Origin of the sequence: Micromonospora sp. DT178, from assembly GCF_049841695.1 — a bacterium.
Lineage (GTDB): Bacteria > Actinomycetota > Actinomycetes > Mycobacteriales > Micromonosporaceae > Micromonospora.
The window spans coordinates 113,500-169,539 of sequence record NZ_JBNCKV010000006.1; the positions used below are offsets into that span (position 1 = coordinate 113,500).

Sequence of the window (56,040 nt, forward strand, 5' to 3'; positions counted from 1 at the left end):
TCGGCGTCGGCGCGGCCTCGGTCGAGTTCCAGGTCGGCTCCGGCCGCATGCCGATGGCCCGGCAGGAGGCCCAGGCCCAGCGCAAGCCGGAGCTCTTCACCGACGAGGAGACCCGCCAGCTCGCGCAGTACGTCCAGGAGCTCGGCGGCGGCCCGGTGGTGCCCGAGGGTGACAACCTGCACGCCGACGGCAACATCGCCGCCGGCGGCGAGCTGTTCCGGATCAACTGCGCGCAGTGCCACGCCTTCGGCGGCGGCGGCGGCGCCCTGTCCTCCGGCAAGTACGCGCCGAGCCTGCGCCCGGCCACCGACCGGCAGATCTACGCCGCGATGCTGAGCGGCCCGCAGAACATGCCGGTCTTCGGCGACAACCAGATCTCCCCGGACCAGAAGGCGGACCTCATCGCCTACATCCAGGAGACCCTGAAGCACGACCAGGACCCGGGCGGCTTCAACCTCGGTCGGTACGGGCCGTCCACCGAGGGCCTGGCGATCTTCCTGGTGGGCATCGTCGCGCTCGTCTTCGCGAGCCTGTGGATTGCGGGCAAGTCGTGACCGGGCGGCTCATCCGATTCAGTGCCGTGGTGCCGCAGCGCGGCACCGCCCGTAGCGAGGTGACGGCATGACCACGCACACCGAGCACCAGGCCCAGCAGGGCCGGGAGCCGCTCGACGTGAACACCCCCGGGCTCAGCCAGTTCGACATCGTCCGCGAGGGCGCGCGCCGGGACGACATCGAGATCGTCCACTACGAGCCGCAGGTGGCGCCGGGCAGCAAGGCCGAGCGCCGGCTGACCCGTACCGTCGCGTCGTTCTTCCTGCTCACCGGCCTGGCGGCGACCGCCTTCCTGGTCATCTACATCTGGTGGCCGTGGGAATACCACGCCGGTAGCGGCGGCGACAAGTGGTACACCCCGCTGCTCGGCGTCACCCTCGGCGTGGCCCTGCTCGGCATCGGCTTCGGCATCCTGACCTGGGGCAAGAAGCTGCTGCCGAAGGAGGTCTCGATCCAGGACCGGCACGAGGGCGCCGTCGCCTCCGACGACCGGATCATCACCGGCCAGACCATGCTCTACATGGCCGACGAGCTGGGCGTGAAGCGCCGGCCGCTGCTCGGCATCTCGCTGCTGGCCGGTCTCGCGCCGGTCGGCGCGGTCGCCGCGGCGCCCCTGGTCGGCGGCCTGATCTCCCAGCCGCACAAGAACAACCAGATGTTCACGACCGGGTTCGCCCCGGCCGAGGGCGGCCAGAAGGTCCGGCTGGTCCGCGAGGACGGCCGGCCGGTGCGCCCGGCGGACGTCAGCACGGGCGGCCAGATCACCGTCTTCCCCGGCATCGACCACGGCGTGAGCAACCTGCACGCGGACTCGCCGACCCTGCTGATCCACCTGCGGGACTCCGACGCGCAGGAGTCGCGCCGGGCCAACGAGCGGGTCGGGCACGGCGACTACATGTGGGGCAACTACGCCGCCTACTCGAAGATCTGCACGCACGCCGGCTGCCCCGCGAGCCTGTACGAGCAGCAGACCAACCGCCTGCTCTGCCCGTGCCACCAGTCGCAGTTCCTGATCACCGACAACGCCCGGCCCATCTTCGGTCCGGCCAGCCGACGGTTGCCGCAGCTGCCGATCGAGGTGGACTCCGAGGGCTACTTCGTGGCCAAGTCCGACTACACCGAGACCGTCGGGCCCGACTTCTGGGAGCGGCCGTGAAGCGGCGCAAGTTTGACAAGGCAGCAGTGCCGGGGAACGTCGCCCGGGGAGTGGACGACCGCTTCCAGGTGGCCACCCCGCTGCGCCGGCTGCTGAACAAGGTCTTCCCGGACCACTGGTCCTTCCTGCTCGGCGAGATCGCGCTGTTCTCGTTCGTCGTCCTGCTGCTGACCGGCGTCTTCCTGACGTTCTTCTACGAGCCGGCGATGACCGAGGTGGTCTACAACGGCAGCTACGCCCCGCTGCGGGGCACGCCGATGTCGGCCGCGTACGCCTCCAGCCTGGACATCTCGTTCGACGTCCGCGGTGGCCTGATCATGCGGCAGATGCACCACTGGTCGGCGCTGCTGTTCATGGCCGCCATCGTGGTGCACATGCTCCGGGTCTTCTTCACCGGCGCGTTCCGCAAGCCGCGTGAGACCAACTGGATCATCGGTTCGCTGCTGTTCTGGGTCGGCTTCCTCGCCGGCTTCACCGGCTACTCGCTGCCGGACGACGGCCTCTCCGGCACCGGCCTGCGGATCGCCTCGGCGATCATGCTGTCCATCCCGGTGATCGGCTCCTGGGTGACCTCGTCGATCTTCGGCGGGGAGTTCCCGGGCACCATCATCATCAGCCGGTTCTACATCGCCCACGTGCTGCTCGTCCCGGGCCTGCTGCTCGCGCTGATCGGCGCCCACCTGGGCCTGGTCTTCAAGCAGAAGCACACCCAGTGGCCGGGCCCCGGCCGGACCAACGGCAACGTGGTCGGCGAGCGGATGTTCCCCCGCTACGCCATCAAGCAGGGCGGCTTCTTCATGGTCGTCTTCGGCGTGATCGCGCTGATGGGCGGCCTGTTCCAGATCAACCCGATCTGGCTGTTCGGCCCGTACGAGGCGTGGGTGGTCTCGGCCGCCAGCCAGCCCGACTGGTACGTCATGTTCCTCGACGGCTCGACCCGCCTGATGCCCGCCTGGGAGATCAACATCCCGATCGGCGACGGGTACGTGATCCCGCCGCTGTTCTGGCCGACGGTCGTGCTGCCGGGCATCCTGGTCGGCCTGTCGACGCTCTACCCGTTCCTGGAGGCCCGGCGCCTCAAGGACACCAGGAGCCACAACCTGCTCCAGCGTCCCCGGGACGTGCCGGCCCGGACCGCCCTGGGCGCCATGGCCCTGGCGTTCTTCGTCGTGCTGACCCTCTCCGGCGCCAACGACGTCATCGCCGACAAGTTCCAGATCAGCCTGAACGCGATGACCTGGGCCGGCCGGATCGGCCTGCTCGTCCTGCCGCCGCTGGCGTACTACGTCACCTACCGGATCTGCCTGGGTCTCCAGCAGCACGACCGGGAGGTGCTCGCCCACGGTGTCGAGACCGGCATCATCCGGCGCCTGCCGGACGGCCGGTTCGAAGAGGTGCACCAGCCGCTCGCGGCGGCCGACGGGCACGGCGACGGCCACGGCGCGCTGCCGTACGCCGGCTGGGTCGTGCCGAAGAAGATGAACCGGCTCGGCGCCCTCGGCCCGGCCATCCGGGGCTTCTTCTACCCGATCGAGAAGCCGGCCGAGGCGCCGGTCTCGCCGGGGCACCCGCCGGTCGAGCCCCGACCGGAGCGGGAGGAGATCGGCAGCGGCGAGAGCCGCCGCTGACCCCGCGACACCTCGACGTGGCGCCCGCCGGAGTCCTCCGGCGGGCGCCACGTCCGTTTCCGTCCTCCGACGGTCCCACACGGGCGTGTCGGTCGGTCGCCTCCCCGACGGGGGATCGCAGGAATAACCCCGGTCAGCCGGGTATCCGTGCGATCCAACGTCTCAAGGGGGGGGAAGCATGTTGGGTATCAAACGCCTCGGCCTGCTGGCCGCGCTGGTGCTGGTGGGGATCGCGCCGGCCGCGGCGGCACAGGCCGCGGTGCAGCCGTCACAGCAGGACACCCAGTACCTGCAGGCCGTGCACCAGGTCAATCTGTTCGAGATCACCGCGGGTGACCTGGCCCAGCAGAAGGGCCAGAGCCAGGGGGTCAAGGACCTCGGTGCCCGGTTCAAGACGGACCACACGCAGCTCGACCAGACGGTGCAGCAGACCGCGTCCCAGCTGGGCGTGGAGCTGCCGAGCGAGCCCACGGCGGATCAGCAGTCCGTCATCGACCAGCTGAACAACGCCAGCGGCGAGGAGTTCGACCGGCTCTGGGTGACCAGCGAGTTGGCCGGCCACGTCCAGGCCATCCAGGCCACCCAGACGGAGATCTCGCAGGGCTCCGAACAGTCGGTGGTCCAGCTGGCCCAGACCGCCCTGCCGACCCTGCAGGCGCACTACGACGCGCTGGTGCAGCTGGCGGAGCAGCTGGGCATCCCGGTGCCGCAGGCCAGCGCCAGCGGCACCCCGAGCCCGGGCGGCACGACGCCGGCTCCGGGTGGCACCACCGAGACCCCGGCTCCGGGCGGCACCACCGAGTCGCCGGCTCCGGGTGGCACCTTCGAGACGCCCGCTCCCACGCAGAGCTGACGTCCGCGCCACGACGGCCGGTCCATCCCCAGGGGTGGGCCGGCCGTCCGGCGTCCCCGGCGGGCCGCGCCGCCCGGCCGCCGCCCGCACCGCTGCGCCGGTGGCGGCCCCCGGCGACCGCGTCAGTCGGCGTTCGCGAGGCCGATCGCGAACGCCTCCTCCAGATCGTGCTGGGAGTACGCCCGGAAGGCGATGTGCGACTCGGTGTTGAGCACCCCCGGAACCTTGGAGATGCTGCCGGCGATCACCTGGGCGATCTGCTCGAACTCCCGGACCCGGACCATCGCGATCAGGTCGACGTGGCCGGCCACCGAGTAGACCTCGCTGACGCCGGGCAGGTTGGCCAGGTTCTCGGCCACCTCGGGGATCGAGTCGGTGGCGCAGTCGATCAGCACGATCGCGGTGATCACGGGGAATTTCTCCGTTCGTCGGCGTCGTCGCCCATGCTAGATGTTTCCCCGGCCCGGGGACGGTGGTGTGGCGGGGACGGTGAGGGCGGTGCCGGCGCGTACGGCGTCGCGCAGGTGCTCGCCGGGGCCGACGGTGGCGCCGGGCCAGACGACCGCCCGCTCCACCTCGCCGTGGACGACGGCGCCCGCGCCGACCACCGCCGAGCGGCAGCGGCCGGTCACCGTGGCCGTGGGGTCCACCAGGTTGCCGCCGCCGGCCGCGTGCAGGTTGGCCGCCAGGTAGTCGGCCGGCGTGCCGGTGTCGTAGAACGTGCCGTGGTACGGCACGACGGTCAGCGCGCCGGCCGCCTCCGCCGGGCGCCAGAGCGCCCGGACGAGGTCGCCGAACCCGAGCGGCAGCTCCCGCACCAGCCGCCACGGCAGCAGCGAGAAGCCGGTGAACACGTGGCCGTCGAAGGTGCCCGGCGCCGCCGGGTCGGCGGCGGGCTGGCCGAGCAGGCGTACGGAGTCGCCGTCCCAGTCGCGCAGCAGCGCGGCGATGTCGGGGCCCGGGGGTCGTGCCGGGTCGGCGAGGTAGGCGTCGGCGTTGCCGACGAGGACCCCGCGCCCGGCGATCCACTCCCGCAGGTTCGCCACCCCGCCGGCGGTGCCGAGCGGGTCGCCCGGCTCCACCGAGAGGTGGGCGCGGTCCCCGACGTGCGCGACGACCTGGTCGCCGAGGTAACAGGCGTTGACGGCCACCCGATCGGGCCCGACCAGGCCGAGCCCGGCCAGCCGGTCCAGCGCCCGGTCGAGCAGCGGCACGTTGCCCACCGGGCAGAGCGCCTTGGGCAGCCGCTCGGTCAGCGGCCGCAGCCGGGTGCCCTCGCCGGCGGCGAGCACCACCGCGCAGAGCCCGGCCCCGCCGGCGGTCGGCGTCGTGCCGCGGCCGGTGTGGGCGGCACCGGCCCCGCCGTCGGCGGCGCGGCCGGGGTTCACGGCTTCGTGTCCGACACCGGTGGCGGGAACTGCCCGGCCAGCGGCCCGATGTCGTAGTACGCGAGCAGCCGGGCCGTCGGCCAGGTCAGCTTGGGCAGGTCGTCCAGCGGGTGCCAGGCGGCCTCGTAGACCTCGGCGCCGTCGACCTCCAGCTCGGTGGTCGACGCCGGCACCTCGGCGGTGAACACGACGTCCACCCAGCCCTTGGCGTGCACCACGGCGTTCGGGACGGCGGGGCTCAGCTGCCGGGGCGAGAGCCGGATGCCGGACTCCTCGTGCAGCTCCCGGGCGGCGCCCACCACCGGCGCCTCGCCCTTCTGCAACAGGCCGGCGGGCAGGCCCCAGCCCTTGCCGGGCGGCTGGCGCAGCAGCAGCAGCCGGCCCGCGCCCTCGGCCTCGCTGTCCCGGACCAGGGTGACCGCGCCGACGATGTACTTCGGCACGGCCAGCCGGACCAGTCGGCGGCGTACCGGCAACGGCAGCCGGTAGAAGACCTGGTAGGCGATGGCCCGGCCGGTGGCGCGCGAGCGGGGGATCATGCGTCCAGGCTAGTGGCCGCGAGGAACGTTCGGACCACCCGGGCCCGGAGCGGTCACTGCCGGTGGTCCACCAGGTCGATGAGCTGGCGTACGACCGTGTCCGGTTCGATCACCCGGTCGAACACCGCGACCAGCAGCGTCTCCAGGTCGGGGTAGCCCAGTTCCTCCGACAGCCGCAGCAGCGGCAGGTCGCTGGCGAGGCCCCGGTCGTGCTTGCGCAGGGCCAGCCCGATGGTGGCCCGGCCGAGACGGACCTTGTCGGTGATGGAGATGCCGGGCTCGGTGTGCTCGGCGAACCAGCGGCTGATCTGCATCTGCGCCTGCGGCGACTTGACGAAGCCGAGCCACTCCCGGCGGGGGCCACGCGGGGCGACGTCGGCGTCGAAGCCGTTCGCCGCGTTGGTCTCGGTGAAGATCTCCACCACGTCGCCCTCGTCCAGTTCGGAGGAGAGGGGGGCCAGCCGGCCGTTGATCCGCGCCGCGAGGCAGTGGTCGCCCCGCTCGGTGCCCAACTCGTACGCGAGGTCCACCGGGGTCGACCCGGCGGGCAGGACGACCTGTCGCCCGTCGGCGAAGACCTGGACCTGCGCCTCGGCGAGGTCGCAGCGCAGCGATTCGAGGAACTGGGCCGGGTCGGCCGTGTCCTGCTCCCAGTCGAGCACCCGGCGCAGCCAGTCGAGCTGCTCCGCCCGGCCCGTGGCCGTGCCGCCGCCGGAGCGCGGGAAGCGGAAGTCGGCGGCGACGCCGTACTCCGCCGAGCGGTGCATCTCCTCGGTGCGGATCAGCACCTCCACGGTGCGGTTTTTGGGCCCGCAGACGCTGGTGTGCAGGGAACGGTAGAGGTTGTTCTTGGGGGAGGCGATGAAGTCCTTGAACCGGCCGGGAACCGGCCGCCACAGGCCGTGGATCGCGCCGAGCGCCGCGTAGCAGTCGGTCGCCGGGCCGTCCACCACGATCGCGATGCGGGGCAGGTCGAAGGGGGCGCTGTGGCCACCGGCCACGGTGTCCTTCCAGATCGAGTAGAGGTGCCGGGGGCGGGGGGTCACCGCCGCGTCCACCCGGCTGCGGCGCAGGGCCGACTTCGCCCGGGCGACCACCTCGTCGAGGTACGCGTCCCAGCCCGGCCGGTCGTGCACGTGCCGGGCGATCCGGGCGTGCTCGTCGGGCTCCAGGTGCAGCAGCACCACGTCGTCGAGTTCGCGCTTGAGCGTCTGGATGCCGAGCCGGTCGCAGAGCGGGACCAGCACCTCCTGCGTCTTGCGGGCGATGCGCTCCCGGGACGCCGCGGACCGGACGCCCAGGGTGCGCATGTTGTGCAGCCGGTCGGCCAACTTGATGATCAGGACCCGGACGTCCTTGCCGGCCGCGATGATCATCTTGCGGATCGTCTCGGCCTCGGCGGCCTTGCCGTAGAAGGCCTTGTCGAACTTGGTCACCCCGTCGACCAGGTGCGCCACCTCCGGCCCGAAGTCCTCGGCGAGCGCCTGGAGGGTGTAGCGGGTGTCCTCCACGGTGTCGTGCAGCAGCGCGGCGACCAGCGTGATGGCGTCCATGCCGATCTCGGCGCAGATCTGGGCCACGGCCAGCGGGTGCGTGATGTAGGGCTCGCCGCTCTTGCGGAACTGCCCGCGGTGCATGTTCTCCGCGATGGTGTAGGCCCGGCGCAGCACGGAGGGCTCGGTGCCGGGGTGGATCGTCCGGTGGGTCCGGACGAGTTGGCTGACCGGGTCGGTGTCGGCGGTGGGCCAGCTCAGCAGCGCGCGCAGCCGGCGGGCCAGCGGCAGCTCGCCCGGTTGGGTCGGAAGGGCGCCCCCCAGGGCGGCGCCGCGTCCGGCGTCGACGTCCACGTGGGACACCTCCTCACCCCGGCTCCACGGCCGCCGACACCCGGCAACCGGGAGCAGGCCCACGAAACGGGCAGGACTGCACTTCTCTAACAGCCTAAGGGAGTGGAGGTAGTCCGATCGGTCACTTGGTCATGGGCGTTCGGTCGAGCTTTGGTGGGACGCGGCGTTCTCGGCCTTGCGCAGCAGGTCGCGGAAGCGGGCCGCGCCGGCCACCGGGGACGCCCAACCGGACGACATCTCCACCAGCCTGGTCTCCGGTCGCTCCAACCAGGACAGGATGCGTTCGCTCTCCTCGGCCGAGGCGCGCGGGACCGGGCCGTGGCCGGGCAGGACGGTCTCGGCGGTCGCCCGGATCGCGGCGATCGTCGGTCGGGGATGGACACCGGGCGGTGAGACCCCCGCCCCGGCCAACCGGCCGTGCCGCACCAGCGCCAGCTCCCAGCCGCCGTTCGCCGCCGGACGCGCGGCGGCCAGCTCGGCGATCCCGGTCAGCGCCGTCAGCCGTTGCATCCGCACGGTCGCCCGCAGCACCGCCGCCAGCCGGGACCGGGCGACCGCCGCCTCCTCGTAGCGCCGGGCGTCCGAGAGCGTGTCGATCCGGGCGAGCAGGGCGTCGACCACCGGCCCGGGGTCGCTGGCGGTGGCGGTGCGGAACGGCGCGACCGCGCGGGCGTCGTACTCCTCAGGGGAGATCCGGTGCTCGCAGGGCGCCGGGCAGCGACCCAGCTCGGCCAGCGCGCAGGCCGGCGTGACCGTGCGCAGCGAGAGCCGGTGGGTGCACTGGCGCAGCGGCACGGCGTCGTGGAAACCGGCGGCGGCCAGCTCCGCCGCCCGACGGGAGCTGAACGGCCCGAGGTAGGCGGCGTCGCCGGGGGAGATGGCCCGGACCACCGACAGCCGGGGGTACGGCCCGTCGGTCAGCTTCAGCCAGAGCACCCGCTCCGGAAACTTCGACCGCCGGTTGTACGGCGGGGCGTGCGCCCCGATCAGCCGCAGCTCCCGGACCTCCGCCTCCAGCGAGTGGGCGCACTCCACCGCCTCCACCCGCTCCGCCGCGGCGAGCATCTCGGAGATGCGGGCCCGCTTCTCCGCCGCCGTGAAGTAGCTGCGCACCCGGGTGGCGATGTCGCCGGAGGTGCCGACGTAGAGCGGCCGGTCGTCGGCGGCCCGGAAGATGTAGACCCCCGGCGCCTTCGGCAGCCCCTCGGCCAGGTGTCGCTTGCGCCGCTGGGTGGGGGTGACCGCCCGGGCGAACTCGATGGCGTCGCCGACGGTGTCGACCCGGTGCCCGCCCAGGCGGGCGATCAGCCCGTGCAGCACGTCGACGGTGGCCTTGGCGTCGTCGAGGGCCCGGTGGGTCGGCTGGGTGGCGGTGCGGAAGTAGGCCGCGAGGGTGCCGAGCTTGCGGTTGGGCACCTCGTCGCGGGTGAGCACCCGGCGGGCCAGCGCGGCGGTGTCGAGCACCCGCGGGTTGGGCCAGCGGTAGCCGTGCTTCGCGCACGCGGCCTTGAGGAAGCCCACGTCGTAGGGGGCGTTGTGGGCGACCAGCACGGCGTCGGTGATGAACTCCAGGAAGCTCGGCAGCACCTGCTCGATCGGCGGGGCCGGCACCAGCATGGCCTGGGTGATGCCGGTGAGCACGGTGATGAACGGGGGGATGGGCACGCCGGGGTTGACCAGGGTGGCCAGCACGCCCAGCTCCTCGCCGCCGCGCACCTTGACCGCGCCGATCTCGGTGATCCCGCCGCCGTCCGGCGCGCCGCCGGTGGTCTCCAGGTCGACCACCACGAACGTCGTCGCGTACAGCGGCAGCGCCGGGTCGATCCCGCCCGCGCCGGGGTCGAAACCGGCCAGCGGCTCCTGGACGTACTCGGTCTGTGCCATCGGCGGCACGCTAACGGTCCGGTCCGACACTCCCGTCCCAACGGCATCAGACGTCACCACCGGTCTAGGATGAGAGATCGGCTCACTCACCGGGCGGTGGGCCCGGTAGCGGTGGGAGACTTGCCACATGCCCCTCACCGAGCCGCACGGCGACCACCTCCCGCAGGAGGACCCGGTCGACGCTGCGCGCGACGCCGGTGGGGGCGCCCCCGACGAGACCGCCCCGTCCGGGGCCGCCGCGCCGGCGGCGTCGGCTCCGGCGGCCGGGTCCGAGGAATCCGGGCCCGGGGCCGAGGCTGGGGAGTCCGGGCCCGGGGCCGAGGCGGCCGGGCCCGAGGGGCCCGAGGCTGAGGCCGCTGGGCCTGAGGAGTCCGGGCCCGAGGCGTCCGAGCCTGCCGCGTCCGGGCCCGAGGAGTCCGAGGGCGAGGCGGCGGCGCCCGAGCCGGAGCCCGTGCTGCCCGAGCCGGTCCGGCAGCGCATCGTGGCGCTCACCGCGACGGTGCTGCCCGGGCTGCCCGCCGACGAGGTGCCGGTGCCGCTGCGCCGGGTCGCCAAGTTCGCCCCCAACCGCCGGGCGCGGCTCGGCGCCCCGGCCATCGCCGCCCAGCTCACCGCGGACCCGCTGTTCCGCCAGCGGGTCACCGCCCGGGTCCTCGCCGACACCGGCGACCTGGGCGCCGCCGTGCTGGAGGGCACCGCGCCGGCCGCCGCCGACCCGGTCGAGGTGGCCGCGCTGGCCTACCTGGCCCGCCCCCGGGGCTGGCGGGAGCTGATCGAGGCCAGCGGCGCGGCGGTCCGCGCCGAGGCCGACAGCGCGGTGGTCGCCGAGCTGGTCCGCGAGGCCGAGCAGCGGGCCACCCGCGCCGAGCACGACCGGGCGGTGGCCCGGGTCGAGGCGGAGAAGCTCCGCGACGAGCTGGCCCGGGTCCGCGAGGAGCTCGGCCAGCTGCGCGAGGAGAGCCGGCAGCTGACCCGGTCGCTGCGCGAGACGCAGGCCCGCGAACGCAAGGCCAGCGAACTGCTCGCCACCGAGCGGGGTCGGGCCACCCGCGCGGCGGCGGACGTCGACGCCGAGCTGCGCCGGGTCCGGGCCCGGCTGGCCGAGGCCGAGGCGGCGGCGGGGGTCGCCCGGGCCAGCGCCAAGGAGGCCCGCTCGGTCGACGACGCCCGGCTCTGGCTGCTGCTGGAGACCATCGGGCAGGCCGCGGTCGGGCTGCGCCGCGAGCTGGCGCTCGACCCGGTCGACAAGCTGCCCGCGGATTTCGTCGCCGACGCCTTCGCCGACCAGACCGCCGCCCCGGCGGCCGGCGCCGCGACGCGCGCCCGGGACACCGACGACCCGGCCCGCCTCGACCAGCTGCTCGCCCTGCCGAGGGCGCACCTCGTCGTCGACGGCTACAACGTGACCAAGCGCGGCTTCGGCGAGATGTCCCTGGAGCAGCAGCGCAAGCGGCTGATCACCGGCCTGGGCGGGATCGCCGCGCAGACCGGCGACGAGGTCACGGTGGTCTTCGACGGCGCCGAACGGATGCACGGGCTGCCGCCGGCGCCGCGCGGCGTACGGGTGCTCTTCTCCCGCAAGGGGGAGACCGCCGACGAGCTGATCCGGCGCCTGGTCCGCGCCGAGCCGCCGGGACGGCCGGTGGTGGTGGTCTCCTCCGACCGCGAGGTCGCCGACGGCGTACGCCGGCACGGGGCGTACCCGCTCGGCGCCGACTCCCTGCTGCGCCGCCTGGCCCGCTCCTGATCCGGGCTGCTTGATCGCTTTCGGGCCGTCCGCGACCGCTTGTCCCTTTTCTGTCGTACCCCGCGCCTACCGTCGTGGTGACCGACGGTGCTCGGGTGGCGACGGTGACGCCGCGCCCGGTCGCCGCAGCGCATCAGGAGGCGAGATGCTCATCGACTGCGCGGGGTGCGGTATCCGGGGCGACGGCTGCGCCGACTGCCTGGTGACCGCCCTGCTCGACGATTCGTCCCCGGCCGCCGGGCTGGACGGCGCGGAGGCCCGGGCGATCGAGGTGTTCGCCCGAGCCGGGTTCGAGGTGGAGGTGCTGCCCGCCCCCCGGCCGGCCGGGCGGCCCACCAGACGCCGGCGCGTCGCGTGACGGGCCGCGGCGACGCCCGCTCCCCGGGGCCGATGGCGCGGGAAACGGGCGTCGGGGGATGACGGTCAGCGGGACAGGCCCCGGTTGAACAGCTTCTTCGCCCAGAGATAGCGACGCTCCTGGAGACCCGCCCCAGCGCGACCGAGCGCCAGGTGAAGGTGATCGGTGACGCCAGGAGGGTGGGATTGGCCGCCGGGGTCGCAGCGCGCCGGGCCGCCCGGGCGGCGGCGCGGCGGCCGTCGCGGCGGGCAATAGGATGGGCGGTCACGGCGGAGGGAGCGGCGGCATGACGCGGGTACGGATGCGCACTGCTCGCGACGGCGCGGCGCCAGGACGGCCGCGGTGACCCCGCGCGGCTGGGCCCTGCTCACCCTCGCCGGGCTGACCCTCGCCCTCCTCGTCGCGGCGGCGCTGCTGATCCCCTGGCACCGGCCGCCGGCCCCCCGGGCCGACCAACTCGCCGCGCTGGGCGACCTTCCCGCCGAGCAGGTGGCCCGCAGCCGGGAGTTCCGGTCCGCGCTGCGCCCCGCCGGCTGGGTCGCGATCGCGATCGGCCTGCTCGTGGCCCTGCTGCTCGGCCTGACCCCGCTGGGCAGCCGGCTCGTCGAACTGGCCGGGCGCCCGTTCGGCGACCACTGGGCCGCCCAGGCCGTCCTCGGCGGGCTCGCCGTGGTGCTCGTCGCCGACCTGGTGACCCTTCCGTTCGCCGCCTGGCGGCAGGCCGTGCTCACTCGCTACGGACTGAGCACCAACGGCTGGAGCGGCTGGGCCGTCGACCTGCTCAAGTCGTACGCGGTCAGCGCGGTGATCGGCGCGGTGGCGCTGCTCGGCTTCTACACCGTCATCCGGCTGTCGCCGCGCTGGTGGTGGGCGTTCGGCGCGGCCGGTGCGGCGACCCTGGTGGTGCTGCTCTCCTTCGTGCTGCCGGTGCTCGTGGAGCCGGTCTTCAACCGGTTCACCCCGATGGAGCAGGGCCCGCTGCGCACCCAGCTGATGCAGCTGGCGGACCGCGACGGCGTCCCGGTGCGCGACGTGCTGGTCGCCGACGCCTCGCGCCGCACCCGGGCGGTCAACGCGTACGTCTCCGGGCTCGGGCCGACGCGGCGGGTGGTTGTCTACGACACGCTGCTGCGCGAGGCGACGCCGGCCGAGGTGACCGCCGTCGTGGCCCACGAACTGGGGCACGCCAGGGACCGGGACGTCGCGGTCGGCACGCTGACCGGGGCGCTGGGCGCCGCCGCCGCGGTGGTCGCGCTCTACCTGCTCGGCTCCTCCGGCCCGCTGCTGCGGCTGGCCGGCGTCGACTCGGTCGCCCAGCCGCGCGCGTTCCCCCTGCTGGTCGCCCTGGTGACGGTGGCCGGGCTGGTCTCCGCGCCGGCGCAGGCGCTGATGTCACGGCGGGTGGAGGCGCGCGCCGACGCGCACGCGCTCGCCCTGACCGGCGACCCGGCCGCGTTCGAGGCGATGCAGCGGCGGCTCGCCGGCATCAACCTCGCCGACCCCGATCCACCACGCTGGGAGTACCTCTACTCCGCCACGCACCCGTCCACGGTCGAGCGGATGGCCGCCGCCCGCGCCCACGCCAGGGAGGCCGGCCGATGAGCCGTACGCTGTTGATCACCAACGACTTCCCGCCCCGTCCCGGCGGGATCCAGTCCTTCGTGCACAACCTCGCGGTGCGCCAGCCCGCCGGGTCGGTGGTCGTCTACGCCTCGACGTGGCGGGGCGCGGAGAAGTTCGACGCCGACCAGCCGTTCGAGGTGGTCCGGGACCGCACCCGGGTGCTGCTGCCCACGCCGCTCGTGGCCCGCCGGGCCGCCCGCCTGGCGCGCGCGTACGACTGCGACACGGTGTGGTTCGGCGCGGCGGCCCCCCTCGGGCTGCTCGCCGCGGGCCTGCGCCGCCGGACGGGCATCCGTCGGGCGGTGGCGCAGACCCACGGGCACGAGGTCGGCTGGGCCGCGCTGCCGGCCGCCCGGGCCGCGTTGCGGCGGATCGGGCGCGGCGTCGACGTGACGACCTACCTGGGCGAGTACACCCGGGTGCGGCTGGAGCGGGCGCTGCACGGGGTGACCGAGCTGCACCGGCTCGCCCCCGGGGTCGACGTGGACGCCTACCACCCGTCGGTCGACGGCGAACCGGTCCGGCTCCGGCTCGGGCTGGCCGACCGCCCGGTGGTGGTCTGCGTGTCCCGGCTGGTGCCGCGCAAGGGGCAGGACATGCTGATCCGGGCGATGCCCGAGATCCGTCGCCGGGTGCCCGACGCCGCGCTCCTCGTGGTCGGGGGCGGGCCCTACCGGGCCACGTTGGAGAAGCTGGCCCGCCAGACGGGCGTCGATCGCGACGTGGTCTTCACCGGCTCGGTGCCGTCGGCGGAGCTGCCGGCCCACTACGCCGCCGGCGACGTCTACGCCATGCCCTGCCGCACCCGCAACCGGGGTCTCGACGTCGAGGGGCTCGGGATCGTCTACCTGGAGGCCTCCGCGACCGGCCTGCCGGTGGTCGCGGGCGACTCCGGCGGCGCGCCGGACGCGGTCCGCGAGGGCGAGACCGGGTTCGTGGTCCGTGGCCGGGACGTCGCCCAGCTCGCCGACCGGGTGGCCACGCTGCTCGCCGACCGGGACCTGGCCCGCCAGTTCGGCGCGGCCGGTCGCGCGTGGGTGGAACGGGAGTGGCGCTGGGAGGCGCAGGCGCAGCGGATGGCCGCCCTGCTCGCCGGCTGACGGCGCCGACGCCGTGGTCGTGGTGGTTTCCGGCAGTGGGGCGGCGCGTCAGCGCAGGCGGGCCAGGACGCGCTCGGCGGAGTCCGGGCGGCCGAAGTGCCAGCCCTGGCCGGCGTCGCAGCCGATCGCCCGCAGCCGCTCCGCCTGCCCGGCGGTCTCCACGCCCTCGGCGGTGACGGTCAGGTCCAGCGCGTGGGCCAGCGAGACGAGCGAGGCGAGGATCCGCTCGTCGGCCCGGGCCTCCGGTGCCCGCAGCCCGGCCACGAACTGCCCGGCCACCTTCAGCTCGGTCACCGGCAGGTCCCGCAGGTAGGCCAGGTTGCAGTAGCCGGTGCCGAAGTCGTCGATGGCGATCCGGACGCCCAGGTCGGCGAGCACCCGCAGCGCCCGGACCGGCTCCTCGGCGGTGCTCATCATGGTGCTCTCGGTGATCTCCAGCTGGAGCCGCTCCGGCGACAGCCCGGTGTGCCGCAGCAGCGCGCGTACCTCCTGGACGAGACCGGCGCGGCGCACCTGCCGTACGGCCAGGTTGACGCTGACGAACGGGGCAGGCCCGGTGTCGACGGCCCAGCTCTCGGCCTGCCGGCACGCCTCGGCCAGCACCCAGCCGCCGAGCGGGACGATCAGCCCGGTCTCCTCGGCCAGCCCGATGAAGCTGTCTGGCCGCAGGACGCCCAGCTGCGGGTGCCGCCAGCGCACCAGGGCCTCCATGCCGAGCACCCGGCCGTCGCGCAGCGACGTCAGCGGCTGGAAGTCGAGGTAGAACTCGCCCCGCTCCAGCGCCGCGGGGATGGCCGCGGAGAGCGCGTAGCGGGCCAGGTCCTGGCGGTCCCGGTCGGCGTCGTAGAGCGCCCAGCGGTCACCGCCGGCGGCCTTCGCCCAGTGCAGCGTGCTGTCGGCCGCCCGCATCAGGTCACCGGGGGAGGTGCCGGCGACCTCCCGCTCGACGATGCCGATGCTCGCCGAGACGCTCAGCTCGTGCCCGTCCACGAGCACCGGCTCGCGTACCGCCGCGAGTGCGGCCTCGGCCACGGCGACGGCGTCGTCGGTGCCGGTGGTGCCCTCGACCAGGACGACGAACTCGTCCCCGCCCAGCCGGGCGACCAGGTGCCCGTCGAGGGCCCGGCGGAGCCGGTCCGCCACGGCCACCAGCAGCCCGTCGCCGACCTGGTGCCCGTGCGAGTCGTTGACCACCTTGAACCGGTCGAGGTCGAGGAAGCACACGCCGAGGCGCGCCGCGCCCCCCGTGGGCGAGTCGATGGCCGCGCGGAGGCGCTCCGTCAACAGCGTGCGGTTGGGCAGGTCGGTCAGCGGGTCGTGGGTGGCCTGGTGGCGGAAGCGTGCCTCACTGCTGCGCAGTGCCCGCTCGGCCTCCGCCCGGGCGGTCATCGCGGCCCGGCGGATCGTCTCCTGCTCGTCCAGCGTCCGGTCCCGCAGCGCGCGGGCGTACCCGGTGGTCACGGCGGCCAGCAGCCGGGCCAGCCGGTCCTCGACCTCCTCCTCCACCAGCCCGAGGTCGCGGGCCAGCCGGAGCTGGACGACCTCGACCGTGCGGCCCAGCGCTTCGGCCGAGGCGATGTGGGCGGCCACCAGTTCGGTGCCCACCCGGTGCCCGACCCGCAGGTCGATCGGCTCGGCCAGCAGCGCCGCCGCGAGTTCCTCGGTGAGGCGTTGCAGCAGCGCCTCGAGCTGGGCCTGGGTCATCGGCAGGTAGCTGGTGCCGGAGACGGCCTTGGCCCACGCCCGGGCGAAGGTCCCGGGGCGGGACGGGTGCCCCACGGTGGTGCCGGTCGGGGCGACCGCGGTGGCCCCGGGCGGCTCACCCACCGAGTCGCCCGACGCCGCCGATGAAGGCCGCCCGCTCGGCGTCCTCGGCGCTGTCGGGGGACTCCGGGCGCCACTGCGGCACCCAGACCACGCCGGGGTCGACCAGCTCGAAGCCGTCGAAGAGGGCGGTCAGTTCGCCACGGCTGCGGATCCACAGCGGATTGTCGGTCCGCCGGTAGACCCGCTCGGCGTCGGCTCGCTCGTCGTCGCCACGGCCGTCGCCGCTGGCCTGCGAGAGCACCAGGTAGCTGCCCGGCGCCAGCGCCTCGCGCAGCGTCCGCAGTAGCTCGGCCGGCCGGTCGTCGTCCGGCACGAAGTGCAGCACCGCCACGATCATCACGGCGATCGGCTGGTCGAAGTCGAGCAGCCGGCGGACGTCGGGGTGGGCGACGATGCGTTCGGGACGGCGCAGGTCCTCCTGCACCACGACGGCGCGGTCGTTGCCCTCCAGGATCTCCCGGCTGTGGGCCACCGCCACCGGGTCCACGTCGACGTAGACCACCCGGGCGTCGGGGGCGTCGCGCTGGGCGATCTCGTGCACGTTGCCGACGGTCGGGATGCCCGAGCCGACGTCCAGGAACTGCCGGACGCCGGCGTCGAGGAGGAACTGCACCGCGCGGCGGAGGAACGCCCGGTTCGCCTGTGCCATCAGCGGGGCCTCCGGCACCGCCGCCACCATCGCCTGGGCCGCCGCCCGGTCGACCGCGAAGTTGTGCGAGCCGCCGAGGTAGTAGTCGTACATACGGGCCACGCTGGGGCGTTCGATGTCGATCTCGTCGGGTGCCCAGTCCGGCCGCTGCATGCGCTCACCCCTCCTGTCGGCGTGCGGGACACCGTTGCCCGCGCCGGTATTCTGCCGGTTGCCCGCCCGGGAGACCATAGCGCGCCGCGAACCCTTCGACGCCAACGCTCAAGGCGACGACGACGGGTCCGCGCCGCCTGTCGGCGGTCGCGGACCCGTCGGTGGTACGTCGGGCTCCCGGCGGGAGCGGGTCAGAACTTCGGGGCGTCCGGCGCCTCGAGCAGACCGAGCCGCAGCGCGGTCATCAGCGCCTGGGCGCGGTTGGCCGCGCCCAGCTTCTCGTAGAGCTTCGAGATGTGGGTCTTGGCCGTGGACTCGCTGACGAAGAGCTGCTTCGCGATGCCCGCCACGCTCATCCCGTCGGCGAGCAGCCGCAGCACCTGCCCCTCGCGGGGGGAGAGCTGCGGCCCGGACGGGGCCAGCCGGCGCTTCATCGCCTCGGCCAGGTCGGCGGCCGTGAAGGCGCTGGGGGAGGAGGCGGCGTGCCGGGCGGCGGCGACCACCTCGTCGGCGGGCGCGGTCTTGGGCACGAAGGCGCTGGCCCCGGCCTCCAGGGCGCCGAAGAGCTGGTCGTCGCCGGCGTACATGGTGAGCACGACGATGCCCATCGAGGCGCTCGACTTGCGCAGCGCCCGGGTGGCCTCCAGGCCGCTGCCGTCGGGCAGCCGCAGGTCCATGATCACCACGTCCGGCTGCAGCGCACCCGCCTGGCGTACCCCCTCCGCCGCCGTGGCGGCCTCCCCGACGACCTCGAACTGCCGGTCGCGCTCGAACGCGTGCCGCAGGCCCTTGCGGATCAGGTCGTGATCGTCGACAAGGAGGACCTTGGTACGGGTGGCCGGTGTCGGACTTGTGGTCATCCTCGGGTTACTCCCCTTCTACTGCCGCTGCGCTACCGCGCACGTTATCGCGCCGGGGCGAGGAGCCGAGCACCACCGCCACGGTCGTGCCGCTCGGTTGCCGCGGCCTGATCTCCAACCGGCCCCGGATACGTTCCGCCCTCTCGGCCATGATCGCAAGACCGTAGTGCCCGTCGGAGCGCTGGTCAGCGATCCCCTGACCGTCATCCGACACTTCGATCTGCGCGTACGGCGGGTCGACCTCACAGGTGACCCAGAGATTCGACGCGCCCGCGTGCTTGCGCGCGTTGGTGACCGCCTCCTGGGCGATGCGCAGCAACTCGGCCTCGGTGGCGGCGGGCAGCCGCGCGGTGGACTCGTCCAGGGAAAGGTGGACCCGCAGCCCGCCGGAGGCGCCGACCGTGCGGGCGTACTCGGCGATCGCGGCGGCCAGGCCGCCGTGCCGGTCCACCTCGCTGCGCAGCTCGAAGAGGCTCAGCCGCAGTTCGGTGATGACCCGGGTCACCTCGCCGCGCAGCGTGCGCAGCGCTTCGGCGGTCTCCTGCGGGTCCTCGTCGACGTACGCCAGGGCGTTGTCGATCCCGTAGCCGACCATCACCAGTTCCTGCGCCACCCCGTCGTGGATCTCCCGGGCCAGCCGCTGCCGTTCCTCGTTGGTGGCCAGCGAGCGGACCTCGTCGAAGAGCAGCGCCGCCTCCAGCCGCAGCGCGGCCGGGCGGGTCAGCCCGGTCACCCGGGACACCACGCCGGGCGGGTACGCCTGCGCCGCGTCCGCCTCCAGCACCACCAGCCCGACGGTGCGCACCCCGGCCACCAGCGGCACGATCAGGGCGGACACGTCGCCGCCGCGGTGCGACCGGGCCTGCGACCGGGCCGCGGTGTGCGGCTGCTGGCTGGCCCACGCGTCGGCGATGGCCGAGTCCGCGTCCAGCGTCGTCTCCCAGTCGACCCGTTCCACGCCCACCTGGGCGAGCACCACCAGCCGGCCGCCGCCGCTGGCCGACAGCACGGCCGCCCGGTCCGCCCGGGCCACCGTGCGCAGCTCCTCCAGCAGGTGCTCGGAGATGCCGCCCGGGTCCAGGGTGGCCCCGGGCAGCTGCCGGGCCACGGTGCGCAGCTGGGTGAGCAGCCGGGTCGCCTCGGCGTACGGCTGGGGCTTGCCCTCGTTGCGGACCTGCATGACCCGGTGCAGGCCGCTGGCGGCGGCGAGGCCGAGCCCGGCCAGGATCAGCCACTGGGCGCAGACCACCAGGTAGCCGAGCTCGCCGATCTGCCGCTCGCCGTCGACCTCGGTGAGGGCACCCGCCACCAGCAGGGTGGCCGCGGCGACGGCCAGCAGGGCGACGCCCTCGCGGAACCGGCGGCGCAGCGCGGTGACGGTCACCGGAACCGCCAGGTAGGGCAGCACCGCCGAGGCGCCCAGCCCGCCGGCGTCCACGCCCAGGGTGGCCACGGCGGCGACCTGACTCGCGGCCAGCCCCAGCACCAGCACCTCGGCCACCCGGCTGAGCGGGCCGACCGGCCGGTGCTCGGGCGCCAGCAGGGCGGGCAGCCCGGCGACCGCCAGCAGGGCGATCCACCAGAGCTGGCCGGGGTCGTGCGTGGCGTACAGGGTCAGGACGGCGACGAGCGCCAGCATGACCACGCGCGCGGCGGCGGCGAGGGGATGCGGCTGGGGCCGGGAGGGCGTCGAGGCGGGCACGTGACGGATGGTAGTCAGCCCCGGTAGATGTCGGCGATCTCCGCCGCGTACGACTTGTGCACCACCTGCCGCTTGACCTTCAGCGACGGGGTCAGCTCGCCCGTCGCCTCGGTGAAGTCGTGGGGCAGGATCCGGAACACCTTGATCGCCTCGGCCTTGGAGACCGCCTGGTTCGCGGCGTCGACGGCGCCCTGGATCTCGGCGCGCAGCCCCTCGTGGTCGCGCAGCTTCTCGACGGGGGTGTCCTCGGGCAGGCCGGCCGAGGCGAGCCAGCGCGGCAGCGCCTCCTCGTCGAGGGTGACCAGCGCGGCGATGAACGGCGCGCGGTCACCGACCACCACGCACTGGCTGACCAGGGGGTGGGCCCGGACCTGGTCCTCCAGCACGGCCGGGGCGACGTTCTTGCCGCCGGCCGTCACGATGATCTCCTTCTTGCGGCCGGTGATGCTCAGGAAGCCGTCGTCGTCGAGCTGGCCCAGGTCGCCGGTGCGGAACCAGCCGTCCGCGCTGAGCGCCTCGGCGGTCGCCTCGTCGTTGCGCCAGTAGCCCTGGAAGATCAGGTCGCCGGCGATCAGGATCTCGCCGTCGTCGTCGATGCGGATGGTGACCCCCGGCAGCGGCCGGCCGACCGAGCCGATCCGGGTGGCGTCGGGCAGGTTCGCGGCGGCGGCGGGGGAGGTCTCGGTCAGGCCGTAGCCCTCGCACACGTTCACGCCGATGCCGCGGAAGAAGTGGCCCAGCCGCGCGCCGAGCGGGGCGCCGCCGGAGATGGCGTCCCGGCACCGGCCGCCGAGCGCCGCCCGCAGCTTGCGGTAGACCAGCTTGTCGAAGAGCGCGTGCTGGGCGCGCAGCGCCAGGCCGGGGCCGCCGGAGGTCTCCAGCGCCTCGCTGTACGCGATGGCGACCCGCTCCGCGCGGGCGAAGATCGTGCCCTTGCCGTCGGCCTCGGCCTTCTGCTTGGCGCCGTTGTAGACCTTCTCGAACACCCGGGGGACCGAGAGCACGAAGGTGGGGCGGAACTCCTGCAACTCGCCGACCAGGTTCTTGGGATCGGCGCAGTGCCGCATCGTGGCCCGCGCCTGCACCACGCCGATCTGGATGAGCCGGGCGAAGGCGTGCGCCAGCGGGAGGAAGAGCAGGGTCGAGGCGCCCGGCCGGAACAGGTTCGGCAGCACCGGCACCGCGTTGGCGATGTCGGCGTACATGTTGCGGTGGGTCAGCACGCAGCCCTTGGGGCGGCCGGTGGTGCCGCTGGTGTAGATGATGGTGGCGAGGTCGTCGGCGCGGACGGCGGCCCGCCGCCGGTCGATCTCCGTCGGGTCGACCGCCTCGCCGGCCCGGACCAGCTCGGCCACGGCGTCGAGGTCGATCTGCCAGACGTGACGCAGGTCGGGCAGCCGGTCCCGGACGCCGGCGACCAGGGTGGCGTGGGCGTTGCTCTCCACCACGCAGGCCACCGCGCCGGAGTCGGACAGGATCCAGGCGGCCTGGTCGGCGCTGGAGGTCTCGTAGATCGGTACGGTGACCGCGCCGGCCGCCCAGATCGCGTAGTCCAGCAGGGTCCACTCGTAGCGGGTGCGGCTCATCAGGCCGACCCGGTCGCCGGGCTGGACGCCGGCCGCGACCAGGCCCCTGGCCGCCGCGACGACCTCGTCGCGGAACTGCCGGCAGGTGACGTCGGACCAGGTGCCCCCCGCGCCGGTGGGGCGGACGAACTGGACCGTGTCCGGGGCGACCTCGGCGTTGTCCCAGACCGGGTCGGTGAGGTTGGCCGCGTCGCCGACGGTGACGATCGGCGGGACGGAGAACTCGCGCACCTGCACTCCCTCGTGCTCACTGGCCGGGCCGGCCGCCACCACGGGTCGGCTCTGTCGAAACCTACCCGCCCGGGTGACCGGGGCGAAAAGGCAGGTCGCCCAGGCTGCCCGCGGGTCGCCGCCGGACGCTTCGATCCGGCGTGCCCGGGGGCGGCGCGGCGTGGGCGCCGCCGGTGCCGGGTAGCCTCCCCCCATGGCGGACACCTCCACCCAGTCGATCATCATCGGCGCGTCACCGGATCGGGTGGCGGCGGTCATCTGCGACTTCCCGAGCTACCCGGAGTGGACCGAGGCGATGCGGCGGGTGGAGGTGATCGAGGAGTACGAGGACGGCTACGCCAGCCAGGTCCGCTTCACCATCGACGCCGGCGTGCTGGCCGACGAGTACGTGCTGGCCTACGAGTACGCCGAGGACCTCTCCCGGATCGAGTGGCACCTGGTGGCGCCCTCGAAGATGCAGAAGTTCCAGCGCGGCTCGTACGACCTGGACGGCAACCCGGACGGCAGCACGACGGTGACCTACACCCTGGAGGTCGAGCTCTCCGTCGGGATGCTCGGCATGTTCCGCCGCAAGGCCGAAAAAATGATCATGGATACCGCGTTGAAGCAGCTCAAGCGCCGGGTAGAAGCATCCGGTGCGGCGCAGTGACGCGTCCGGTGGCACGGTAGGGGAGCCGACCATGGGTGCAACGGATCCGGGTTCGGCCCGGGAAGAGGCCGAACGTCTGGTCGCCACGGCGCTGGCCGCCGCCCGGCTGGCCGCGGCCGGTTCGAAGGGCGGGCAGTGGGGTCCGCTCGGTGGGATCGTGTCGAGTGTCCTCGGTCACAGCGGTGGCCCGGGTGGCTCGGCCGGGCAGCCCGCGGGCGGTTTCGCCACCGGCGCGGCAGAGTGCTGCGTCTGCCCGGTCTGTCGGGGGATCGCCGCCCTGCGCGACCCGAGTCCCGAATTCGCCGAGCGCCTCGCCACCGGCGCCGGCGACCTGGCCGCCGGGGTGGCCAGCCTGCTGCGCGCCTTCACCCCGCCCGAGCCCTCCGCCGACGCCCCCTCGGGGCCGGCGGGCACCCCCGGGCCGGGTGGCGCGGACGACCACGTGTGGCGCGAGGCCACCCGTAGCGGGCATGATTCTCAGCCGGCACCGGAGCGGGACGTCTGGTCCGCCGCCACGCGGGCGGAGGACGAGGCCGCCCCGGCCGCCGTACCGCCCGTCGACGTCGCCGGGCAGGCCGCCGCGGTGACCGTCCGGACGTCCACCGACGGGCCCGTGGTCCCCGCGTCCCGGGCACCGGGGGACGAGGGCGAGCAACCCCCGGGCGACGGGGCCTGACCAACGCACATCCCGACCGCGCGCCGGCCGTCCGCCGGCGCCGGTGCGGGCAGCACAGCAGAGGGGAGTGGCAGCGGTGACGCTGACCATCGGAGTCGACGTCGGTGGCACGAAGGTGGCCGGTGGTGTCGTGGACGCCGCCGGCACGGTCCTCGTGCAGGCCCGACGGGACACCCCCGCCGACGACGTCGCCAAGACCCGTGACGTCATCACCGAACTGGTCCGCGAGCTGGCCTCCGGGCACGCCATCGAAGCGGTCGGCATCGGCGCGGCCGGCTGGATCGACGCCAGCCGCTCGACCGTGCTGTTCGCCCCGAACCTGGCGTGGCGGGACGAGCCGCTGCGCGACTACGTCAGCGCCGCCACCGGCCTGCCGGTGATCGTGGAGAACGACGGCAACGTGGCGGCCTGGGCGGAGTTCCGCCACGGCGCGGCCCGCGACGCAGACGACTCGATGGTCATGTTCACCATCGGCACCGGCGTCGGCGGCGGCATCGTGCTCAACGGGGAACTGCTGCGGGGCGCCAACGGCATCGCCGCCGAGCTGGGCCACATGCTGACGGTGCCGGACGGCCACCAGTGCGGCTGCGGCCGGCTCGGCTGCATCGAGCAGTACGCCAGCGGCAGCGCCCTGGTGCGGTTCGCCCGCGCCGCCGCCCGGCAGGAGCCGCACCGCGCCACCGGCCTGCTGGAACTGGCCGACGGCGAGGCCGAGGCGGTCACCGGACCCATGGTCACCGCCGCCGCGCAGGCCGGCGACCCGGTCTCCACCGAGGCGTTCGCGCAGGTCGGCCGGTGGCTCGGCACCAGCCTCGCCGACATGGCGCAGATCCTCGACCCGCAGGTGCTCGTCGTCGGCGGTGGGGTGATCGACGCCGGGGACCTGCTGCTCGGCCCGACCCGCCGGTCGTTCGCCGACGCCCTGGCCCAGCGCAGCCGCCTCCCGGTCGCCGAGATCCGCCCGGCCGAACTGGGCAACACCGCCGGCGTCATCGGCGCCGCCGACCTGGCCCGCCGGATCTGAGGCGGTGGCCGTGACGCAGAGCCCGGGCGTGCCGCTGCGCGTCGTGTCGTACAACATCCACAGCCAGCGGGACGACACGGCCGCGCTGGCCGCGGTGGTCCGCGACGCCAGGCCGGACGTGGTGATCGTGCAGGAGGGGCCGCGCCGGTTCCGGTGGCGGCAGAAGTCCGCGGCGCTGGCGGAGTCCTTCGGCCTGGTGGTGGCCGCCGGCGGGCTGCCCGCGCTGGGCAACCTGCTGCTGACCAGCCTGCGGGTGCGGGTGGTGGCCGACCGCTGCCAGCGCTTCCCGCTCACCCCCGGCCGGCACCTGCGCGGCGCCGCGTACGCCGAGTGCGTGGTCGCCGGCGCGGCCCGGTTCACCCTGGCCGGGTCGCACCTGTCCACCGACCCGGCCGAGCGGCCCGCGCAGGCCGCGCTGTTCAAGCGCGAGTTGGACGCCGCCACCACGCCGGTGGTCGCCGCGGCCGACCTGAACGAGGGGCCGGACGGGCCGGCCTGGGCCACCGTGGCGCGCGGGCTGACCGACGCCGCCGTGGCGATGGACCGGGCCGACCGGCTCACCTACTCCTGCACGAACCCGCGGCGGCGCATCGACGCCCTCTTCGTCGATCCCCGGATCACGGTGGTCGACTACGACGTGGTGGACACCCCGCAGACCCGCCGCGCCAGCGACCATTTCCCTGTCCTGGTCGACCTGCTGCTGCCGGCCGCCGACTGACCCTCCGGCGCGGCCGGGGCTGGACAACCCGCTCCGTAGTGGAGAGGATGCTGCGCGACCCGGCACTCGTGCCGCACAAAAGGAGATCCCGGTGTCCACCTCCACCGACCACGGCCGGCCCGACCCGGAGGCGAGCACTCTCGCCCTGACCCGCGACGGCCGGCCGGTCTCCGACCGGGGCGACACCGTCTGCGTCGTCGGCGCGGGGGCCAGCGGTCTCACGGCCATCAAGAACCTGAAGGAACACGGCTTCGGCGTCGACTGCTACGAGCGGGAGACGGGCGTCGGCGGCGCCTGGAACTGGCGGCACGACCGCAGCCCGGTGTACGCGAGCACGCACCTGATCTCGTCGCGGCCGTTCACCCAGTTCCCCGACTTCCCGATGCCGGACGACTGGCCGGACTACCCGCACCACAGCCGGCTGCTGTCGTACTTCGAGCGGTACGCCGACCACTTCGACCTGCGCGGGCACATCTGGTTCGGCACCGAGGTCGTCCGGGTGGAGCCCGTGGCCGGCGACCGCTGGGACGTGACCACCCGCAGCACCGGCGGCTACGGCCCGGAACGCACCTCCCGCTACGCGGCCGTCGTGGTCGCCAACGGCCACAACTGGTCGCCGAAGCTGCCCCGCTACGAGGGGCTGGAGGAGTTCCGGGGCGAGGTCATGCACGCCTCGTCCTACAAGGACCCGGCGCAGCTGCGCGGCAAGCGGGTGCTGGTGATGGGCGCCGGCAACACCGGCTGCGACATCGCCGTCGAGGCCGCCCAGCAGGCGTCGCGCTGCTGGCACTCGACCCGCCGGGGCTACTGGTACGCCCCGAAGTACGTCCTCGGCCGCCCCGCCGACCAGGTCAACGACGCGCTGCTGGCGCTGCGCGTGCCGCTGCGGGTGCGGCAGTGGCTCTACCACTGGACGCTGCGGCTGACCGTCGGCGACCTGACCCGCTTCGGCCTGCCGAAGCCCGACCACCGGGTCTACGAGACGCACCCGATCGCCAACAGCCAGCTCGTCTACTACGTGGGCCACGGCGGGATCGCGCCGGTGCCGGACGTCGTCCGCTTCCACCCGTACGCCGTCGAGCTCTCCGACGGCCGGGAGATCGACCCGGACCTGGTCGTCTTCGCCACCGGGTACCTGCCGCGCTTCGAGTTCCTCGACCCGAAGGTGCTCGGCGACGACGCGGGGGAGGGCCGCCCGAAGCTCTGGCTGAACGCCTTCGTCCCCGGCCGCCCCACGCTGGCCGTGGCCGGGCTGGTCCAGCCGGACTCGGGCATCTTCCCCCTGTCGCACTGGCAGTCGGTGCTCTTCGCCCGGCTGCTGCGGCTGCGCGTGACCCGTCCCGACCGGGCGGCCGCCTTCGCCGCCCGGGTGTCGGCGAAGGCGGGGGAGCGGTACGCCGGGCCCGTCAAGGACAGCAGCCGGCACTGGTTCGAGGTGGGCCACGCCGACTACCTGCGCGCCGTCCAGCGCGCGTTGGACAGCCTGGAGGACCGGTGAGCGCGAGGAGTGCAGCGCAGCGGAGCCCCGCAGTCGCGAACGAAAGGCCGGACCGGTGAGCGCGAGGAGTGCAGCGCAGCGGAGCCCCGCAGTCGCGAACGAAAGGCCGGAACAGTGAGTCACGTGCGGATCATGCGGGGGCGGGAGTGGGCCCGTCCGGTCCGCCCGGTCCGGCGTGAGGTGCTCGGCGCGGCCCCCGAGGTGGAACAGGGACGCCCGCCGCTGCTCTTCGTACCGGGCTTCGGGCACGGCGCCTGGGCGTTCGCCGAGCACTGGCTCGGCCACGCCGCGTCCCGGGGCTTCCCGGCGTACGCGCTGAGCCTGCGCGGGCACGGCGACAGCGGGCCGGCGCCGGAGGCGACGCTGCGGGCGTACGCCCACGACGTGACCCAGGTGGCGGCGGGCCTGCCGCGCCAGGCGGTGCTGGTGGGGCACGGCGCCGGGGCGCTCGTGGTGGCCCACGCGTTGGCCCGCTACCCGGCCCGGGCCGCGGTGCTGGTCGCGCCGGTGTTCGGCGGCTGGGCGACGTTCGGGACGGCGCTGCGCCGCAACCCGGTCGGCACGCTGCCGGCGGTGTTCGGCGGGCCGCTGCGGCTGCACCGCCGCCAGTTGTTCAGCCGGGAGCTGCCCGAGGCGGAGGCCCGCAGCTACGCGGGCCGGCTGGGGCGGGCCGGTCGGCGCGCCCAGTGGCAGCTGCTGACCGGGCGGGCCGCCGAGCCGGCGGTGGGCGACCCGCCGGTGCTCGTGCTGGGCAGCCCCGACGACCGGGTCGTCCCGGCGACGGCGCTGACCCGGGCGGCCCGGCGATACGGCTCCGCCCCGTTGCTCTTTCCCGGCATGGGCCACGACATGATGCTCGACGTGCGGTGGCGGGAGCCGGTCGACGCGATCCTGGACTGGCTGGAGAAGGACCCGGCGCCGACCGGCCGGCCCTGACCGACGCGGGCCGCGCCGCCGGCCTCAGCCGGCGGCGCCCAGCCGGGTCAGCAGCGAGCCGCTCTCGTCGAGGGCGGAGAGGTAGGAGCGGGCCCACGCCCGGATGTCGTGCCGGTGCAGGTGCGCCCGCATGGCCCGCATCCGCGCGCCGAGGTCGTCCGGGCCCGCCCGCAGCGCCGCGAGCAGCCCCTGCTTGAGCCCCTCCAGGTCGTGCGGGTTGACCAGGTACGCCTGCGGCAGCTCGGCGGCGGCGCCGGCGAACTCGCTGAGCAGCAGCGCGCCGGTGTCGTCGACGCGGGCGGCCACGTACTCCTTGGCGACGAGGTTCATCCCGTCGCGCAGCGGGGTCACCGCCATCACGTCGGCGACCCGGTAGAGCGCGGCCAGTTCGGCCCGGTCGAACGGCTGGGTCAGGTAGTGGATCGCCGGCTCGCCGACCCGGCCGTACTCGCCGTTGATCCGCCCGACCTCGCGTTCCACCCGTTCGCGGAGGATCTGGTACTGCCCGACCCGTTCCCGGCTGGGCACCGCCACCTGCACGAGCACGGTGTCGCGCACCTTGACGTGCCCGTTGGCGAGCAGCTCGCTGTACGCCTTGAGCCGCTGCTCGATGCCCTTGGTGTAGTCCATCCGGTCGACGCTGAGGATCACCTGGTCGGGACTGCCGAGGTCGCGGCGCAGCCGGGCGGCCCGGTCGGCCACGTCGGGCCGGGTGGCCAGCGCGGCCATCTCGACGGTGTCGATGGAGACGGGGAAGGCGCCGATCCGGACCACCCGGTCGTCGACGGCGATCCGCCGGTCGGTGGCGGGAACGTCCAGCACCTTCGCCACCAGCTGGGCGAAGTTGTGCGCGGCCTGGGAGCGCTGGAAGCCGATCAGGTCGGCGCCGAGCATCCCGCGCAGCAACTCGGCCCGGCGCGGGAGCTGCATGAACAGCTCGGGTGGCGGGAACGGCACGTGCAGGAAGAAGCCGATCCGCAGGTCCGGCCGCAGCTGCCGGAGCAGGCCGGGCACCAGTTGCAGGTGGTAGTCCTGCACCCACACCACCGCGCCGGGCTCGGCCATGTCGGCCGTGGCCTCGGCGAACCTCTGGTTGACCCGCTGGTACGCCTCCCACCAGCTGCGGTGATACTCCGGTTGCTCCACGGAGTCGTGGTAGAGCGGCCAGAGGGTGGCGTTGGCGAAGCCCTCGTAGTGGTCGCGCAGGTCTTCGGCGCTCAGCGGAACGGAGTGCATGCGGACGCCGTCCACGTCGGGCAGCGCCGGCGCCGGGCCGGTGCCGCCGGCCCACCCGACCCACGTCGCCGGGGTGTGCCGCAGGAGGGGATGGAGGGCGCTGACCAGGCCGCCGGGGCTGCGGCGCCATTCGCAGGCCCCGTCGGGCGCCACACTGTCGTCGATGGGCAGGCGGTTGGCCACCACCACGAGGGAACTCTGTCGCATCTCGGGCATTCCGATCAGCAGGGGAGCGACCGCCGCAGCGGAGGAACAACCGGGCAGTCAGCGAGGGATGTGACGGACAGCGGTATTCCTACTGACAGTAAGTTACACCAGTGTTGCGCCCCCGGCGCGGGGCGTCCGTCGTCCCGGGATGCGGGCAGGAGTGCCGGCGGTCAGACGACCGCGCCGTCGTCCGGGTCGCGGTCCTCGTCGTCGCCGGGCCGCAGCCGCCAGATCAGCGCGACGAAGCCGGCGAGGATGCCGGTGAAGCCGAACAGGTTGACCACCGAGGGGTCGGCCACGGGGAAGACCGAGGGGAAGAGGAAGAGCACGAAGCCGAGCACGATGGCGAGCACACCGACCACCGCGTACTTCGAGAAGCGCGGCAGGGGCGGGGGCGGCGGCGGGGTGTAACGCTCGTCCTCCGCCTCGTCGTCGGGCAGGTCGGCGCCGAAGGTGTCCAGCCCGTCGAGCAGCGACGGCTCGTCCTGCCGGCCACGGGAGAGGGAGACGCCCGAGATGTCGGCCGCGTACGGCAGCCGGCGCACGTCGGTGGCGGTCGGCCCGGCGGGCTCGTCGGGCGTGCCGAGGGTCACCGGTCCGCCGGCGGGCCCGGGCGCGTCGTCCACGTCCTCGGCGGCGGGCCACGGGTTGTCGCCACCGCGCGGGGCGGTGGTGTGGAAGCCGGCGACGATACGGGCCCACTCGGCCTCGATGTCCGGCTCGTCTTCGCGGGGCTTCTCGGGGGCCGTCTCGTCCGCGAGCTGGGTCAGGTAGTCCCGCGCGGTCCTCAGGTGGGACCGGTCGACGTAGAGCCGGTCGACGGGGCGGGACGGGACGGTGGTGGTCCGGGTGACCGGGTTCAGGTCGGCCGAGGGCTGGAGGTAGGCGGCGATCCCGCCGGCGGCCAGGACGTCGAGCAGGTGCTCGCCGACGCGCGGATCCACGTCGCCGGCGATGGCGTACTCGCTCGCGTCGAGCCCGTTGTCCCGCCGTCCCCGGCGGGCCCCACCCGCTGACACCGGACATCCTCCTCATCACGCGCCCGCGGCGCGGCCGCCTGAGCCCCCTCGGCGCCGACCGCACGCCGTGCCTTGAATCGTGACACGTCCGGACCCGGTTCCGGGAGTGCCTTGTGGCGCGGCGTACGAAGTCAGAGGCCCTGTCGCAGGTCGCGCCCGGGGATTTATGTCCGTTCTTGCTGAATGTTTTTCAACGGAGCCCCACCGACGGCGCCGCCCGGGGGGCGCCGGTGCCGGCGAACGCGCCGAGCGCCGGTCAGCCCGGGTCGGGCGGTGAGCCGGGCCGCACCAGGCCGCTCTCGTACGCCGCCACGACGAGCTGCGACCGGTCGCGGGCGTGCAGCTTGGCCAGCAGCCGGCTCACGTACGTCCGGGCGGTCGCCGGGCTGATGTGCAGGACCGCGCCGATCTCGTCGTTCGACCGGCCGGCGGCGACCTCGGCCAGCACCTCCCGCTCCCGGGCGGTCAACGAGCCCAGCCGGGCCGGGTCCGGCTCCCGCCCGCCGGCGCGCACCGCCGCCATGACCCGCCGCGTGACCGCGGGGGAGAGCAGGGCCTCCCCGGCCCGGACGACCCGCACCGCTCCCCGTAGCTCGTCGGGGCCGGTGTCCTTGAGCAGGAAGCCGGACGCGCCGGCCCGGATCGCCTCGAAGACGTACTCGTCGGTGTCGAACGTGGTGAGCACGACGACCCGTACGCCGGTGAGCCGCTCGTCGGCGACGATGCGGCGGGTGGCCTCGATGCCGTCCGTGCCCGGCATCCGGACGTCCATCAGCAGGACGTCGGGCCGCTCGGTGACCGCCAGCCGGTACGCCGCGTCGCCGTCGCCCGCCTCGCCGACGATCTCGATGTCCGGCGCCCGGTTCAGCAGCGCGCGCAGCCCCGCGCGGACCAGGTGCTGGTCGTCGACGAGTCCCACCCGGATCACGTGGTCCCTCCCAGGGGTAGTTCGGCGCGTACCTCGAAGCCACCGCCGGGTCGGTTGCCGGCGGTGACGGTGCCGCCGAGCAGGGCGGTGCGCTCCCGCATGCCGCCGAGCCCGTACCCGCGCGGGGCGTCCTCGTGCTGCCCACGGCCGTCGTCGCGGACGGCGACGGCGAGGGTGCGCGGGCCGCGGACGACGTCGATCTCGACGGTGCGCGCGCCGGCGTGGCGCAGGGTGTTGGTCAGCGCCTCCTGGACCAGCCGGTGGGCGGTCGAGTCGACCGCGGCGGGCAGACCGGTCAGCTCGCCCTGCCGGTTCACGGCGACCCGCAGCCCGGTGGCCCGCGCGCCGGCGGCCAGGGCGTCCAGCCCGGCCAGCCCCGCCACCGGTTGCCGGGGCTCGGCCACGGCCGGGTCGCGCAGGAGACCGAGGGTGGTGCGCAGCTCCCGGGCGACCTGCGTGGTGGCCGAGCGGACGTGCCCTAGGGCGGCCCGGGCGGCCGCCCGGTCGTCGTCGAGGGCCTCGTCGGCCACGCCGGCGTGCAGCGAGATGACGGAGATGTGGTGGGCGATCACGTCGTGCAGGTCCCGGGCGATCCGGAGCCGTTCCTCCTCGACCCGGCGCGCCGCCTCCCGGGCGTGGTCGCGTTCCAGCTGCCGCAGCCGCCACCGTTGCTCCCGGCGCCGCAGCCGCCGGGACCGGACCCCGTCGCCGAGGGCGACCGCGGCGGCCATGATGGCGACGCTGGAGGCCAGCTCGAAGCCGATGAGGTACGCGACGCTCGCGCCGTCCGCCGCGCGGAACGCGGTGGAGACGACGAGCAGGCCGAGCCCCACGAGCACCGCCCAGCGCAGCTGCCCGGCCTCGGCCGCCGAGTAGAGCGCCGCGGCGAGGGGGAGGGCCAGCCCGACCGGCGGGTAACCGGCCACGTAGTAGGCGACCAGGCCGGCGGCGCTGACCACCAGCACGGCGGTCGGCGCGCGGCGGCGCAGGAGCACGAGCGCGCCGAGCCCGACGGCGAACAGGTAGGCGGGGACGTCGCGTCCCCGGTCGCCGCCCACGTTCGCGGTGATCGCCAAGGCCACGACGGCCGAGACGGCGACGCCGATGAGCAGGTCCAGCACGGCGGCCCGGGGCAGCCGGACCAGCCTGCCCGCCGCCCGGCCCGCCCCCCGCTGCGTCTCGGCCACCCGCACACCTCCGAGCGTAGGTGCCGCCGGCCCACCCGCGGGGCCGACGGGTGTCCCGACCGACCGTCGCCCTGCGCGGTATCCGTGGCGGCCGGCGGTACGTCGACAGGCGACACCGCCCGCCTGCCGGCACGGCCGCCCGCCGCCCGGCGCTCGCCACCGTCCGCCGCGTCCGGGATGGACGCTCACGTCGCGCGGGCCGGATCACGTTGTGGCGGCCGGCATCGGGTTCGTAGGCTCATGCCCACGACGGCCCGCGGCGACGCGGCGGCGTCGCGACCACCTCTGGGAAAGGACGCCGGTGCTGTACTGGCTGATGAAGTACGTGCTCCTCGGCCCGCTGCTGAGGCTGGTCTTCCGCCCGCAGGTCGAGGGGCTGCACCACGTGCCCGACACCGGGCCGGTGATCCTCGCCAGCAACCACCTGTCGTTCTCCGACTCGATCTTCACGCCGCTGGTGGTGAAGCGGCGGGTGACGTTCATCGCCAAGGCCGAGTACTTCACCGGCAAGGGCCTCAAGGGCTGGCTGACGAAGATGTTCTTCGTCGGCTCCGGCACCATCCCGGTCGACCGCTCGGGCGGCCGGGCGGCCAGGGCCGCCCTGGACACCCAGCTGCGGGTGCTGCGCGCCGGTGGCATCGCCGGCATCTATCCCGAGGGCACCCGCTCGCCGGACGGGCGGCTCTACCGGGGCAAGACCGGCGTGGCCCGGCTGGCCCTGGAGAGCGGCGCCCTGGTGATCCCGACGGCGATGCTCAACGCCGACGAGATCCAGCCGCCCGGCAAGCTGATCCCCAAGATCGCCCGGGTGCGGATCCGGTTCGGCCCGCCGCTGGACTTCTCGCGCTACGCCGGGCTGGCCGGTGACCGGTACGTCGAGCGCGCGGTGACCGACGAGATCATGTACGAGCTGATGGAGCTCTCCGGCCGCGAGTACGTCGACATGTACGCCCAGAAGGCCAAGAACCCGCCCGCCGGCCCGGCCCCCCGCGAGCCGGTCCCCGCCTGACGGGCCGCCCGCCCGCGTAACCCGATCAGCAGGCCAGGGCGGTGTCGGCGGTGGTCGTCGGGGGGCGGGCCAGGTCCAGCAGGACGGGGGCGTCGTTGCGCAGCGCGAACGCGCGCAGCTCGGCCAGCTCCGCGCGGCCCGCCGTCGACTCGCCGGCCCGCTCCAGCTCCACCGTCGCGAAGGTCAGCGCCAGCATCCGGTCGGTCACGTCCGGGATGCCGGCGTAGATCTCGGCGCCGGCCAGATGCAGCTCCGCGGCCCGCCGGTGGTCGCCGTCCGCGGCGGCCAGCGCGCCGGTCACCGTCCGCCGCGCCGCCTCCGACCAGGGCGTGCGGTGACCCACCCGGTCCAGCATCGCGCGTACCCGGGCCGCCGAGTCCCGCCCGGCGAGGCTGGCCGCGTACCCGGCCGCCGCGATCCACTCGCCGCTGGCCAGGGCCGGCACCGCCGACCAGGAGTCGGCCAGCTCGTCGATCAGCGTCGCCGCCTCCTCCCGGTGCCCCTGCAACGCGCGGCACAGCGCGCCCATCCCCAGCATCGTCCAGTGCAGCCGGTGGAAGCCGCTGCGCCGCGCGGCGTCGAGCGCGGCCGCCACGTCGTCGCGGAACGCGGTGGCGCCGTCCTGGGAGCGCGCCGGCGGCACCCGCCCGCCCCGCAGCACCAGCAGGCAGGAGCGCAGGCCACGCACCTGCATGTCCCAGCTGCCGGTCGGGGTGTCCACGAAGGCCTCGGCGGCGGCCAGCAGCCGGTCGAAGTCGCCCTCGAACCAGGCGCGCATCGCCTCCGCCGAGTAGCTCGTGGTCAGCGTCTGCCCGCTGGCCTTGCGCGTCGGCAGCGACGAGAGCAGGGCGTCGGAGCGCAGCCAGTCGCCCTCCTCGCAGACGGCGTAGACGAGGTTCTGGATGGCCCGGGGCAGGGCGATCAGCTGGTTGGCGCGGCTGACCTCGACGATCGCGTGCAGCTCGTCCAGGCCGGACCGGTCGCCCGCCTGGTAGCGGGCGATGGCCGAGGTGATCTGGGCGTTGGTGCGGGTCTCGGTGAGCCCCAGCCGCTCGCCGATCTCCGCCGCCCGTTCGGCCGCGACGACCGCCGGATCCCGCTCGTAGTTCAGCATGTGCAGCCGGCCCAGCTCGGCGTAGGCGTCCGCCTTCTGGGGACTGTCCGGCAGCGGGGCGAAGAGCTGCACGGCCCGGTCCAGGCAGGCCAGGGCGGCGGCCCGGTCGGCCCGCAGCCACGCGGCCTGACCGAGCAGCGTCCAGGCGCGCGCCGCGCAGGCGTCGTCGCCGTGCGCCAGCAGCCGTTCGGCGAGCGCCTGCACCTGCTCGGGGCCGCCCCCGGAGAGGAAGCCGTTGCCGTCCCGGTAGAAGGAGATCTCCGTGCTGAGCAGCTCCAGCTGGAGCCGGCCGACCGGGTCGGAGTCGTCGGCCAGCCCGAGCGCCCGGCCCGCGTGGCTCGCCGCGACGTCGAGACTGTGCAGCGCGTACGCCCGGCGGGCCGCCCGGTGCAGCGCGGCCCGGGCGGGGCCGGCGAACCGGCCGACCTCCATGCCCAGCGACCGGGCGATCTCGTGGGCCGCCCACCGGTGGTGGGCCAGCACCTCGGCCAGGTCGGTGTCCCGGCTCTGCGAGAGCATGTCCAGCCACTGCGCCGTCCGCTCGTGCCGCGCCACCCGCTCGGTACGGGGCAGCCGCTGGTAGCAGACGTCGCGCACCAGCACGTGCCGGAACCGGTACTCCGGCTGCCCGGCCATCGTGGAGGCGGCCTGCTCGTGCACGAAGTCGCGCTGCTCGAGCCGGCGCAGCGCGCGCTCCACCGACTCGACGGGCTGCCCGAGCGCGGCGGCCACGGCCCCCGGCCAGAACTGCACGCCGACCACGGCGGCGGCCAGCAGCACCGTGCGCTCCTTGGCGTCGAGCAGGTCGATGCGGTTGGCGATGACGGCGTGCACGCTCTCCGGCATCGGCAGGTCGAGGTGCTTCTCCAGCGACCAGCCCCGCACGGACTGGCGCAGCGCGCCCTGCTCGATGAGCATCCGGACGTACTCGTGGGCGTAGAGCGGGTTGCCGCCGGCCACCTCGATCAGCGGGGTGAGCATGTCGGCGGAGAAGGCCGCCCGGCCGAACATGTGGGCGTAGAGCGCGGCGATGCCCGTGTCCCGCAGCGGGGGCAGGGTGATGGTCACCGAGCCGGTGATCGTCCCCGCCCAGCTCGGGTCCCGGTCGACGAGTTCCGGCCGGGCGGTGCAGAGGAGCAGCAGCGGCACCTCCCGGGCGGCGGTGCCGAGCAGCTCCACGAAGCGCAGCATCGCGTCGTCGGCCCAGTGCAGGTCCTCGAAGACCAGCACGGTCGGCCGGCGGGCGGCCAGGGCGAGCAGGAAACGTCGCCAGGCCGACTCGGTCTCCTCGGCCGGCAGCGCGGTCCCCGGCAGGCCCACCAGCGGCCGCAGGGCGTCGACGAGGCGTTGTCGCTCGCCGGGGCCGACCAGCTCACCGACGGCGGAGGCGAGCCGCTGCGCGGCGCTCGACGCCGGGTCGGTGTCCAGGATGCCGGCCTCGGCCTTGACGATGTCGGCCAGCGCCGCGAACGTCACGTTCTCGCCGAACGGGGGGCACCGCCCGATCCGCCAGGTCAGCGGCTCGTCGACCAGCTGGTCCACGTGTCGGTACAGCTCCCGGACCAGCCGGCTCTTGCCCAGCCCGGCCCGGCCGAAGACGGTCACCACCTGCGGGCGCCGGTCGCGCAACGACCGGTGCAGGGCGTTGACCAGCATCCCCAGCTCGTGCTCCCGGTCGATCAGCGGCGTGACGTCCGGCTGCCGGTCGGTCGGCTGCCGGCGCACCGGGGACAGGGCCAGCCACACCTCGGTCGTCGTCGACCGCCCGCGCAGGGTGACCGGCGGCTGCTCCGAATAGCGGATCGCGTCCCGGGTGAGGGCGTGCGTCACGCCGCAGACCAGCACCCCGCCGGGCGGCGCGACGGACTGCATCCGGGAGGCCGTGTTGACCACGTCGCCGGCCACGATCGCCTGGCCGCCGTCGCGGGCGGCGGCCACGTCGACAAGCGCCTCGCCGGTGGCCACCCCGACCCGGAAGCGCAGCGCGTCCGCGCCGGTGGGGGCGAAGCGGGTCAGCACCCGTTGCAGCTCCAGGCCCGCCCGCACGCAGCGCAGCGCGTCGGTCTCGGTCGCCACGGGCGCGCCGAACAGGGCCATCACCGCGTCGCCGATGTACTTCTCCACCACCCCGCCGTACTGCCCCACGACGCGGCGGGCGGCCGAGAAGAACCCGGTCTGCATGCCGCGGACCAGCTCCGGGTCCGCCCGCTCGACGTACGGGGTGAAGTCGATCAGGTCGACGAAGAGCACGCTGACGCGGCGGCGGTCCTCCTGCGGGGCCGGCTGCCGCTCGCTGCCCGGCCGGGCGGCACCGCAGGAGGTGCAGAACGCCACGTCCTGGGCGAGCGGGCGCAGGCAGTGCGGACAGACGGCGCCCAGCTCGTTGCCGCAGCCGCCGCAGAAGCGGTCGCCCGCGGCGGCCGTGCGTCCACAGCGGTCACACTGCGTGGCGATGACACCCTCCACTCGCGATCCCGCCGGTGCCGGAGGCGGCACCGTTCCGGTGTCAGTATCGCCGTCTGTCCAGCTGTCGGGTACCGGGCTGTTGGCTTGTGGACAGTCCACCGGCCGGTCCTGCGGTTACAGTCAGGCGGCTGAATGTCGACCATTGACCGCAGGGGGATTCCCGATGGTGTACGTGATGTTGCAGAGTGACTGGACCGACGGCAACGGGGTGAGCCACCTCGCGGGCGACTCCGTCGACGTGGACGCCGCCACGTTGGCCGCGCTCCAGGCGCAGGGGATCGTCAGCGAGCAGTCCGGTGGCGGCAAGGACGGCACGGAGTGGGTCGGGCCGGGCAGCACCAACTGGGTCGGGCCGGGCAGCAACACTCCCTGACACCCCGCACGAAAGGGCCGGAGCAGCCGCTCCGGCCCTTTTTCGCGTACGCCTCAGCGCTCGCTCATGCCGGCGCGGCGGCGCAGCGCCGCCACGTCGGTGACCACGATCCGCCGGCCCTCGGTGCGCAGCCAACCCCGGTTGGCGAACGACCCGATCGCCTGGTTGACGCTCTGCCGCGAGCCGCCGGCCATCTCCGCGAGCTGGCTCTGGTTGAGCTCGATGGTGATCATCGGGGCCTGGCTCTCGCCGGCCAGCCGGACCAGGGTCTTGGCCACCCGGCCGGGCAGGTCCAGGAAGACGTGGTCGGCGTTCTGCTCGGTCAGCCGGCGGATCAGCCCGCCGAGCGAGCGCATCACCGCGTCGAGGATGCGCGGGTTGGAGTGCACCAGCTCCATGAACGCGCCCCGGGACAGCGCGAGCGCGGCGCAGTCCTCGATCGCCTCGGCCGAGGCGGAGCGGGTGGAGGCGTCGAGCAGGGAGACCTCGCCCAGCACGTCCGGCGGACGGATCACCGACAGCACCGCGCGCTCGCCGGTCGGCGCGGTGCGGAAGACCGCGACCGCGCCCCGACGCAGGACGATGAGGGACTCGCCGGGGTCGTTCTCGACGAAGAGCAGCTGACCCTTGCGGTATGTCCGGGGGACCGCCGCGGCGATCACCCGCTGCCGGACCTCCGGCTCCAGCCCGGCGAACATCTCCACACCCGTGAGCGCGTCACCCGGCTCCGGAAGGCGCATCTCCACGGCCCAACCCCTCCCCCGGTCAAGGACCACAACTCGCTCACCGGGTGAACCTGAAGGCCCTCGACGAGGTGAACTGACACCGGTTCGGCGTCCGGTAGCGGTACACATCAGATCATGACGGTCCGGTCGCTTGCTGTACACCCCTCAAATCACTTCCGTGACACTCCCGAGCTGCGGCGATCGGTGTGGTGGGCGGCGTCCGGCCGCCCCGGTGGCCCGGCAGCGACGGGCGTGGGCGAGGATGACCGGTGATGGTCTACCGCTATTTCTACGACTGCGAGTTCATCGAGGACGGCCGGCTCGTCGACCTGGTGTCGATCGGCGTCGTCGACGAGTACGGCCGCGAGTTCTACGCCGTCTCGACCGAGTTCGACGACTCGCGGGCCGTGCCCTGGGTGCGCCGCAACGTGCTCGACAAGCTGCCCTCCCCGGCGAACCGCGCCTGGCGTTCCCGCGAGCGCATCCGCGACGAGCTGTACGACTTCCTCGTCGAGCCGGTCCGCGACCGCCCGGGCGAGCAGTTGGAGCTCTGGGCCTGGTACGCCGCGTACGACCACGTCGCCCTGGCCCAGCTGTGGGGCGCCATGCCGGCGCTGCCCCGGGAGATCCCCCGGTTCACCAAGGACCTGCGCCAGATCTGGGACGACCGGGGCCGGCCGCCGCTGCCGGACGCCGACGCGGCGCGCCACGACGCGCTGGTCGACGCCCGGCACAACCTGGCCCGATGGCGGGCGATGACCGGTTCGTAGGTTTGGTCGGTTCTGTCCCGGGCACCGGTGCGACGTCGAGCCGATGTGAGGGAGAGTCCCATGAGCAACGAACCGACCAACGCCGCCGAGGCCCGGCGCCGGGTGACCGAGCTGGTCCGGGAGGCGCGCATCTGCATGCTCACCACGACCGCCGTGGACGGCCGGATGGTGAGCCGTCCGATGGGCCTGCAGGAGGCGGAGTTCGACGGCGACCTGTGGTTCTTCGCGTACGCCGACTCCGCCAAGGTCCGACAGATCCGCGTGAACCCGGAGGTCAACGTCTCCTTCTCCGACTCCCGGCGCAACGCCTGGGTGTCGGTCTCGGGCACGGCCCGGGAGGGGTACGACCGGGCGAAGGCCGAGGAGCTGTGGAACCCGGTGCTCAAGGCCTGGTTCCCGGACGGGCTGGAGACTCCCGGGCTCACCCTGGTCAAGGTCCACGCCAGCTCCGCGGAGTACTGGGACTCGCCGTCGAGCACCGTGGTCAACCTGTTCGGCTACGCCAAGGCGGCGGTGACCGGCAAGCCGCCGAAGGCGGGGGAGAACCACGAGGTCAGCTACTGACCGGTAGGCCGACCGGCCGGTGGGACCGGCCCGGGGCGCGGTGTCGACGTGCGCCAGCGACGACTACAGTGCGCACTGACGGCCCGCCCCGGGCCGGCAACGGCGCCGATGGTCTGATTCGACACATATCCTGGGGCAAATCGGGCTACACCTGATGCTCCAGGAGGATGAGCAGATCATGCGTATCGGCGTGCTCACCGGCGGCGGCGACTGCCCAGGTCTCAACGCGGTCATCCGGGCGGTGGTCCGCAAGGGCGTCGCCAGCTACGGCCACGAGTTCGTGGGTTTCCGGGACGGCTGGAAGGGCCCGTTGGAGGGCCTGTCCCGCCCCCTGGGCATCGCGGAGGTCCGCGGCATCCTGCCGCGCGGCGGCACCATCCTCGGTTCGTCCCGGACGAACCCCTTCAAGATCGAGAACGGCGTCGAGCGGATCAAGGAGAACCTCGCCGCGCAGGGCGTGGACGCGCTCATCGCGATCGGCGGCGAGGACACCCTCGGCGTGGCCACCAAGCTGCACGAGCTCGGCGTCCACGTGATCGGCGTGCCGAAGACGATCGACAACGACCTCGGCGCCACCGACTACACCTTCGGCTTCGACACCGCCGTCAACATCGCGATGGAGGCGATCGACCGGCTGCACACCACCGCCGAGAGCCACCACCGCACCCTGGTGGTCGAGGTGATGGGCCGGCACGCCGGCTGGATCGCCCTGCACGCCGGCCTGGCCGGCGGCGCCAACGTGATCCTGCTGCCGGAGCGGCAGTTCGACGTCGAGCAGGTCGCCGGCTACGTCGAGAAGCGCTTCCAGCACCAGTACGCCCCGATCGTCGTGGTCGCCGAGGGCGCCCAGCCGCTGGACGGCCAGATGGTCCTGCACAACCAGGAGCTCGACGCGTTCGGCCACGTCCGCCTCGGCGGCATCGGCCAGTGGCTCGCCGAGCAGCTGGAGGCCAAGACCGGCAAGGAGGCCCGCACGGTCGTGCTCGGGCACATCCAGCGCGGCGGCACCCCGAGCGCCTTCGACCGGGTGCTCGCCACCCGGCTCGGCCTCCAGGCGATCGACGCGGTCCACGAGGGCGACTGGGGCAAGATGGTCGCCATGCAGAGCACGGACATCGTCCGCGTTCCGCTGGCCGACGCCACCCGCGAGCTGAAGACCGTGCCGCTGGAGCGGTACGCCGAGGCCGAGGTCTTCTTCGGCAGCTGATCCATCCGTGGCGTCGCGGCGGGCCGTCCGGCCCGTCGCGACGCCGGCTCACCGCGAGGGGGTACGACGGCGATGGCGGGTTCGGTGCACACGGTCGCGGTGATCGGGGCCGGCAAGATCGGCGAGCTGATGCTCTCCGGGCTGCTGCGCTCGGGCTGGCCGGTGGACCGGCTGCTGGCCACCGCCCGCCGACCCGCCCGCGCCGAGGAGCTGACCGCCCGCTACGGGGTACGGGTGGTCGACAACCTCACCGCCGTGGCCGAGGCGGACGTGCTCGCCGTCTCGGTCAAGCCGCAGGACGCGGCGACGCTGCTGGAGGAGATCGGGCCGAAGGTGCCCGCCGACAAGCTAATCATCTCGCTCTGCGCCGGCCTGCCGACCAGCTTCTTCAACCGCCGCCTGCCCGAGGGCACGCCCGTGGTGCGGGTGATGACCAACACCCCGGCCCTGGTGGACCAGGCGATGACGGCGATCTCCGCCGGCGCCCACGCCACCGGCACGCACCTCGCGCTGGCCGAGGAGATGTTCAAGCCGCTGGGGTCGACCGTCCGGGTGCCCGAGTCCCAGCAGGACGCGGTGACCGCGCTCTCCGGCTCCGGGCCGGCGTACTTCTACCTGCTCGTCGAGGCGATGATCGACGCCGGCATCCTGCTCGGTTTGCCCCGGCAGATCGCGCACGAGCTGATCGTGCAGACCGCGATCGGCTCGGCCGTGATGCTGCGCGACTCCGGCGAGCACCCGGTGAAGCTGCGCGAGGCGGTCACCTCGCCGGCCGGCACCACCATCTCCGCCGTGCGCGAGCTGGAGAAGCACGGCGTACGCGCGGCGCTGCTCGCCGCGCTGGAAGCGGCCCGCGACCGCGCCCGCGAACTGGCGGCCCAGGCCGACTAACTCTTCCACGCCGTACGTGGACCAGTGCCCGCCCCGTGATCGGGCGGCCGGCACTGCTGACCGTCCATGCCGCCCGCCACGCCCACGCCCGAGGTCCCACACGGTGAGTCGGTGAAACGCGTCAAGCCCGATCGGCGTCCAAGCTGATATGGCCTCGGCCTACGCCGATGCGTGGGGGAGTGAGCTTGAACCGTCGTCCCGTTCGACCGCTGATCGCAGGCGCCGCCATCGCGGTGGCCCTTGGCGGCTGGTTGGCCCACGACTTCCTGCGAGCGGGTGAAACGCACTCGGTGCACCCGTCCTACGCCGGAGAACGTCGAACTGTCGACCGGAGAGGCCGCCGCGATCCTCGGCGTCACCAGGCCCACGGTGGTCAAGCTGATGAACGACGGTGTGCTGCCCTATACCCGCCCCAATTCCAGCCGGCGAGTCGCATTGCATGACGTGCTGGCTTACAAGGAGCGGCGATCGAGGGCGCGCCGTGAGGCTCTGGACGAGCTGACTGCGGACGCGATCGACATGGGCGTCTACGACGAGGCGATCCGGCGTGGCCGTCAGCCGTCAGCCGATCAACCAGCGCGTGACGGCAATTGATGATCGTTGCCGTCTTGGACGCCTGCGTTCTCGTGCCGAGCGTGCTCGCCGACACCCCTCTGCGCTGCGCCGAGCAGGACCTGTATCGCCCGGTCTGGGCTCGGACGATCCTTGACGAGATGCGTCGCAACCTTCCGCCGTCGGTTCTCGGAGCCAAGGCTGAGCGCCGGGTCGAGGTCATGCGGGAGCACTTTCCGGAAGCGATGGTCTCCGGGTATGAGCACCTCATCAACGAGATGACCAACCATCCCAAAGACCGTCACGTGCTCGCCGCCGCCGTGGCAGCCGACGCGGAGGCGATCGTCACGGCCAACCTTCGTGACTTTCCGGACCATGCGCTTGCTCCGTACGCCATCGAGGTGCTGCACCCGGACGATTTCCTGTGCACGCTGCTGGACGAGTCGCCGAATCGGATCCTGGACATCATCGCGGACCAGGCGGAGGCGACCGGCAGGGGTGAGCGCCCCAAGCTCACTATCGATGATGTCCTGAGTGGCCTCGCCGGATGCCGGGCGATCCGGTTCGCCCATAGGGTTTCTCTCGAGATGGCAGGCGGGCGGTAACTGCCTGCCAACGCCGAGGACCCGTAGCTCGCCACCGCCGTCGATCCTCCGGGGAGCAGCCGCCTGCCCGTCATGTGGTCCGCAACGCCGGGATCGAGAACGTCTGCCATGCGCTCGACCTCGACGCCGACCCGGCCAGCCTTATTGCCCGGGTCGGCGCCTTGGCCGGCCGGATCATCAGTAGAGCAGGTGGGGCTTGCGGCGGCGGTTGAAGTCCGCCAGCTCGTCGGCCCAGGCGCCGACCACGTCGTCCACGTCTGCGCCCGCGTCGATCATCGTGCGCAGTCGCGGCGACCCGGTCAGCTTGTCGATCCAGTACGGCCGCACGGCGTCCCACGAGTCGCGCCGCCACGCGAACGCCTCGTACTTGTGCGCCTCCACCAGCATCGCGACCGCCGTGCGGATCGGGTCGTACTGCGCGCGGTCGACGACCTTGACCTCGACCCCCGCGCAGAGCTTGTTGAGCAGCGCGGGCTTCTGCCCGGCGGACGTCGGCGTGAAGTACGCCTCGCGGAACTCGACGCCGGGCAGCTCGCGGGCGTTGAGCCGGTCGGACCAGTGGTAGTCGAAGTCCTCGGCCAGCCCGCCGATGAGCTCGAACGGCTTGCAGGTGCCCCGGCCCTCGGTGAGCGAGGCGACGCCCTCGAACAGGCCGGTGCCGGGGTAGACCAGCGCGGTGTCCGTGGTGGGCATGTTCGGGCTGGGCAGCACCCAGGGCAGGTCGGTGTCGGCGGCCAGCTTGTCGCGCTTCCAGTGCCGGCACTCCACGACGTGCAGGTCCACCTGGCGGCCGGCCTCGGCGGGCAGGAACTCGGCGTTGAAGAACCGGGCCAGCTCGCCGACGGTCATCCCGTGCTGCTGGACGATCTCCTTCAGCCCCACCCCGGAGGTGTAGCCGGCGGTCATCATCGGCCCGTAGGCCCGACCGCCGACCGGGTTCGGCCGGTCCAGCACCACGTACCGCTTGCCGGTCCGGGCCGCAGCCATCATCGAGGTGTACATGGTCCAGATGTACGTGTAGAAGCGGGCGCCGACGTCCTGGATGTCGAAGACGACGGTGTCGACGCCGGCCTGGGTGAACATGGTCTCCCACTTGGCCAGCGAGGCGCCGTACGCGTCGTAGACGGTGATCCCGGTGCGGGCGTCGATGCCGGTGCCCTCGCTGCCCCCGGCCTGCGCCGAGCCGCGGAAGCCGTGCTCGGGGCCGAACGCGGCGGCCAGCCGCACCGTGCCGGAGGCGTGCATCAGGTCGACCAGGTGCCGGTAGGCCGAGTCCACGCCGGTGGGGTTCGAGATCACCCCGACCCGCTGGCCGGCCAGTTCGGCGAAGTCGGACCGGACGAGCACGTCGAGCCCGGTCTCCACGCGGCGGATGCCGGGCGCGGCGTGACCGGCCGCGCCGGATGCCGTCGCCGCGACCGCGCCAGCGGTCACCGCACCCGCTCCGGCCAGGAACTTCCTTCGCTCCATGTCGACCCTCCCTCGGTTTGGTCGAAACTTAGCTACACGTTGATGCCCCGTCAAGGAAGGTTAGCTACAAAGCCGGGGTGGACGGGGTCGGCCGGCGGCGCTGTCGGAACCGCCGATCCGGTGGCGCGTGGTGCGGACCCACCGGTCGGGCGGTGCTCCATACTGGCCCGGTGTTCACCCTCGCCCAGGCCCGCCACCTGATCGCCACCCTGCGCCCGCGCGTCGACGAGCTGATCCGGCTGCGGGCCGACCTGGCCGAGCTGCGCGTCGACCTGGCCGACCGGGGCGTCAGCCCGCTCGGCGGGCTGGCTGAGGTCAAAGGGCTGGAGGCGCGGCTGCACGCCCTCGTCGAGGAGCTGCACTCCCACGACATCCAGGTCAAGGGCATCGCGCCGGTGCTGCTCGACTTCCCCGGCGAGCGCGACGGCCGGCCGGTGCTCTGGTGCTGGCTGGAGGGGGACACCGACGTGCGTTGGTACCACCGGCTGGAGTGCGGCTTCGCCGGCCGCCGCCCGGTCTGATCCGCCGGCGGGGTCACCCCGCCCGGGTCGGTGGGGGAAGGCGGGCCGGGCCCGTCGCCCGCGCCGGTGGCGCTCAGGCCAGGGACGCGAGCATGGCCGGGGAGACGTTCCCGCCGCTGAGGACCAGCACGGTACGGGTGCCCGGCGCGGCGTCGACCAGGCCGGCCCGCAGCGCGGCGAGGGTGACGGCGGCGGACGGCTCGACCAGGAGCTTCGTCGCGTCCAGCAGCTCCCACCAGGCGGCCCGGATGTCCTCCTCGGACACCTCGACCACCTCGTCCACCAGCGCGCGGACGTGCGCCAGGGTGTGCCGCCCGGCGAACGGCGCCGCCAGCCCGTCGGCGATGGAGGTCGGCCGTGCCGCGAGGGCGTCGCCGTTGGTGCGCAGCGCGTGGCCGACCGCGTTGGCGGTGGCCGGCTCGACCCCGACGATTCGGGCGGTGGGGACGGCCGCCCGGACCACCGACGCCACCCCGCTGATCAGCCCGCCACCGCCCACCGGGACGAGGACCAGCTCCGGCGGCGGGCCGTCGGCCAGGATCTCCCTGCCGACGGTGGCCTGGCCGGCGATGACGTCCGGCTCGTCGAACGGGTGCAGGAGGTGGTAGCCGCGCTCCGCCGCGAGGGCCTGGCAGGAGCCCAGCAGGTCGTCGGTGAGGACGACCTCGCCGCCGTACCGCCGGACCGCCTCGATCTTGGTCGGCACCGCGTGGGGTGGCATGCAGACGACCGTCGACAGGCCGAAGGCGCGACCGGCGAAGGCCACGGCCGCCGCGTGGTTGCCGGCGGAGAAGGCGGTCAGCCCGGCGGGCGCCCCCTCCCGTTCGACGCGGGCGAGCAGCGCGTTCAGCGCGCCCCGCACCTTGAAGCTGCCGGTGTGCTGGAGGTTCTCCGCCTTGACCGCGAGGTCGAGCCGGAGCGGGTCGCCGAGGCGGGGGCAGGGCAGCAGCGGCGTGCGGACGACCCGCCCCTCGATGCGCCTCTCGGCCGTGATGATGTCGTCCACGGTGGTGAGCTGCACGGCCGCAGCCTAGCCCGACCCCGGCCGGTCGCACCGCCCGTGGTGACGGTGACGCAGGACCCGATCGAACGGTGCGACCGGCGGGGCGGCGGCGCGACCGCTCAGCGGGTGGCTTCGGTCAGCGCGGCGCGCACCGTGGCGGTGTCGGCCGGCGCCTCGCGCTCCCAGTCCGCCGGGTCGGCCGAGTAGATGGTCCCGTACGCCGGGGTGTCCGGCTGGTAGCGCCAGCTCTCGGCGAGCGTCCCGGCGTCCACGGCGTCGTAGCCGATCCGGTCGAGGAAGGCCGTGGCCTCCGCCTTGGCGCCCGCGTCGTCGCCGGCGACGGGCAGCGCGCTGCGGTCGTCGGCGCCGGCCGGCCGGGCCAGCGCGTGCAGGTGCTTGAAGAAGATGTTGTTGAACACCTTGACCACCCGCGACTGCGGCAGGTGCCGCTGGAGCAGCTCGCTGCTGGTGGTGGAGCCCGAGTCCAGCTCGGGGAACCGGCCGTCCCGCTCCGGGTAGTAGTTGTTGGTGTCCAGCACGAGCTTGCCGGCGAGCGGCTCGACCGGCACGTCCCGGTACGCCTTCAGCGGGATGGTGACGACCACCAGGTCGCCGGCCTCCGCGGCCTCCCGGACCGTGGCCGCCCGGGCGCGCGGGCCCAGCTCCTCGACGAGGTCCTTGAGGGTCTCCGGGCCGCGCGAGTTGCTCAGCACCACGTCGTAGCCGGCGGCCACCGCCAGCCGCGCCACTGTGCCGCCGATGTGTCCACTGCCGATCAGTCCCACAGTTGTCATGTCGGTTCCCAACCTCGTTCGCGGTGAGGGTATTCCCCACCGGTGTGGTCGACAATTCCGCCCGGTGCCCGGTGCCCGGTGCCCGGTGCCCGGTGCCCGGTGCCCGGTGCCCGGTGGGCCGCCGATCGGCCGACGGCGTCGGGCCGGGTGCGGGTCGGCGGCCGGAGGGGGCGGTCCGCGCGCCCGTCCGCCCAACGTACTGCCGGCCGGGGCGCGGGGGGCCGGCTTCGGGACAACGCCCGCCGGCGGCCCGCATCGCCGTCGCTGGGGGACCGGTGTCGGCCCTGGCGGCTAGCCTGCCTCCACTTGCGAACACGGAACGGGGAGTGCGATGGGCACGTGGGCGGCGGGACCGTTCGACAACGACGTGGCGGCGGACTGGTGCGGCGACCTCGACGAGGCGTCGCCGGAGCGGCGACCCCTGCTGGTCGAGCAGGCGCTGCGCGAGGCGGCGGGGGAGGATGACTTCCTGGACTCGTGGCCCGGCGCCAAGGCGGTCGCGGCGTCGGCGGTGGTCGCCGCGCACCTTCCCGGCGGCCCGCCGGTCGACTCGGCGTACGCGCCGGACTTCCTCACCGCCGGCGGGCGCCTCACGCTCTCCGCGGAGCTGCCGGCGCTGGCCCTGCGGGCGCTGGACCGGGTGCTCGCCGACGGGTCCGAGTTGGCCGAGCTCTGGGACGAGGCCGGGGAGCTCGACGAGTTCGCCGCCGCGCTCGCCCCGATCCGGGCCGCGCTGGCCGACCCGACCGGGGCCGCCGCCGTCGAGGGCTGAGGCGAGGTCACGGCCGGCGGGGGCCGGGCGGGATGCGCCCCGACCGACCACCCGGATCGCCGTCGCGCCGGACCGCCGTCACCACCCGCTCGACGCGTACGCCGGTCGTCGGGTCGGTCCAGACGAACACCACCGGCCTGGCCGCCGCGAAGAGTGCCCAGACGAACGGCGGCAGGTCCTCGGGCGACATGCGGATGTAGGACGTCGCGTCGTCGACCCGACCGAGCAGGTGCTCCAACGTGAAGCGGTGCCGCCCCGAGCCGTCGAGGTGCTCGGGAGCCGGCGGGACGTGGCGCAGGCTGCCCTGGTCGCGCAGCACGTCGTCCGGCACGGCGGCGTCGAGCACCACCAGGCCGGCGTCGAGCGGGCGCTGGATGCTGACGTGGTGGTCGGGCGGGACCTGGCCCGGCGCGAGCATCCCCTGCACCGCGAAGAACATCCCGACCCCCTCCGCCCGGACCGTCCCGGGTGTCGCCGATCGTAGTCCGCTCGGCACACAGCGGCACGATCGAGGCGGGTGGCGTCAGGCCGCCGGGGGCAGCACCTTCTCGATCGCGGCGCGCAGGTCGGTCGAGCCGGGCTCGACGGTGGGCGCGAACCGGGCCGCCACCGTGCCGTCCGGGGCGACGAGGAACTTCTCGAAGTTCCACCGCACGTCGCCGGCGTGGCCCTCCGCGTCGGCCGTGCCGACCAGCGCCGCGTAGAGCGGGTGGCGGCCCGGGCCGTTCACGTCGACCTTCTCGGTCAGCGGGAAGGTCACCCCGTAGTTGACCTGGCAGAAGTCGCTGATCTCGGCGGCGGTGCCCGGCTCCTGGCCGGCGAACTGGTTGCAGGGCACGCCGAGCACCACCAGGCCTCGGTCGGCGTACTCGTCGTGCAGCGCCTGGAGGCCGGCGTACTGCGGGGTGAGGCCGCAGCGCGAGGCGACGTTGACCACCAGCAGCGCGCGTCCGCGGTACTGCGCGAGGTCGGCCGGGCCTCCGGCCAGGGCGTCGATCCGGGTGTCGAAGACGGTCATGGGCCGAGGCTACGCGCCGCCGCCGGGCCGCCGCCCGCGCCACCACCGGGCCGCCGTCGGGCCGCCGCAGGCCGCCGTCGAGGGGGAGCGGCCGGAGGACTGGTCGCGCTCCCAAAGGGAAATCGATACATGCACATCTTGACGAAGGGATGACGGCGTGAGTAGCGTCTCACCATCAATCTGGAAAGTTTCCTAACTGTTTAGGGAGACGCCGCATGAAGAGATCGCTCCGCCGGGCCCTCTGGGTCGGCGCCGTGATGGCGGTGACCGCCGCCACGGTCCCGATGGCCAGTGCGTTCGGCGCCGGCAGTGTGACCGCCGGGTTCGCCAAGGCGCAGGACTGGGGGACCGGTCACGAGACGCGGGTGACCGTCACCAACGGGACGAGCGCCCCGGTGAGCACCTGGCGCATCGAGTTCGACCTGCCGTCGGGCACCAGCATCAGCAGTTCCTGGGACGCCGACGTCACGCGTACCGGCGACCACTACGTCGCGGTCAAGAAGAGCTGGGCCGGCCCGATCGCGGCGGGCGCCTCGTTCAGCTGGGGCTACAACGGCACCGGCGCGTACAAGGCGCCGCTGAACTGCACGATCAACGGCGCGCCGTGCGGCGGCGGCACCCCGCCCCCCACCACCGCGCCGCCCACGACCACCCCGCCGACCACGGCGCCGCCCACCACCCCGCCGCCGAGCACGCCTCCGCCCACCACCCCGCCGCCGGGCCCGGGCGGCAAGAAGGTTGTCGGCTACTTCGCGCAGTGGGGCGTCTACGCCCGCAACTACCACGTGAAGAACATCCACACCAGCGGCTCGGCCGCCAAGCTGACCCACATCCTGTACGCCTTCGGCAACACCACCGGTGGCCGCTGCACCATCGGTGACAGCTACGCCGACTACGAGAAGGCCTACACCGCGGCGGACAGCGTCGACGGCGTCGCCGACACCTGGGACCAGCCGCTGCGCGGCAGCTTCAACCAGCTGCGCAAGCTCAAGAAGATGTACCCGAACCTGAAGGTGATCTGGTCCTTCGGCGGGTGGACCTGGTCGGGCGGCTTCACCCAGGCCGCGCAGAACCCGGCCGCGTTCGCCGAGAGCTGCCACAACCTGGTCGAGGACCCGCGCTGGGCGGACGTCTTCGACGGCATCGACGTCGACTGGGAGTACCCGAACGCCTGCGGGCTCACCTGCGACAGCAGCGGCCCGAACGCCTTCAAGAACGTGGTCAGCGCGTTGCGGTCGAAGTTCGGCTCGTCCGCGCTGGTCACCGCCGCGATCACGGCGGACGGCAGCAACGGCGGCAAGATCGACGCCACCGACTACGCCGGCGCCGCGACGCACCTCAACTGGATCATGCCGATGACGTACGACTACTTCGGCGCCTTCAACGCGCAGGGCCCCACCGCCCCGCACTCCCCGCTCACCTCGTACGCCGGCATCCCGCAGCAGGGCTTCTGGTCCGACGCGGCGATCCAGAAGCTCAAGAGCAAGGGCATCCCGTCGGACAAGCTGCTGCTCGGCATCGGCTTCTACGGCCGGGGTTGGACCGGGGTGACCCAGACCGCCCCGGGTGGCACCGCCACCGGCCCCGCCCCGGGCACCTACGAGCAGGGCATCGAGGACTACAAGGTCCTCAAGAACACCTGCCCGGCCACCGGCACCGTCGCCGGCACGGCGTACGCCAAGTGCGGCAGCAACTGGTGGAGCTACGACACCCCCTCCACGATCAACGGCAAGATGACGTACGCGAAGAACCAGGGCCTCGGTGGCGCCTTCTTCTGGGAGCTCTCCGGTGACACCGGTAACGGCGAGCTGATCGGCGCCATCAAGGGCGGTCTCGGCTGAGCCGAGGGCCGACGCACCACCCACACGGCGGGGAGGGACCGCGCACCGGTCCCTCCCCGCCCGCTGTGCCCGGGTCGACGTGGGGAGCGTCCCGCGTCGACCCGGTCGGGCGGCGGGTGGCGCTCGGTGACGGGCACGTCGCGGGCGGGGCCGGACGGTTCGGGCGCGGCGGCGTCCGGGCACATGTGTCGATGTGACAGACTCGCCGCTCAACGGGCTCGATGTCCACGGCGACGGAGGTGGCGATGCGCGCGACGCGCGGGAGGCTCGCGGCGGGCGCCGTGCTGCTCGGGACCCTTCCCCTCGTCCTGCTCGGCTGCGGCATCGGCGAGGAGGAGGATCCGGCGACCAGGCCCGGGCGGGCCCCGGCCGAGGAGGCCACCACGAAGTCGCGGGAGCGGGTGCAGGCCTACCTCGACGCGATGACCGCCAAGGACGTCGCGGCCGGGCGCAGCCAGCTCTGCGCCGCCCTCCAGGAGAGCTTCGACGCCGCCGCGACCGGCCCCAACGGCGACTTCGCCGACCACTTCAAGGTGCCGCGAGCCGAGATCACCGACATCCGCTCCGGCCCCCGGGGCCAGGAGGTGAGCGCGTCGATCTCGGTCGCCGCCGGCACCCGCACGCTCACCCGGCCGCTGCTGTTCACGGTCACCCGCGACGGCGCCGACTGGTGCATCGCCGCCGAGGCGCCGGGCGGCAACACCCCGGCCCCCGCCGCCACCGGCTGACCTGCCTCCGGGTGAGCCCGCTCTCACCTGCCGGAACCATCCCCCTCGCCGGTCGGTCGCCGGGCCGCTCGCCGTAGGCTTTCGTCATGCGCCATGAGTGGCATCAGCTGAGCCATCCCGCGGTGGGCAGCCCTGGGCTGCAGACCAGCCGTCCGACCGTCGACTCCGCCGAGGACGCGGCCCTCGGCCTCGACCGCTGGCGGGAGCTGCCGCGTGAGCAGACCCCGCCCTGGCCGGACCCGGCGGGCGTCGCCGAGGTCTGCAAGGTGCTCGACACCGTGCCCTCGGTGGTGGCGCCCTACGAGGTCGACCAGCTGCGGCAGCGGCTGGCGCTGGTGTGCGAGGGCAAGGCGTTCCTGCTCCAGGGCGGCGACTGCGCGGAGACCTTCGTCGACAACACCGAGAGCCACCTGCTGGCCAACGCCCGCACCCTGCTCCAGATGGCGATCGTGCTCACCTACGGCGCCTCGCTGCCGGTGGTCAAGGTGGCCCGGGTCGCCGGGCAGTACACCAAGCCCCGGTCGCTGCCGACCGACGCGCGCGGCCTGCCCGCGTACCGCGGCGACATGATCAACTCGCTGGAGGCGACGCCGGAGGCCCGGGCCGCCGACCCGCAGCGCATGATCCGGGCGTACGCGAACTCGGCCGCCGCGATGAACATGCTCCGCGCGTACCTGGCCGGCGGGCTGGCCGACCTGCACGCCGTGCACGACTGGAACAAGGGCTTCGTCAAGAACTCCCCGGCCGGCGAGCGCTACGAGGCGATCGCCCGGGAGATCGACCGGGCGCTGGCCTTCATCCGGGCCTGCGGGATGACCGACGACGAGGCGCTGCGCACCGTCACCCTCTACTGCTCGCACGAGGCCCTCGCCCTGGAGTACGACCGGGCGCTGACCCGGGTCTCCGACCGCCGGGCGTACGGCCTGTCCGGGCACTTCCTGTGGATCGGCGAGCGCACCCGGCAGATCGACGGGGCGCACATCGACTTCATCTCCCGCATCGCCAACCCGATCGGCGTGAAGCTCGGCCCGACGACGACCCCGGACGAGGCGATCGAGCTCTGCGAGAAGCTCAACCCGGAGAACGTCCCCGGCCGGCTCACCCTGATCAGCCGGATGGGCAACCACCGGGTCCGCGACGCCCTGCCGCCGATCGTGGCGAAGGTGACCGCCGCCGGCGCCAAGGTGGTCTGGCAGTGCGACCCGATGCACGGCAACACGCACGAGTCGTCCAACGGCTACAAGACCCGGCACTTCGACCGCATCGTCGACGAGGTGCTCGGCTACTTCGAGGTGCACCGGGGCCTGGAGACCCACCCGGGCGGGCTGCACGTGGAGCTGACCGGCGAGGACGTCACCGAGTGCCTCGGCGGCGCCCAGGGCATCGAGGACCTCGACCTGCCCGGCCGGTACGAGACCGCCTGCGACCCGCGACTGAACACCCAGCAGTCGCTGGAGCTGGCCTTCCTCGTGGCGGAGATGCTCCGTGGCTGACGCGAGGAGTGAGCTTGCGAGCCCCGCAGTCGGCGGCCGAAGGGATGACAGTGCCTGATCAGTTCGTGGACCTGCGTTCGGACACCGTGACCCGGCCGACCCCCGGGATGCGGGAGGCGATGGCCACCGCCGACGTCGGCGACGACGTCTACGGCGAGGACCCGACCGTCAACGCGCTGGAGGCCGAGGTCGCCGCGCTGTTCGGGCACGAGGCGGCGCTGTTCGCCCCGAGCGGGTCGATGGCCAACCAGATCGCCCTGCAACTGGTGGTGCCGCCGGGCAACGAACTGCTCTGCGACGCCGACGCGCACGTGGTGACGTACGAGATCGGGGCCGCCGCGGCGTACGGCGGAATCTCCTCGCGGACCTGGCCGGCGGTCGGCGCGGACATCGACCCGGACGCGGTCGCCGCCATGGTCCGCCCGGACGGTTACTGGGCGGTGCCCACCCGGGCGATCGCCGTCGAGCAGACCCACAACCGGGGCGGCGGCGGGGTGATCCCGCTGGCCACCCTGCGCGAGCTGCGCCGGGTCGCCGACGACGCGCAGGTCGCGCTGCACTGCGACGGCGCCCGGATCTGGCACGCGCACGTCGCCGACGGTGTGCCGCTGGCCGACTACGGCGCCCTCTTCGACACCCTGTCGGTCTGCCTCTCCAAGGGCCTCGGCGCGCCGGTCGGTTCGTTGGTCGTCGGCAGCGCCGACAAGATCGAGCGGGCCCGGTTCGTCCGCAAGCGGATGGGCGGCGGGATGCGGCAGGCCGGCATCCTGGCCGCCGCCGGCCGGTACGCCCTCGCCCACCACGTCGACCGGCTCGCCGCCGACCACGCCCGGGCGGCCCGGCTCGCCGAGGCGATCGCCCCGTTCGGGGTGCTGGCGACGACCGTCCGGACCAACCTGGTGCCGCTGGACCTGACCAAGTCGCCGCTGGACGCGCACGCGCTGGCCGCCGCCGCCCGCGCCGAGGGCGTCCTGGTCTCGGTGCTCGGCCCCCGCACGGCCCGCCTGGTCACCCACATGGACGTCGACGACGCCGGCATCGACCGCGCCGTCGATGTCCTCACCCGCATCCTGCGGGGCTGACCGCCCCGCCGGCCCGCGTCAGGGGTGCAGGCGCCGGAGGGTGGCGATGTCGGCGGCGTGGCCGACGTGCTTCTCCGTCGGCGTCTCCACCACGACCGGGACGCCGGCGGTGGCCGGATGCGCCATCAGCTCGGCGAACGCCGGCTCGCCGATGGTGCCCTTGCCGATGTTCTCGTGCCGGTCCCGGGTGGAGCCGCAGAGGTCCTTCGAGTCGTTCGCGTGCACCAGCCGCAGCCGGTCGGCCCCGACCGTCGCCACGAGCGTGTCGAGCGTCGCGGTCATGCCGCCCTCGGCGGCCAGGTCGTGCCCCGCGGCCCAGGCGTGGCACGTGTCGAAGCAGACCCCCAGCCAGGGGTGCCGTTCCACCGCGTCGAGGTAGGGCCCGAGCTGCTCCACCCGGGAGGCGAGCGAGCGACCGCCGCCCGCGCTCGGCTCGACCAGCAGCCGAGGGCCCTCCGCTGCCGCCGCCTCGTCGAGCAGCGGCAGCAACGTCTCGCGTACCTGCCGCATGGCGGCCTCGGCGTACCCCTCGTCGACCGCGCTGCCGGCGTGGAAGACCACACCCTCGGCGCCGATCGCCCGGCCCCGGCGCAGCGCGTGGGCGAGCGTCTCCGCCGAACGCTCGACCGTGTTCGCGGTGGGGGAGCCGAGGTTGACCAGCAGCGACGCGTGGATGAAGACGGGCACGCCCCGCTCGCCGCAGCCGTCGCGGAACAACGTGTCCTGGGCCGGGTCGCCCGCCGGCAGCGCCCAGCCCCGCGAGTTGGACACGTAGACCTGCACGACCTGTGAGCCGGCCGCGTCGACGTACGGCAGGGCGGCCCGCGCCAGGCCGCCGGAGGCGGGCGTGTGCGAGCCGACCAGCCGCTGCGGTGCCGGCATCGTTACATGCATCCGAGGGTGACCGGGGTGGCCGGCGGCACCTGCGTGTTCTCCGGCGGGTTCTGGAACCGGGTGACGCCGTTCGGGTTGAACTGGATCGCCACCGGGAAGCCCTGGCTCTCCAGCAGCTGCTTGGCCTGCTGACAGGGCAGGTCGATGACCCGGGGCACGGCGACCAGCGGCGGGCCCTTGCTGAGCTCCAGCTTGACCTTCGCTCCCCGCTCCACCCCGGTGCCGTCGGCCGGGCTCTGCCCGAGGATCTCGTCCCTGGGCTTGTCGGAGTCCTTGTAGGTGGGCTCCACCAGCTCCAGGCCCAGTTGGGCGAGGATCGTCCGGGCCTCACCCAGGGTCTTGCCGACCAGGTTGGGCACGGAGATCGGGGCTTTGCCCTTGCTCAGGACGACCGTGACCTTGTCGCCCGGCTTCACCTCGGTGCCGACCTTCGGGTTGGTCTCCAACACGACGCCCGCGGGCAGGTTGTCGTCATAGCGGGCGGTGCCCTTGGCCACCACCAGCTTCGCGTCGAGCAGGTCCGCCTCGGCGAGCTCGAACTCCTTGCCCACCACGTCGGGCACCGGGAAACGCTCCGGCCCGAGCGAGAGGGTCAGCGTGATCGTGCCGCCCTTGACGATCCGCGTGGCCGAGACGGGATCCTGCGCCAGCACGGCGTCCTTCGGGACCTTCTCGTCGTAGCGCGGTTCGGCGTAGCTGAGGACGATCCCGGCGCGGGCGGCCTGCGCCTCCGCGTCGGCCTTGGTCATCGCCACCAGCTGCGGGGCCTCCGTGTAGCGCCCGGCCGCGAACCACCAGCCGCCGCCGGCGACCAGCAGGACCAGCACCACCGCGGCGGCGATGGCCGCCATGCGGCCCCGCGGGTCGCCCATCACCCGGGTGCGCAGCGCGGCCAGCCGCGACCACAGGGTCTCGTCCTCCTCGGGCTCGGCCCGGCGACGGCCCGTCCGGGGGCCGCCGCCCTCGGGCAGCCGGGCCCAGGCGGGCCGCTCGGCCGGCCGGACCGCCGCGACCATCATGGTCGGCCCGGCCATCGGCTCGTCGGACACCCGGCGCAGCACGGCGGTACGCGTGTTCGCGTCGCCCAGGTCGTCCCGGACCGCCTGCACCTCGGCCAGCAACGCGCCGGCGTCGGTCGGCCGGGCGCCCGGATCACGCCGGGTGGCCCGGGCGACCAGTTCGTCGAGCGCCTTGGGCAGGCCGGGCACCAGGGTCGACGGCGCCGGGACGTCGTTGTCGACGTGCTGCCAGGCGACGTCGACCGGGCGGTCCCCGTCGTAGGGCACCCGACCGGTGAGCATCTCGAACAGCACGATGCCGGCGGAGTAGACGTCGGTGCGGGGGTCGGCGTGCCCCTCGGTGACCAGTTCCGGGGCCACGTACGCGACCGTGGCCATCAACTGGGTGCCGTTCTCGTCGTCGGCGCTCGCCTCGACCGCCTGGGCCAGCCCGAAGTCGGCGACCTTGACCACGCTGTCGACCAGATTGGCCGCGCCGCCGGTGGGGGCCTCGGCGACCAGCACGTTCTCCGGCTTCACGTCGCGGTGCACCAGCCCCGCCCGGTGCGCGGCGGCGATCGCGGCGAGCATCTGCTCGGCGATGGCCAGCGCCTCGTCGGGGTTGAGCCGGCGCCGCTCGGCGAGCACGTCACGCAGGGTGCGACCGCGGACGTACTCCATCACGAGGTAGGGCAGGCCGGAGTGGGTGCCCTGGTCGTAGACCGCGACGACGTTGGGGTGGGTCAACCGGGCGATGGTCTTCGCCTCGTCGGTGAACCGCTCCACGAAGCCCGCCGCCCGCGCCCGCGGTTCCGGGGCCTGGGACGGATGAATGATCTTGAGTGCGACGGTGCGCTCGAGGCGCTCGTCGGTGGCGGTGTACACGGTCGCCATGCCGCCACGGGCCACGCGACCGCGGATGCGGTAGCGCCCGTCGATCAGCGAGCCCAGCAACGTGTCGGCGACCTGTGTGTCCATCGGCAGGGAGTCTATGTGTCCAGGAGGTGAAGGTTGAACAGGATGCTACAGATGGGGTGCGACAAGGGTCGCGCCGCCGCGCTCGCCTGCCCCGCCGGCCCTGCTCAGCCGGCTCGTGGGGGTGCCGTTGGCCCCGACCGGGCGGGACATGGCAGGGTGGTCCGGTGACCGACTCAGTACCCGCCGACCGGGCCGTGCCCGGCGCCGAATCCGCCGGCCCCGCCGATGCCGCCGACTGGCTGACCCTGCCGGACGTGGCCGAGCGCCTCGACGTGTCGATCAGCAAGGTCCACCAGATGATCCGCGACCGGGAGCTGATCGCGGTGCGCCGCGACGGCGTCCGCCGGATGCCCGCCGACCTGGTGGCCAACCAGACGGTGCTGAAGCACCTGCCCGGCGTGCTCAACCT

At 74.0% G+C, this 56,040-nt stretch carries 52 protein-coding genes (2 of these 52 cut by a window edge); 29 read left to right on the top strand and 23 right to left on the bottom strand.

Annotation, left to right across the window (positions count from 1 at the left end):
* The 4 genes from ACLQ22_RS13490 to ACLQ22_RS13505 form a co-directional block, all read left to right on the top strand.
* On the top strand, positions 1–554 hold the 3' portion of the coding sequence (locus ACLQ22_RS13490) for a cytochrome c (RefSeq protein ID WP_425692562.1). It extends 280 nt beyond the left edge of the window; only the last 554 of its 834 coding nucleotides appear in the window; its start codon lies off the left edge, out of view; its stop codon occupies positions 552–554.
* 67 nt (positions 555–621) lie between these two features.
* Positions 622–1,710 (top strand): cytochrome bc1 complex Rieske iron-sulfur subunit, encoded by a 1,089-nt coding sequence (locus ACLQ22_RS13495; RefSeq protein WP_366641984.1) that lies wholly within the window; start codon positions 622–624, stop codon positions 1,708–1,710.
* Positions 1,707–3,338 carry a cytochrome b gene (locus ACLQ22_RS13500; RefSeq protein WP_425692563.1) on the top strand — a complete coding sequence of 544 codons (1,632 nt, stop codon included), beginning with the start codon at positions 1,707–1,709 and terminating at the stop codon, positions 3,336–3,338. The genes ACLQ22_RS13495 and ACLQ22_RS13500 overlap by 4 nt, the downstream gene beginning before the upstream one ends.
* A 178-nt stretch (positions 3,339–3,516) precedes the next feature.
* Entirely contained in the window at positions 3,517–4,191 is a 675-nt protein-coding gene (locus ACLQ22_RS13505; protein WP_425692564.1) for a DUF4142 domain-containing protein, read from the top strand.
* Positions 4,192–4,313: 122 nt separating this feature from the next.
* On the opposite strand, the gene ACLQ22_RS13510 is transcribed toward ACLQ22_RS13505, so the two are convergent.
* The 5 genes from ACLQ22_RS13510 to ACLQ22_RS13530 form a co-directional block, all read right to left on the bottom strand.
* Complete coding sequence (locus tag ACLQ22_RS13510; protein WP_088999172.1) at positions 4,314–4,601, bottom strand: Lrp/AsnC family transcriptional regulator; 288 nt, start codon at positions 4,599–4,601, stop codon at positions 4,314–4,316.
* A gap of 36 nt (positions 4,602–4,637) precedes the next feature.
* A complete protein-coding gene (locus tag ACLQ22_RS13515) occupies positions 4,638–5,486 on the bottom strand; it encodes a nucleotidyltransferase family protein (protein WP_425692770.1) in 849 nt (282 codons plus the stop codon).
* Positions 5,487–5,575: 89 nt separating this feature from the next.
* The gene (locus tag ACLQ22_RS13520) at positions 5,576–6,118 is read right to left on the bottom strand and encodes an NUDIX domain-containing protein (RefSeq protein ID WP_425692565.1); all 543 of its coding nucleotides are present in this window, start codon (positions 6,116–6,118) and stop codon (positions 5,576–5,578) included.
* A 53-nt stretch (positions 6,119–6,171) separates the two neighbouring features.
* Entirely contained in the window at positions 6,172–7,965 is a 1,794-nt protein-coding gene (locus ACLQ22_RS13525; RefSeq protein WP_425692771.1) for a RelA/SpoT family protein, read from the bottom strand.
* A gap of 129 nt (positions 7,966–8,094) precedes the next feature.
* Positions 8,095–9,849: a DEDD exonuclease domain-containing protein gene (locus ACLQ22_RS13530; RefSeq protein WP_425692566.1), complete on the bottom strand. Its 1,755-nt coding sequence runs from the start codon at positions 9,847–9,849 to the stop codon at positions 8,095–8,097.
* A gap of 127 nt (positions 9,850–9,976) precedes the next feature.
* On the opposite strand from ACLQ22_RS13530, the gene ACLQ22_RS13535 reads away from it, so the two are divergent.
* The 4 genes from ACLQ22_RS13535 (at position 9,977) to ACLQ22_RS13550 (ending at position 14,677) form a co-directional block, all read left to right on the top strand.
* A complete protein-coding gene (locus ACLQ22_RS13535; protein WP_425692567.1) occupies positions 9,977–11,596 on the top strand; it encodes an NYN domain-containing protein in 1,620 nt (539 codons plus the stop codon).
* A 145-nt stretch (positions 11,597–11,741) separates the two neighbouring features.
* Complete coding sequence (locus ACLQ22_RS13540; RefSeq protein WP_425692568.1) at positions 11,742–11,954, top strand: hypothetical protein; 213 nt, start codon at positions 11,742–11,744, stop codon at positions 11,952–11,954.
* A 342-nt stretch (positions 11,955–12,296) separates the two neighbouring features.
* Positions 12,297–13,556 (top strand): M48 family metallopeptidase, encoded by a 1,260-nt coding sequence (locus ACLQ22_RS13545; RefSeq protein ID WP_425692569.1) that lies wholly within the window; start codon positions 12,297–12,299, stop codon positions 13,554–13,556.
* Positions 13,553–14,677, top strand: a complete 1,125-nt coding sequence (locus tag ACLQ22_RS13550) for a glycosyltransferase family 4 protein (protein ID WP_121400486.1) — start codon at positions 13,553–13,555, stop codon at positions 14,675–14,677. The genes ACLQ22_RS13545 and ACLQ22_RS13550 overlap by 4 nt, the downstream gene beginning before the upstream one ends.
* Before the next feature lie 48 nt (positions 14,678–14,725).
* Here the strand turns inward: ACLQ22_RS13550 and ACLQ22_RS13555 are convergent, their stop codons facing one another.
* From ACLQ22_RS13555 to ACLQ22_RS13575, 5 genes are all read right to left on the bottom strand, one after another.
* On the bottom strand, positions 14,726–16,381 hold the full coding sequence (locus tag ACLQ22_RS13555) for a putative bifunctional diguanylate cyclase/phosphodiesterase (protein WP_425692772.1): 1,656 nt from the start codon (positions 16,379–16,381) through the stop codon (positions 14,726–14,728).
* Positions 16,382–16,496: 115 nt separating this feature from the next.
* Entirely contained in the window at positions 16,497–17,306 is an 810-nt protein-coding gene (locus tag ACLQ22_RS13560; RefSeq protein WP_425692570.1) for an SAM-dependent methyltransferase, read from the bottom strand.
* 191 nt (positions 17,307–17,497) lie between these two features.
* The gene (locus ACLQ22_RS13565) at positions 17,498–18,166 is read right to left on the bottom strand and encodes a response regulator transcription factor (protein ID WP_007072219.1); all 669 of its coding nucleotides are present in this window, start codon (positions 18,164–18,166) and stop codon (positions 17,498–17,500) included.
* 7 nt (positions 18,167–18,173) lie between these two features.
* Positions 18,174–19,868, bottom strand: coding sequence for a GAF domain-containing sensor histidine kinase (locus ACLQ22_RS13570; RefSeq protein ID WP_425692571.1), 1,695 nt, complete (start codon positions 19,866–19,868; stop codon positions 18,174–18,176).
* 14 nt (positions 19,869–19,882) lie between these two features.
* Entirely contained in the window at positions 19,883–21,685 is a 1,803-nt protein-coding gene (locus ACLQ22_RS13575) for an AMP-dependent synthetase/ligase (protein WP_425692572.1), read from the bottom strand.
* Between the two features lie 193 nt (positions 21,686–21,878).
* On the opposite strand from ACLQ22_RS13575, the gene ACLQ22_RS13580 reads away from it, so the two are divergent.
* The 6 genes from ACLQ22_RS13580 (at position 21,879) to ACLQ22_RS13605 (ending at position 27,186) form a co-directional block, all read left to right on the top strand.
* Positions 21,879–22,334 carry an SRPBCC family protein gene (locus tag ACLQ22_RS13580; RefSeq protein WP_366641998.1) on the top strand — a complete coding sequence of 152 codons (456 nt, stop codon included), beginning with the start codon at positions 21,879–21,881 and terminating at the stop codon, positions 22,332–22,334.
* Positions 22,335–22,365: 31 nt separating this feature from the next.
* Positions 22,366–23,010, top strand: coding sequence for a hypothetical protein (locus tag ACLQ22_RS13585; RefSeq protein WP_425692573.1), 645 nt, complete (start codon positions 22,366–22,368; stop codon positions 23,008–23,010).
* Positions 23,011–23,086: 76 nt separating this feature from the next.
* Positions 23,087–24,034 carry an ROK family glucokinase gene (locus ACLQ22_RS13590; RefSeq protein ID WP_425692574.1) on the top strand — a complete coding sequence of 316 codons (948 nt, stop codon included), beginning with the start codon at positions 23,087–23,089 and terminating at the stop codon, positions 24,032–24,034.
* Positions 24,035–24,044: 10 nt separating this feature from the next.
* Positions 24,045–24,752, top strand: coding sequence for an endonuclease/exonuclease/phosphatase family protein (locus ACLQ22_RS13595; protein ID WP_370040661.1), 708 nt, complete (start codon positions 24,045–24,047; stop codon positions 24,750–24,752).
* 91 nt (positions 24,753–24,843) lie between these two features.
* The gene (locus ACLQ22_RS13600; RefSeq protein WP_425692575.1) at positions 24,844–26,250 is read left to right on the top strand and encodes a flavin-containing monooxygenase; all 1,407 of its coding nucleotides are present in this window, start codon (positions 24,844–24,846) and stop codon (positions 26,248–26,250) included.
* Positions 26,251–26,382: 132 nt separating this feature from the next.
* Positions 26,383–27,186: an alpha/beta hydrolase gene (locus ACLQ22_RS13605; protein WP_425692773.1), complete on the top strand. Its 804-nt coding sequence runs from the start codon at positions 26,383–26,385 to the stop codon at positions 27,184–27,186.
* A gap of 24 nt (positions 27,187–27,210) precedes the next feature.
* Here ACLQ22_RS13605 and ACLQ22_RS13610 read toward each other — a convergent pair whose 3' ends face one another.
* From ACLQ22_RS13610 to ACLQ22_RS13625, 4 genes are all read right to left on the bottom strand, one after another.
* Positions 27,211–28,629 carry an alpha,alpha-trehalose-phosphate synthase (UDP-forming) gene (locus ACLQ22_RS13610; RefSeq protein WP_425692576.1) on the bottom strand — a complete coding sequence of 473 codons (1,419 nt, stop codon included), beginning with the start codon at positions 28,627–28,629 and terminating at the stop codon, positions 27,211–27,213.
* Positions 28,630–28,799: 170 nt separating this feature from the next.
* Positions 28,800–29,648, bottom strand: coding sequence for a DUF308 domain-containing protein (locus ACLQ22_RS13615; protein WP_425692577.1), 849 nt, complete (start codon positions 29,646–29,648; stop codon positions 28,800–28,802).
* Between the two features lie 256 nt (positions 29,649–29,904).
* Positions 29,905–30,576, bottom strand: a complete 672-nt coding sequence (locus ACLQ22_RS13620) for a response regulator transcription factor (protein ID WP_425692578.1) — start codon at positions 30,574–30,576, stop codon at positions 29,905–29,907.
* Positions 30,573–31,763 (bottom strand): sensor histidine kinase, encoded by a 1,191-nt coding sequence (locus ACLQ22_RS13625; RefSeq protein ID WP_425692579.1) that lies wholly within the window; start codon positions 31,761–31,763, stop codon positions 30,573–30,575. Before ACLQ22_RS13625 ends, ACLQ22_RS13620 begins: the two co-directional genes overlap by 4 nt.
* 301 nt (positions 31,764–32,064) lie before the next feature.
* Here ACLQ22_RS13625 and ACLQ22_RS13630 point away from each other — a divergent pair, with 301 nt between their 5' ends.
* On the top strand, positions 32,065–32,772 hold the full coding sequence (locus ACLQ22_RS13630; protein WP_366642008.1) for a lysophospholipid acyltransferase family protein: 708 nt from the start codon (positions 32,065–32,067) through the stop codon (positions 32,770–32,772).
* Positions 32,773–32,797: 25 nt separating this feature from the next.
* Here ACLQ22_RS13630 and ACLQ22_RS13635 read toward each other — a convergent pair whose 3' ends face one another.
* A complete protein-coding gene (locus tag ACLQ22_RS13635; RefSeq protein WP_425692580.1) occupies positions 32,798–36,352 on the bottom strand; it encodes an ATP-binding protein in 3,555 nt (1,184 codons plus the stop codon).
* Between the two features lie 163 nt (positions 36,353–36,515).
* Here ACLQ22_RS13635 and ACLQ22_RS13640 point away from each other — a divergent pair, with 163 nt between their 5' ends.
* Positions 36,516–36,725 carry a hypothetical protein gene (locus ACLQ22_RS13640; protein WP_088999193.1) on the top strand — a complete coding sequence of 70 codons (210 nt, stop codon included), beginning with the start codon at positions 36,516–36,518 and terminating at the stop codon, positions 36,723–36,725.
* A 53-nt stretch (positions 36,726–36,778) separates the two neighbouring features.
* Here ACLQ22_RS13640 and ACLQ22_RS13645 read toward each other — a convergent pair whose 3' ends face one another.
* A complete protein-coding gene (locus ACLQ22_RS13645) occupies positions 36,779–37,471 on the bottom strand; it encodes a Crp/Fnr family transcriptional regulator (RefSeq protein WP_121400498.1) in 693 nt (230 codons plus the stop codon).
* Positions 37,472–37,722: 251 nt separating this feature from the next.
* On the opposite strand from ACLQ22_RS13645, the gene ACLQ22_RS13650 reads away from it, so the two are divergent.
* The 6 genes from ACLQ22_RS13650 (at position 37,723) to ACLQ22_RS13675 (ending at position 42,039) form a co-directional block, all read left to right on the top strand.
* Positions 37,723–38,220, top strand: a complete 498-nt coding sequence (locus ACLQ22_RS13650) for a polyadenylate-specific 3'-exoribonuclease AS (RefSeq protein ID WP_425692581.1) — start codon at positions 37,723–37,725, stop codon at positions 38,218–38,220.
* A gap of 60 nt (positions 38,221–38,280) precedes the next feature.
* Entirely contained in the window at positions 38,281–38,784 is a 504-nt protein-coding gene (locus ACLQ22_RS13655) for a pyridoxamine 5'-phosphate oxidase family protein (protein WP_416604873.1), read from the top strand.
* A gap of 178 nt (positions 38,785–38,962) precedes the next feature.
* Positions 38,963–39,991, top strand: a complete 1,029-nt coding sequence (locus ACLQ22_RS13660; protein ID WP_121400914.1) for a 6-phosphofructokinase — start codon at positions 38,963–38,965, stop codon at positions 39,989–39,991.
* A gap of 72 nt (positions 39,992–40,063) precedes the next feature.
* Positions 40,064–40,882, top strand: a complete 819-nt coding sequence (proC, locus tag ACLQ22_RS13665) for a pyrroline-5-carboxylate reductase (RefSeq protein WP_425692582.1) — start codon at positions 40,064–40,066, stop codon at positions 40,880–40,882.
* Between the two features lie 276 nt (positions 40,883–41,158).
* Positions 41,159–41,476: a helix-turn-helix domain-containing protein gene (locus ACLQ22_RS13670; RefSeq protein ID WP_425692583.1), complete on the top strand. Its 318-nt coding sequence runs from the start codon at positions 41,159–41,161 to the stop codon at positions 41,474–41,476.
* The gene (locus tag ACLQ22_RS13675) at positions 41,476–42,039 is read left to right on the top strand and encodes a PIN domain-containing protein (protein ID WP_425692584.1); all 564 of its coding nucleotides are present in this window, start codon (positions 41,476–41,478) and stop codon (positions 42,037–42,039) included. The genes ACLQ22_RS13670 and ACLQ22_RS13675 overlap by 1 nt, the downstream gene beginning before the upstream one ends.
* Positions 42,040–42,216: 177 nt before the next feature.
* Here ACLQ22_RS13675 and ACLQ22_RS13680 read toward each other — a convergent pair whose 3' ends face one another.
* Positions 42,217–43,509 (bottom strand): exo-beta-N-acetylmuramidase NamZ family protein, encoded by a 1,293-nt coding sequence (locus ACLQ22_RS13680; RefSeq protein WP_425692585.1) that lies wholly within the window; start codon positions 43,507–43,509, stop codon positions 42,217–42,219.
* A gap of 170 nt (positions 43,510–43,679) precedes the next feature.
* On the opposite strand from ACLQ22_RS13680, the gene ACLQ22_RS13685 reads away from it, so the two are divergent.
* Positions 43,680–44,030, top strand: a complete 351-nt coding sequence (locus tag ACLQ22_RS13685; protein ID WP_425692586.1) for a DUF2203 domain-containing protein — start codon at positions 43,680–43,682, stop codon at positions 44,028–44,030.
* Positions 44,031–44,103: 73 nt separating this feature from the next.
* Here the strand turns inward: ACLQ22_RS13685 and ACLQ22_RS13690 are convergent, their stop codons facing one another.
* Both ACLQ22_RS13690 and ACLQ22_RS13695 read right to left on the bottom strand, forming a co-directional pair.
* Positions 44,104–45,051, bottom strand: coding sequence for a threonine ammonia-lyase (locus ACLQ22_RS13690; RefSeq protein WP_425692587.1), 948 nt, complete (start codon positions 45,049–45,051; stop codon positions 44,104–44,106).
* Positions 45,052–45,152: 101 nt separating this feature from the next.
* Positions 45,153–46,022 carry an NADPH-dependent F420 reductase gene (locus tag ACLQ22_RS13695; protein ID WP_425692588.1) on the bottom strand — a complete coding sequence of 290 codons (870 nt, stop codon included), beginning with the start codon at positions 46,020–46,022 and terminating at the stop codon, positions 45,153–45,155.
* A gap of 136 nt (positions 46,023–46,158) precedes the next feature.
* Here ACLQ22_RS13695 and ACLQ22_RS13700 point away from each other — a divergent pair, with 136 nt between their 5' ends.
* Complete coding sequence (locus tag ACLQ22_RS13700) at positions 46,159–46,599, top strand: DUF4259 domain-containing protein (RefSeq protein ID WP_425692589.1); 441 nt, start codon at positions 46,159–46,161, stop codon at positions 46,597–46,599.
* Between the two features lie 7 nt (positions 46,600–46,606).
* On the opposite strand, the gene ACLQ22_RS13705 is transcribed toward ACLQ22_RS13700, so the two are convergent.
* Both ACLQ22_RS13705 and ACLQ22_RS13710 read right to left on the bottom strand, forming a co-directional pair.
* Complete coding sequence (locus tag ACLQ22_RS13705) at positions 46,607–47,038, bottom strand: hypothetical protein (protein WP_425692590.1); 432 nt, start codon at positions 47,036–47,038, stop codon at positions 46,607–46,609.
* 84 nt (positions 47,039–47,122) lie between these two features.
* Positions 47,123–47,617: a glutathione peroxidase gene (locus ACLQ22_RS13710; protein WP_425692591.1), complete on the bottom strand. Its 495-nt coding sequence runs from the start codon at positions 47,615–47,617 to the stop codon at positions 47,123–47,125.
* A gap of 215 nt (positions 47,618–47,832) precedes the next feature.
* Between ACLQ22_RS13710 and ACLQ22_RS13715 the strand changes: the two genes are divergently transcribed.
* The 4 genes from ACLQ22_RS13715 (at position 47,833) to ACLQ22_RS13730 (ending at position 52,761) form a co-directional block, all read left to right on the top strand.
* Positions 47,833–49,458: a glycosyl hydrolase family 18 protein gene (locus ACLQ22_RS13715; RefSeq protein ID WP_121400509.1), complete on the top strand. Its 1,626-nt coding sequence runs from the start codon at positions 47,833–47,835 to the stop codon at positions 49,456–49,458.
* Positions 49,459–49,703: 245 nt separating this feature from the next.
* Positions 49,704–50,186 carry a hypothetical protein gene (locus tag ACLQ22_RS13720; protein ID WP_425692592.1) on the top strand — a complete coding sequence of 161 codons (483 nt, stop codon included), beginning with the start codon at positions 49,704–49,706 and terminating at the stop codon, positions 50,184–50,186.
* 86 nt (positions 50,187–50,272) lie between these two features.
* The gene (locus ACLQ22_RS13725; protein WP_363622205.1) at positions 50,273–51,679 is read left to right on the top strand and encodes a class II 3-deoxy-7-phosphoheptulonate synthase; all 1,407 of its coding nucleotides are present in this window, start codon (positions 50,273–50,275) and stop codon (positions 51,677–51,679) included.
* A gap of 107 nt (positions 51,680–51,786) precedes the next feature.
* Positions 51,787–52,761 carry a threonine aldolase family protein gene (locus tag ACLQ22_RS13730; RefSeq protein ID WP_425692774.1) on the top strand — a complete coding sequence of 325 codons (975 nt, stop codon included), beginning with the start codon at positions 51,787–51,789 and terminating at the stop codon, positions 52,759–52,761.
* A gap of 18 nt (positions 52,762–52,779) precedes the next feature.
* Here the strand turns inward: ACLQ22_RS13730 and ACLQ22_RS13735 are convergent, their stop codons facing one another.
* Both ACLQ22_RS13735 and pknB read right to left on the bottom strand, forming a co-directional pair.
* A complete protein-coding gene (locus tag ACLQ22_RS13735; RefSeq protein ID WP_425692593.1) occupies positions 52,780–53,643 on the bottom strand; it encodes a deoxyribonuclease IV in 864 nt (287 codons plus the stop codon).
* A gap of 2 nt (positions 53,644–53,645) precedes the next feature.
* Positions 53,646–55,631, bottom strand: a complete 1,986-nt coding sequence (gene pknB, locus ACLQ22_RS13740) for a Stk1 family PASTA domain-containing Ser/Thr kinase (RefSeq protein WP_425692594.1) — start codon at positions 55,629–55,631, stop codon at positions 53,646–53,648.
* Positions 55,632–55,795: 164 nt separating this feature from the next.
* Between pknB and ACLQ22_RS13745 the strand changes: the two genes are divergently transcribed.
* Positions 55,796–56,040: the 5' portion of an Rv2175c family DNA-binding protein gene (locus ACLQ22_RS13745; RefSeq protein ID WP_425692595.1), read on the top strand. Its footprint extends 148 nt past the window's final position; only the first 245 of its 393 coding nucleotides appear in the window; it begins with the start codon at positions 55,796–55,798; the stop codon falls past the right edge of the window.

What these genes read in the sequence shown, in the direction of transcription:
- ACLQ22_RS13580 (WP_366641998.1), top strand. Translation starts at nt 21,879, where the DNA reads ATGGCGGACACCTCCACCCAGTCGATCATCATCGGCGCGTCACCGGAT.
- ACLQ22_RS13655 (WP_416604873.1), top strand. Translation starts at nt 38,281, where the DNA reads ATGAGCAACGAACCGACCAACGCCGCCGAGGCCCGGCGCCGGGTGACC.
- ACLQ22_RS13730 (WP_425692774.1), top strand. Translation starts at nt 51,787, where the DNA reads ATGCGGGAGGCGATGGCCACCGCCGACGTCGGCGACGACGTCTACGGC.
- ACLQ22_RS13660 (WP_121400914.1), top strand. Translation starts at nt 38,963, where the DNA reads ATGCGTATCGGCGTGCTCACCGGCGGCGGCGACTGCCCAGGTCTCAAC.
- ACLQ22_RS13530 (WP_425692566.1), bottom strand. Translation starts at nt 9,849, where the DNA reads ATGGCACAGACCGAGTACGTCCAGGAGCCGCTGGCCGGTTTCGACCCC.
- ACLQ22_RS13560 (WP_425692570.1), bottom strand. Translation starts at nt 17,306, where the DNA reads ATGCAGCGGCCGGACTGGGCACCCGACGAGATCGACATCGAACGCCCC.
- ACLQ22_RS13715 (WP_121400509.1), top strand. Translation starts at nt 47,833, where the DNA reads ATGAAGAGATCGCTCCGCCGGGCCCTCTGGGTCGGCGCCGTGATGGCG.
- ACLQ22_RS13650 (WP_425692581.1), top strand. Translation starts at nt 37,723, where the DNA reads ATGGTCTACCGCTATTTCTACGACTGCGAGTTCATCGAGGACGGCCGG.
- ACLQ22_RS13725 (WP_363622205.1), top strand. Translation starts at nt 50,273, where the DNA reads ATGCGCCATGAGTGGCATCAGCTGAGCCATCCCGCGGTGGGCAGCCCT.
- ACLQ22_RS13705 (WP_425692590.1), bottom strand. Translation starts at nt 47,038, where the DNA reads ATGTTCTTCGCGGTGCAGGGGATGCTCGCGCCGGGCCAGGTCCCGCCC.
- ACLQ22_RS13555 (WP_425692772.1), bottom strand. Translation starts at nt 16,381, where the DNA reads ATGACCCAGGCCCAGCTCGAGGCGCTGCTGCAACGCCTCACCGAGGAA.
- ACLQ22_RS13675 (WP_425692584.1), top strand. Translation starts at nt 41,476, where the DNA reads ATGATCGTTGCCGTCTTGGACGCCTGCGTTCTCGTGCCGAGCGTGCTC.
- ACLQ22_RS13640 (WP_088999193.1), top strand. Translation starts at nt 36,516, where the DNA reads ATGGTGTACGTGATGTTGCAGAGTGACTGGACCGACGGCAACGGGGTG.
- ACLQ22_RS13550 (WP_121400486.1), top strand. Translation starts at nt 13,553, where the DNA reads ATGAGCCGTACGCTGTTGATCACCAACGACTTCCCGCCCCGTCCCGGC.
- ACLQ22_RS13735 (WP_425692593.1), bottom strand. Translation starts at nt 53,643, where the DNA reads ATGCCGGCACCGCAGCGGCTGGTCGGCTCGCACACGCCCGCCTCCGGC.
- ACLQ22_RS13605 (WP_425692773.1), top strand. Translation starts at nt 26,383, where the DNA reads ATGCGGGGGCGGGAGTGGGCCCGTCCGGTCCGCCCGGTCCGGCGTGAG.
- ACLQ22_RS13710 (WP_425692591.1), bottom strand. Translation starts at nt 47,617, where the DNA reads ATGACCGTCTTCGACACCCGGATCGACGCCCTGGCCGGAGGCCCGGCC.
- ACLQ22_RS13585 (WP_425692573.1), top strand. Translation starts at nt 22,366, where the DNA reads ATGGGTGCAACGGATCCGGGTTCGGCCCGGGAAGAGGCCGAACGTCTG.
- ACLQ22_RS13700 (WP_425692589.1), top strand. Translation starts at nt 46,159, where the DNA reads ATGGGCACGTGGGCGGCGGGACCGTTCGACAACGACGTGGCGGCGGAC.
- proC (WP_425692582.1), top strand. Translation starts at nt 40,064, where the DNA reads ATGGCGGGTTCGGTGCACACGGTCGCGGTGATCGGGGCCGGCAAGATC.
- ACLQ22_RS13720 (WP_425692592.1), top strand. Translation starts at nt 49,704, where the DNA reads ATGCGCGCGACGCGCGGGAGGCTCGCGGCGGGCGCCGTGCTGCTCGGG.
- pknB (WP_425692594.1), bottom strand. Translation starts at nt 55,631, where the DNA reads ATGGACACACAGGTCGCCGACACGTTGCTGGGCTCGCTGATCGACGGG.
- ACLQ22_RS13535 (WP_425692567.1), top strand. Translation starts at nt 9,977, where the DNA reads ATGCCCCTCACCGAGCCGCACGGCGACCACCTCCCGCAGGAGGACCCG.
- ACLQ22_RS13540 (WP_425692568.1), top strand. Translation starts at nt 11,742, where the DNA reads ATGCTCATCGACTGCGCGGGGTGCGGTATCCGGGGCGACGGCTGCGCC.
- ACLQ22_RS13505 (WP_425692564.1), top strand. Translation starts at nt 3,517, where the DNA reads ATGTTGGGTATCAAACGCCTCGGCCTGCTGGCCGCGCTGGTGCTGGTG.
- ACLQ22_RS13610 (WP_425692576.1), bottom strand. Translation starts at nt 28,629, where the DNA reads ATGCGACAGAGTTCCCTCGTGGTGGTGGCCAACCGCCTGCCCATCGAC.
- ACLQ22_RS13520 (WP_425692565.1), bottom strand. Translation starts at nt 6,118, where the DNA reads ATGATCCCCCGCTCGCGCGCCACCGGCCGGGCCATCGCCTACCAGGTC.
- ACLQ22_RS13680 (WP_425692585.1), bottom strand. Translation starts at nt 43,509, where the DNA reads ATGGAGCGAAGGAAGTTCCTGGCCGGAGCGGGTGCGGTGACCGCTGGC.
- ACLQ22_RS13565 (WP_007072219.1), bottom strand. Translation starts at nt 18,166, where the DNA reads ATGACCACAAGTCCGACACCGGCCACCCGTACCAAGGTCCTCCTTGTC.
- ACLQ22_RS13495 (WP_366641984.1), top strand. Translation starts at nt 622, where the DNA reads ATGACCACGCACACCGAGCACCAGGCCCAGCAGGGCCGGGAGCCGCTC.